The sequence below is a fragment of the Pseudomonas quasicaspiana genome (genome assembly GCF_021147825.1).
Taxonomy (GTDB): domain Bacteria; phylum Pseudomonadota; class Gammaproteobacteria; order Pseudomonadales; family Pseudomonadaceae; genus Aquipseudomonas; species Aquipseudomonas quasicaspiana.
Window position 1 is genome coordinate 1 of the sequence record NZ_JAGTPI010000008.1, and the last position, 57,671, is coordinate 57,671.

Sequence of the window (57,671 nt, forward strand, 5' to 3'; positions counted from 1 at the left end):
CCGGGCTTGCCCGCGATGCATGAGACGCAGTCATAAGCCACACCGCGTTATCGTTCATCGTCGGAATGCCGCCCAGACCAAGCCCGGCTCCTACAGGGGGAATGCGATCACTGTGGGAGCCGGGCTTGCCAGCGATGCAGGCGACGCGATGTATCAAAACGCCACAGAGGTCTGCACATACACCGTGCGCGGTTCGCCGACATATTTGCCGCGGTTGTTGTCGTCAAACGAACGGGTGAAGTACTCGTGGTTGAAGATGTTCTTCACCCCGACGGCCACGTTCAGATCAGACAATTGCGGGCCGAAGTCGTAGGCGGCGCGGGTGCTGAACAGCATGTAACCCGGGATCTTGCCCGCGGCACCATTGGCGGTTTCTGTCTGGGTGTTGGCGTTGTCGGCGAATTGGTCGCTCTGATAAGAACTGTCCAGATTCAGCTTCCATGGGCCTTCGGTATACGCCACACCCAGGGTGCCTTTGTGTTTCGACGCGAACGGCACGCGGTTGCCCTTGTTCGGACCGTCTTCACGAATCGTCGCATCGACGAAGGCATACGTGGCGTACACATCAAACCCTGCCAGCGCCGGATTCAGGCCAGCCAACGCATAGTTGACGCTGGTCTCGATACCCTGATGACGGGTTTCGCCACGGGCGATCACGCTGCTGTCGGTCTGGTTGGTTTCGTACTGGTTATCGAAGTTGATCAGGAACGCGCCAATCTCTGCACGCAGGTTACCGTTGTCGTAGCGCGTGCCCAATTCCCAGGTCCGGGCTTTCTCGGGTTTGACTTCACCCCCGGCGATGCGGCTGGACATCTGGCTGTATTGGACGCTGCCGAACGAGCCTTCGGTGTTGGCGTACAGGTTCCAGCTATCGGTCAGGTGATACAGCACGTTCAACGCGGGCAGGGCGGTTTTGTAGTCACCCTGGTATTTGCGGTTGTTGAAGTTATCGGACTGCGCGGTGTCGATCATCTCGTAGCGAATACCCGGCGTAATGGTCCATTTGCCGATGTCGATACGGTCATCGATGTAGATTGCATTGGCTTCTGTGGCACCTCGGGTATCGCGGTCGAAACGGCTGCCAGTGGTCGGCAGGACGTTATCGACAGTGTTCTCGCGGTAGCGCATCTCATGGCCGGCTTCGTTGATGTAACGGTAACCGACGCCGACTTCGTGCCAGGTTTCACCCAGCGCAAAACCTTGGGAGAAGCGCGTTTCCAGACCGCGGACCCAGTACTCGCGAGGTGACAGCGACACGAAACTGCCTTGTTCCAGATAACCACTGCGCAGGGTTTTGGTGAAGAACGTATTGGCGGTGAAAACCCGCGCGTCTTCTTCGTAGCGATAGCCGAAATTGACCATGGTGCGACGGCCCCAGAATTTGTCTTTCAAGCGCGTCGACTGGTACGGGTCGTCTTTGTAATCGGCAACGTTGAGGCCGCCCGGCATCTCTGCTTCGCCTTCGTAGTACTGAGCCATGGCGTTAACGCTGTTGGCTTCGTCGATCTGGTATTTACCCTTGAGGATCAGGTCGTCGATCTGCGTGTCGCTGTGTTCGCGCCAGTCTCCGCCGCGAACGCCGGTGTACAGAATCGCGCCGCCCAGGCCATTGTCGGCGGTGCCACCGGCCAACACGTTACCCGTAGTCTTGAAGCCATCGTGGCTGGAAGAAGGGCTGGTTTCGGTCTGGAAACCGCCTTTGAGGGTGGGTTCGTCAGGGATGGCGCGGGTCACGAAGTTGACGACGCCGCCGACGTTCTGCGGGCCGTAGCGCACCGCGCCGCCACCGCGAACCACGTCCACCGCATCCATGTTGCCCATGCTGATCGGGGCAAAGGACAGCTGCGGCTGACCGTAAGGCGCGAAGGGCACCGGGATACCGTCCATCAACACCGTCGAGCGTGATGCAAGACGCGGGTTGAGGCCGCGTATGCCGAAGTTCAGCGCCATGTCATGGCTGCCGGTGCCGTTGTTTTCCGGAGCGTTGACGCCCGGGATGCGATTGAGCACTTCGCGTGCGGAGCTTGCACCCATGCGCTCGATTTCCTCGCGACGGATCACGTCCCGCGCACCTGGATGCTCGAAGACATCAGTTTGTTGCGCCTCGCCCAGCCAGTCACCGACGACGTTGGATGCCCCCAGCTCAATCGGACCATTACCCTGTGCGCTTACCGGTTGCAAAGTAAAGCCATTCTGGCCATTGGGACTGGCTTGCAGGCCGGTACCTTCGAGCAACGCCGCCAGCCCCTGCTCAGGAGTGTATTGACCTTCCAGCCCTCGGCTCTGCAGACCGCTGGTGATTTGCGAACCAAACGAAATCAGGACACCTGCTTCGCGACCGAATTGATTCAGTGCGGTTTCCAGCGCGCTCGGGGCAATGTGATACGCCTTGCTGCCGACATCAGCGGCCTGCAACAGCGGCACGCTGCACAGCGACAGACCGGCACCAAACACGATATGCCGCAACGAGCGGGACAGGGGGGACAAACGGCTGGGGCGAACTGACATACAGGGAGTCCTTGGGCGAGAGGATTAAGGTGCTTTCCCTGTCTGTCACGCGAGGAACCGAAAACGGCTCACCGGTTTTGAAAAATAATTATTCCGGTTGGAATGCAGTCTATGTGGGAGCGAGGCTTGCCCGCGATAAGGCCAGGCAAGGTTCACGTTAGATCGCATCCAGCCCTATCGCGGGCAAGCCTCGCTCCCACAGGAATCTCGGTTCATTTCAAATGCGTGTTGTTTAATGAACTTGGAGCTAAACCCGCGCCTCAACACTCACCCAATACCGGGTAAACCGCTTGACCTTCACCGGCAACGCCACTTCCAGCAAGTCCAGAATCCGCTCACTGTTGGCCAGTGGATAACTTCCTGAAATCAGCAGGTCCGCCACTTTCGCGTCACATTGCAAATGGCCGCGGCGGTAGCGGCTCAGTTCGGCGAGGAAGTCCTGCAGGCGCATGTGCGCGGCGACCAGCATGCCATCGGCCCACGCGCCGCTGTTGGCGTCCAGTGCCCGCACCGGTTCCCACGTATTGCGGTTGAACACGACCTGCTGGGCGGCCTGCAACTGCAAGCCAGGACCGGTGAACGTCGTCGGGGTGATCTGTACCGTGCCGCTGAACACCGCCAGTTGGGTTTTACCGTCGAACTGGCGCACATCGAAACGGCTGGCGGCCGACATCGGCCGAACGCTGCCCTCGGCCGTGACCAGATTCAGCGGACGTGGATCGTCGGCCACCGTCAGCAGGATCTCGCCTTGCAACAACTTGATCAGGCGTTGCTGAGCATCAAAGCGCAGGTCGATGGCACTCGCCGTATTCAGGTGGATTTCACTGCCATCGTCCAGCGCGATCTTGCGCTGCTCGCCGACCCCGTTGTGATAATCGGCCAGCAACGGTTGCAACGAGAGCTGATCGCGCAAACCCCAGCCGGCCGCAGAGCCAGCGCCCAGCAGCAACAGCAGTTTCAGCGCCTGACGTCGGCCGCTGGATCTTGGCGCGTTGATAGCAGCATGTGCCAGCGGAGAGGACAACCCGCTCAGGCGCTGGTTGACCCGCTGGATATGCGCCCACGCCCGCTGGTGTTCCGTGTTGCTGTTCAACCAGAGTTGCCAGGCTTGCTGGCGCAACGGGCCGAGGGTGCCGCTCTGCATTTCGATCAGCCAGCTCACCGCCTGCTCGGCCACGGCCGGTGCGATGTCTGATTTGTTCAGGGATTCGCCGTTCGAATTCATAAGGCGAAATAGCAGCGCAGCAGCGCCTTGTTCAAATGACGCTTCACCGTGGCGATGGAAATACCCAGTTGCGCGGCGATTTCTCCGTGGCTCAGGCCATCGACTTGCGACAACAGGAAGGCTTGCTTGACCGCAACCGGCAGACCATCGAGCAACTGGTCTAGCTCCAGCAAGGTTTCCAGAATGATTGCCCGCTCTTCTTCCGAAGGGGCGACACACTCGGGCATTTCCGCCAGCGTCTGGTAATAGGCGCGCTCAAGGTCCTGTCGACGGTAGTGGTTGAACAGCACGCGCTTGGCAATGGTGGTTAGAAACGCCCTGGGCTCGATAATCTCAGGCGTATCGCGGGCCAGCAGGACTTTGACGAAGGTGTCTTGCGCCAGATCAGCCGCGCTGTGCGGGCAGCCCAGACGACGCCGCAACCAGCCCGTCAGCCAATTGTGATGGGCGTAATACAGGCCTTCGACAGTTTCGTTAAGCGCGTATGGGGCGATAGACATGGGTGCTGCAGTCCGCGATGAACCATTTAATTGCGCGGATTCTGGCAGACTCTTTTGCGTATGAGAATATTTATCATTAATATTGCGTTCTGTTCGTGCGCGACGTCAGAAAATGTCACGTGCGATAGCCCCCCGATCAGGACTTACCCCATGCCGATTCAACGCCTATGTTTCACTGTGCGACGTCCTTTGTTGACGATTGCGCATTGATGAACGACGCGACGATGGACGCTCCGCAAGCCCGTAAATCAACGCGAAAAGCCAAAGCTGCCGGTGTTTCACTGATGTATCGGCTGGCGGTCACTTCGCGCATTGTCGCTGCACTGTTCGGCGGTTACCTGATCGCTGCGCTGAGCAGCGTGTGCATCAGCCAGTGGGTGCCGATGTCCCGGGCTGATGCCGTTGTCACCGGCATGATGCTTTCGTTTGTGGCTTACTTGCTTGCAGTGATCTGGTGCTTTGCCTGCCGGACTGCCTGGCGCGCCTGGGCGGGCATCCTGCTGCCCGCTGCCATTCTGGCGGCCGTTTTCGGCCTGGGGCGGTGGTTGTCATGAAGGAAGGTTTTCGTCAGGCCATGGCCTGGCTGCACACCTGGATTGGTCTGGTCTTTGGCTGGCTGTTGTTCGCGATATTCCTGACCGGAACAATGTCCTACTTCAAGGACGAAATAAACCGCTGGACTCATCCTGAAATCCCGGCACGGGTGGTCGATACCGAGGCCAGTGTCGATCGGGCCCAGGCTTATCTGCAGCAACATGCGGCGAATGCCACGCGCTGGTTTATCGATCTGCCCGATGAGCGCAAACCTGCCTTGGGGCTGATGTGGCAGACCGCAGAACAAGAGGGCAAGCGTGGCGCATTCATGCGCAAGAGCCTGGATCCGCAAACCGGCGAAGAAATCCAGACGCGCAGCAGCATGGGCGGAGAGTTTTTCTACCGGTTCCACTTCCAGCTGCAAATGCCGCATCCATGGGGCCGCTGGTTGTCGACTATTGCGGCGATGCTGATGTTCATCGCGCTGATCACCGGGATCATCACCCACAAGAAAATCTTCAAGGAGTTCTTCACTTTTCGTCCGCGAAAAGGGCAGCGTTCCTGGCTGGACGGGCATAACGCAATCGGCGTGCTGGCGTTGCCGTTTCACCTGATGATCACTTACAGCAGTCTGGTGATCTTCATGTCGTTGGTCATGCCGGCGAGCATCGTGGCCTCTTATGGCAAGGACACTCAGGCGTTCTTTGCCGATGTTTTTCCGAATACCAACATCACCAAGGCAACCGGTACGGCTGCTGCCCTGGCACCCCTTGCGCCGATCGTGCGCGCGGGTGGGCAACAATGGCCCGATAAAGAGGTGGGGCGCCTGGTGGTCTATAACCCGGGTGATGCAGCCGCAACGGTCGTGGTGTCTCCCGGTGCTGGCAGCAGCGTCATTCACGATCCGGGTATTAACGTGGTGTTCAACGGGGTAAGTGGTGAGGTGCTGACGTTGCCGACCCAGCGCTCCGGACCATTGCTGGTGTCCGGCGCCATGTACGGGCTGCACCTTGGGGAGTTCGCCGGGCCTTTATTGCGCTGGCTGTACTTCGTGTTTGGCATTGCCGGAACGGCCATGATTGGCACCGGACTGGTGATGTGGCTGGCCAAGCGGCAGGTCAAGCATGCCACAACCGGGGTCTTGCCTTTCGAGCTGCAACTGGTGGAAGTGTTAAACATTGCCGGTATGGCCGGGCTGATGATCGCCGTGGCTGCATTCTTCTGGGCCAATCGCTTGTTGCCGGTGGGGCTGGCCGAGCGAAGTGATTGGGAGATCAATCTGTTCTTTAGCGTCTGGGGCTTTTCAGTGCTGCATGCGCTATTGCGCAAAGGCCGTCAGGCATGGCGTGAGCAGTTGATGCTGGGCGCGGTGTTATTTGCCGGTTTGCCGTTGCTGGACATCATCACCAGTGGCAATTACCTGCTGGCTTCGCTGCAGAATCAGGACTGGGTGTTGATCGGCTTCGACCTCACCGTTTTGTTTACCGGGCTGTTCATGGCCTGGGGCGCAAAGAAATTTCGCCCGGTGCCGCCCATTGTGGTCGAGCGGCCTTTATCAACAGGTCGACTTGAAGGGGAAGTGCATTGATGTTGCTGGCGACTTTGCTGTGCTACGTAGGCTTCACCGCGCTGTGCCTGTCCATGACCAAACATTACGGCGAGTTGCTGCACGGCAAGCTAAGTGCCAGCCGCAGTCGTGTGCTGAAGTTCGTTGGCTGGCTGTGCCTGGGCCTTTCGCTGTGGGCGGCGCTGGCGTCGACATCTTTGGGCTTGGGGCTGGTGCAGTGGTGCGCGGCGCTGATGGGCAGCGCGTTGCTGCTGGTGTTTCTGATTCCGTTCGGGCCGCGGCTGGTGTTGGTGCTTGCAGCGGCAGGTGTTTTCGTGGGGCCGCTGATTTTGATTAATCGATTGTTGGCGTGATGCCGCGCTGTGGCGCAGCACAGATTTTCCCGGTAGGAGCCAACTTGTTGGCGAGACGATATTTCTGATACACAGGTCTGACGCCTCGCCAACAAGTTGGCTCCTACCGGGGCGTCGTGTTCCCCCCGACAAACGCCAATCGATATTCCCCCGGCGTCGCGCCCATTGCCTGCCTGAAGCGATTGTTGAAATGACTGGCGCTGGCAAATCCACACTCGATCGCGATTGCCCCGAACGCCATGCGAGTCGTGCGCAGCAGCTGTCGGGCATGGTTGAGGCGTCGGGCCAGCAGGTATTGATGGGGCGGCAAGCCGAAGCTTTCGCGAAACATCCTCGCGAAGTGGTATTCAGACAGCGCACACAGCCCCGCCAGTTGCCCAAGGCTGAGAGGTTCGGCCAGATGGGTTTCGATGAAATCCACTAACTGTCGGCGCTGATGCGCGGCCAGCCCGCCTTTCAAACGCAAACCCTCACGCATGCCCACCTGGTCGAACAAGGCCCGGCTGAGCATTTCATGAGCCAGGCTACTGGTCAGCAAGCGCTCGCCGGGCTCACTCCAGTTCATCTGGATCAATTGGCGAAAGCGTTGGGCCTGCTCGGGATCATCGTGAAACGTGTTCTCCCTTAATTGCAGCTCTCGAGGTTCACGGTCCAGCAGGGTGATGCAACCCAAGGCGAACTGTTCCGGGCTGATGTAAAGGTGCGCCAGACGAATCTCGCCATTGATCACCCAGGCTGATTCGTGCCCGGCGGGCAGGGTGCAAAGCTTGTTGGGGCTGCCTTTCTGATCGGGGCGATCGCGACGAAATGTGCCTGTGCCACCGTCGATGTAGCACGACAATGTGTGATGGCTTGGACCGTGATACTCCTGGGAGTCGTGACGGTTGTTCCACAAAGCTGCGACCAAACCATCGCCCAGCACCGCGCTCTGCTCCAGTTGAGCATGAGGTGAACTGTTAAGGGCCTGAAAGACCTGGATGGATTCGATGGCTGGCATGGCTCGCATCCTACGCTTTACAGCACTCTCTGCCAGCTACCGCTGAAGCAAATGCGCAAGATTATGCAAATGGTCGGTTCGTGCACGCGGCAAACTGATGGCTCAAATCGGGAGCCGCATCATGAACATTTCGCTTTATTTGCTGACCGTCCTGATCTGGGGCACCACCTGGATCGCACTGAAATTACAGCTTGGCGAAGTGGCAATCGCGGTCTCCATCGTTTACCGATTCGGCCTCGCGGCACTGGTGTTGTTCGCGATGCTGCTGATCAGCGGCAAGCTGCAGAAGGTCAATCAGCGTGGGCACATGCTTTGCGTCGCGCAGGGGCTGTGCCTGTTCTGCATCAATTTCATGTGTTTCCTCACGGCCAGTCAGTGGATTCCCAGCGGGTTGATTGCGGTGGTGTTTTCCACCGCAACCCTGTGGAACGCCCTGAATGCACGGGTGTTCTTCAAACAGAAAATCGCCCGCAACGTATTGACCGGTGGTGCGCTGGGTTTGATGGGGCTGGGCTGTATGTTCTGGCCTGAGTTGTCCGGGCACAGCGCCAGCCACGAGACCCTGATGGGCCTTGGCCTGGCGTTACTGGGTACGATGTGTTTTTCGGCCGGCAACATGCTTTCCAGCATGCAGCAGAAAGCCGGTCTGCGGCCGCTGACCACTAACGCCTGGGGCATGCTCTACGGCGCCGGGATGCTCAGTCTGTATTGCTTGCTCAGCGGTACGCCGTTTGGTTTTGAGTGGACGACCCGTTACATCAGCTCGTTACTGTATCTAGTGATTCCGGGCTCAGTAATCGGCTTCACCGCCTACCTGACGCTGGTCGGGCGCATGGGCCCGGAGCGCGCAGCGTATTGCACGGTGCTGTTCCCGGTGGTGGCGCTGAACATCTCGGCGTTCGCCGAAGGCTACCAATGGACGGCTCCGGCGTTGATGGGGCTGGTGTTGGTGATGCTGGGGAATGTGCTGGTGTTCAGGAAGCCGAAGGTGGTGGTGCCGGTGGGGGCGAAGCTGGTTTGAGGTAAGGGAAATGCATTATCTGTAGGAGCTGCCGCAGGCTGCGAAGCGTTTTTCAGGTATACCGCAATCGCAGCCTTCGGCAGCTCCTACAGGGCTACATCAATCTTTCCAGACCAGCGGATTCACCAGGTTCTTCGGCTTCTCACCCAGCAACGCAGCACGCAGGTTGGTGTAGGCAAGGTCCGCCATGGCTTGCCGGGTTTCAGTGGTTGCCGAGCCGATGTGTGGCAGGGTCACGGCGTTTTTCAAACTGAACAACGGCGACTCGCTCAGCGGTTCCTTCTCGTAGACGTCCAGCCCGGCGCCACGAATGGTACCGTTCTGCAAGGCCTCGATCAGCGCCGCTTCGTCGACGATCGGGCCACGGGCGATGTTGATCAGAATTGCGCTGGACTTCATCAGGCCCAGCTCGCGGCTGCTGATCAGGTGTTTGGTTTTCTCGCTCAACGGCACCACAAGGCAGACGAAGTCCGACTCGGCAAGCAGTTGATCAAGGCTGCGAAATTGCGCGCCCAGTTCCTGCTCCAGCTCGGTCTTGCGGCTGTTGCCGCTGTACAGGATCGGCATGTTGAAACCCAGATGACCACGGCGCGCAACCGCTGCGCCGATGTTGCCCATACCGACGATACCCAACGTTTTGCCGTATACATCAGTCCCGAATTGCGCGGCTTCCACACTGCGTTTCCACTGACCGGCCTTGGTCCAGGCGTCCAGTTCTGCAACCCGACGGGCGCTGCTCATGATCAGCGAAAAGCCCAGGTCGGCGGTGCTTTCTGTCAGCACGTCCGGAGTGTTGGTGAGCATGATGCCGCGCTCGTTGAAGTAGCTGACGTCGTAGTTGTCGTAACCGACGGAGATGCTCGACACCACTTCGAGCTGGGTAGCAGCTGTCAGTTGCTCACGCCCTAACTGACGACCTGCGCCGATCATGCCGTGGCACTTGGGCAGTGCGTCATTGAACTGCGCATTCAAGTCGCCCAGCTTCGGGTCGGGCACGATCACGTTGAAGTCTTGTTCCAGCCGTTCGGCCATTTCGGGGGATACACGGCTGAAGGCAAGTACGGTCTTTTTCATGGGGTAGCTACTCTCGCACGCTTTTTATAAAGGGTTACAGATGAGTAGCACGCTAACATTCCCGTCGTCGAGACGTAAACATCGGCCTGTAGGAGCTGACGAGCAACGCGAGGCTGCGATGGCGGTGTGTCAGATGAACCGCCATCGCAGCCTCGCGTTGCTCGTCAGCTCCTACAGCAGGGGATTCCAACGATCAGGCGATGGACCGCATAGCATGCGTATGCAGATCCGCTTCATGGGCGGCGAGGATTTCCGGCAGCGAGCCGCGCAGGTATTCCACCCATGTCTTGATCTTGGCATCCAGATACTGGCGCGACGGGTAGATCGCGTACAGGTTAAGTTCCTGCGAGCGGTATTCGGGCAGCACCCGCACCAGCGTGCCATTGCGTAAGCCTTCGATGGCGGAATAGATCGGCAAGATACCCACACCCATGCCGCTGCTGATCGCCGTCTTCATGGCGTCTGCCGAGTTGACCAGAAATGGCGAGGTATGGATCGTGACCATTTCCTGACCTTCCGGGCCGTCGAACAGCCATTTTTCCAGCGGGAACACCGGGCTGACCAATCGCAGGCACGCGTGGTTGAGCAAGTCAGTAGGCTTGAGCGGGATGCCAAAGCTTTTGACGTACTCCGGCGATGCACACGCGATGCTGTAAGTGATGCCCAAACGTTGCGAGACAAAACCCGAGTCTGGCAGCTCACTGGCCAGGACAATGGACACGTCATAGCCTTCCTCGAGCAGATCCGGCACGCGATTGGCCATGGTCAGGTCGAAGGACACGTCCGGGTGATTGCGTCGGTAGCGGGCGATTGCATCGATCACATAGTGCTGACCGACACTGGACATCGAATGCACCTTGAGCTGACCGGCTGGCCGCGCATGAGCATCGCTGGCCTCGGCTTCGGCTTCTTCCACATACCCCAGAATCTGTTCGCACCGCAGAAGATAGCGCTTGCCGGCTTCTGTGAGCGCGATTCGGCGTGTGGTGCGGTTAAGCAGACGGGTTTGCAGATGTGCTTCGAGATTTGAGACGGCGCGCGAAACGTTGGCGGTAGTCGTGTCGAGCTGAACGGCGGCTGCCGTAAAACTTCCGGCCTGAGCCACACAACTGAACGCGCGCATGTTTTGCAGGGTATCCATGGGCAGTTCTCTAGAGAGATAGCAAATTGTGACACGAAGTAACCGGGCCATGTCAGCCTGGCTGATGATTATCTCTGATTCTGTAACAAAGATTCACAGTTCTTCTGGCTTATCGGGGCGTTGATGCGCCCCTAGAATCGCGCCACCTGAGTCATTTCACCTTACGTCGGGAAGTTGCATCCGTGCCGCGTCGCATCATCAGAAGGGCCGCGCCCTTCAGTGTCTGGGCTTTAACGTTAGTCATCAGCGGCTGTATCGGAACCGGCGGGATCGCACCACAAGGCAAGGCTTTGCCTGTCGATAGCCTGACGACCGATGCTGCCATACGCAGTGCCGACCGGGATGCGCACTGGCCTGTTGCTCAGTGGTGGCACGCCTATAACGATCCGCAACTGGATCACTGGATTGACCTGGCCGCTGCCGGAGCGCCGAGTCTGGCCATCGCGGCGGCGAGAGTTCGTCAAGCCAAAGCAATGGCGGGTATGGCTGAATCTGCCGAGTCGTTGCACGTCAATAGTGAAGCTTCCCTCAAACGGCATGACTGGGCGACTGATCAGTTCTACGGTCCCGGCGCGCTCGCTAATACCACCACCTGGGACAACAATGCGTCCCTTGGTTTGAGCTACTCGCTGGATTTCTGGGGGCGGGAAAGCAACGCATCCGAACGGGCGCTTGACCTGGCTCACATGAGTGCTGCCCAGGCACGTCAGGCGCAGCTCGAATTGCAGGACAACATCGTTCGCGCCTACATCCAGCTTTCGCTGAATTACGCCCAGCGCGACATCGTCGAAGCTACGCTCGCCCAGCAGCAACAGATTCTTGATCTGGCCCAGCGTCGTTTGAAGGGCGGGATTGGTACCCACTTTGAAGTCAGTCAGGCTGAAACGCCTTTGCCGGAAACCCATCGGCAGATCGACGCGCTGGATGAGGCCATTGCCCTCAGTCGTAATCAGTTGGCCGCGCTGGCGGGCAAAGGTCCGGGGGAGGGCGCTAACCTCCATCGCCCGACGCTGGCCCTCAAAACGGCCCTGAAGTTACCTTCTGCTTTACCTGCGCAATTGCTTGGTCAGCGCCCGGATGTGGTGGCCAGCCGCTGGGCCGTCGCTGCTCAGGCTCGCGGTATTGACGTGGCCCATGCCGGGTTTTATCCCAACGTCGATCTGATCGCCAACCTGGGTTACATGGCCACAGGTGGCGGCATGCTGGAATTTCTGACGGGTAAAAAATTCAACTACAGCGCCGGGCCTGCGGTGAGTTTGCCGATCTTTGATGGTGGACGTTTACGTTCACAGTTGGGGGAAGCCTCTGCCGGTTATGACCTCGCGGTGGCGCAGTACAACCAGACGCTGATAACCGCGCTCAAGAGCATTTCCGATCAGTTGATACGACGTGAGTCCATGGACAAACAACAAGCGTTCGCCAGCGAATCGGTGGCTGCTGCGCAGAAGACTTACGACATCGCAATGATCGCTTACCAGCGCGGGCTCACCGATTACCTCAACGTGCTCAATGCCCAGACTCTGTTGTTTCGTCAGCAGCAGGTTCAACAACAAGTCCAGGCCGCCCGCCTGAGCGCCCATGCCGAACTCGTCGTAGCGCTGGGCGGCGGCCTGGACGCGGGCAGCGATACACCGGCCGAAGATAAAACCCAGGCACCGAAAACGCCGGCCACACTGGCGGTGTTTGGCCGATGAATATCTCCAATGAACGCCTCGATCCCGGTAGGAGCGAACTTGTTCGCGAGGCTTTTCATCTGACGCGCCGCTCAACGCGCCTCGCCAACAAGTTGCCTCCTACCGGGGAGTGCGATCCTGCCGGTAAAACAGGGCATGCCCGCTATAGCCAGACGGTGAATACCTCAAGCGAACGCTGTACTTGTGGGAGCGGTGCTTGCCCGCGATTCAGGCACCTCGGTATAGCTGAAAAACCGTGTCGTCAATATCGCGGGCAAGCACCGCTCCCACAATTGATCGTGATTCGCCGCAACAGGCATGTGACATCTTGAACCGAATCACCCAACTCCCATGGCGTCGGGAATTCAATAGTTGGGCGCGCAGCGACGGGGTGACCTGGATCTACATCTTCAAGGTCCTGATCGCCGCCTTTCTCACCTACTGGCTGGCCCTGCGCCTGGAATTACCTCAATCGCGCACGGCGATGATTACGGTCTTCATCGTCATGCAACCGCAAAGCGGCCATGTCTTTGCCAAAAGCTTTTATCGCCTGCTCGGCACCTTGGCTGGTTCCACGGTAATGGTCGTGCTGATGGCGCTGTTTGCGCAGAATTCCGAACTGTTCCTCGGCTGCCTCGCGCTGTGGGTGGGGTTCTGTTCGGCAGGTGCGGCGCGTTATCGAAACTTTCGCGCCTACGGTTTTGTGCTCGCGGGCTATACCGCTGCGATGGTCGGCCTGCCTGCACTGGCACACCCGGAAGGCTCGTTCATGGCGGCCGTGTGGCGCGTGCTGGAAATCAGCCTCGGCATCGTTTGCTCCACGGCCGTCACCGCAGCGATTCTGCCGCAAAGCTCGGGCGCGGCGATGCGTAACGCGCTGTATTCACGCTTCGGCATATTTGCTCGTTTCGTCGCCGATGGCCTGCGTGGTGTTAACCCTCGAGATGCATTTGAAACCGGCAACGTGCGCTTTGTTGCAGAAGCCATCGGCCTGGAAGGACTACGCAGCGTCACGGTTTTTGAAGATCCCCACATGCGCCGTCGTAACGGACGACTCAACCGCCTGAACAGTGAGTTCATGGCAATCACCACCCGCTTCAACGCGCTGCACCAGTTGCTCGAACGCGTAAGAAGCGATGGCGTTAGCCGGGTGTTTATCGCTGCACAGCCGGGCCTCACAGCCTTGGCCGAGTTGCTCGACGGTTTCGCCAATCGTTTTCTGACCCCAGAGGATGCCGCGCAACTGGTCCAGCAACTGGAAGCCTTCAAGGCAGAGCTGCCAGAGCGGGTACGTGCCCAGCGTGCCGCTCTGGAAGACATCCAACCCAGCGAAGCCGAATTGCTGGATTTCCACACCGCTTACGAGTTGCTGTACCGGTTGGTCAGCGACATGCACGATTATGCTCAGACCCACGCCTCCCTGGCCGATCACAAACACATCCGGGAAAAATGGGAAGAAGCGTTCCTGCCCAAAACCAGCTGGATGACAGCGGCAGCGGCAGGCATTCGGGCCACGTTCATTCTGGCGATCATGAGTGCTTATTGGGTGGCGACCGCTTGGCCCAGTGGCGCAACCATGATTCTCGTGTCGGCAGCCACCGTGGCGTTGTCATCCACCACCAACAACCCGCGCCGTATGTCATTTCAGATGGCCTGCGGCACCTTGCTCGGAGCCGTGCTGGGCTTCATCGAAACCTTTTTCATCTTCCCGAACATCGATGGCTTCCCGCTGCTGTGCCTGAGCCTTGCGCCAGTGTTTATGCTGGGTGCATTCCTCGGTTCGCGGCCGCAGTGGTCGGGCTACGGGCTTGGATTGCTGATCTTCTTCAGCATCGGCTCAGTGCCGGACAACCTGACGATCTACAACCCTTACACCTTCATCAACGACTACATCGCCATGGTCATTGGCATGCTGCTGTGTGCCGCTGCGGGCGCGATCATCTTGCCGCCCAACGCGCGCTGGATGTGGCAGCGGCTTGAGGGCGATTTGCGTCGTCAGGTGGTGTTCGCCATCAGCGCGCCGCTGAATCGTCTGGGGTCCAGTTTCGAAAGCCAGACCCGCGACCTCATGCATCAGGCCTACGGTCTGGCCGCTGGCAAGCCGTTGGTGCAACGTGAATTGCTGCGCTGGATGTTCGTGGTACTGGAAATCGGCCACGCAATCATCGAGCTGCGTCGCGAACAGGACATCCTCCCGGTTCATCCGGCATATGCGCCGTGGCAATCCTGGCGTGTAGCGATCCGGGTGATGGGCAGGGCGCTGATCCGTTTATTCATCCAGCCGGATCACAGCAACTGGCAGCGTGCACTGGCAGCCGTTGATCACGCGATCAATCGTGTGCAAAGCAGCGACGAACCATTCGCGCCTCACTTTGATACCTCGGTGCTGCGTCGGGTGAAGAGCTATCTGCACTTCATCCGCTCGTCACTGCTGGACCCTCAATCACCTCTGGCCGCGCATGCCCGCAAAGGTCATCAGCAAGGACTGACTCATGCCTCGTGAAATTGCTTTTCATGGCCTGTACATGCCCAGCGTGACCGTCCTGTTTTTGATCGCATTGGTGCTTGCCTGGGCACTTGACCGACTGCTGGCGGGCTTTGATCTGTACCGGTTTTTCTGGCATCTGGCGTTGCTGCGTCTGAGCCTGTTTACCTGCATTTTCGGCGCAATGGCGCTGACCGTTTACCGTTGATTCTTGAGTAGCCCTGATGAAAAAGCTCTTCAGTCTGATCGCCACGTTACTGGTTCTGGCACTGGCCATCTGGATCGGCCGCACCTTGTGGGTCAACTACATGGACACGCCCTGGACCCGGGATGGTCGGGTGCGCGCTGATATCATCAATGTCGCCGCTGACGTCAGCGGCACAGTGGTCGATGTGCCGGTGCGTGATAACCAACAGGTCAAAAAGGGCGACCTGTTGATGCAGATCGATCCCGAGCATTACGAGGTGGCGGTCAAGCAGGCGCAGGCATTGGTGGCTTCACGCAAGGCCACCTGGGAGATGCGCAAGGTCAACGCCAGGCGTCGTGCCGACATGGACAATCTGGTGATCTCAACCGAAAGCCGCGACGACGCGAGCAACATCGCGGTGTCGGCCCAGGCCGATTATCAACTGGCGCTGGCCGGGCTTGAAGCTGCCGAGCTAAACCTGCGCCGCACGCGGGTGCTGGCAGCGGTAGACGGCTATGTCACCAACCTCAACGTGCATCGCGGTGACTACGCGCGCATTGGCGAAGCGAAGATGGCCGTCGTCGACATGAATTCGTTCTGGGTTTACGGCTTCTTTGAAGAGACCAAACTGCCACATATCCGCGTCGGCGACCCCGCAGACATGCAGCTCATGAGCGGTCAGTTGCTCAAAGGTCACGTGGAAAGCATCGCCCGCGGCATCTATGACCGTGACAATCCGGAGAGCCGTGAACTGATCGCCGACGTCAACCCGACCTTCAACTGGGTGCGCCTGGCGCAACGCGTGCCAGTGCGCATTCATCTGGATGAAGTGCCCGCCGACGTGCTGCTGTCGGCGGGCACCACATGTACGGTGATTGTGAATCCAGAGGTGGGGCGTTCCGACGGATAACGATCACTCGGTTCAAGGCTGCATACCGAGTCGTCTGCATCGCGAGCAAGCTCAGCTCCCACAGATCTGGACCGCTTGGGTTCTGTGGGAGTCGCCCCGGTGTCCCTGACACCACGCTGTCGCGCAGCAAACACGGACCCTGTAGGAGCGCGCTTGCCCGCGATTCGGCCTGTCAGCCGATGAATATATTGCCTGTGCTGACGCGATCGCGGGCAAGCGCGCTCCTACAGTAAAAAGCATTCCAAATCAGATAGTTATATTTTGTTTGATAGGAGCAGAGCTTGCTCGCGATAGGGAACCCCGATCTATCTGGCAGATCATCTAACCTGGCGGTGCTCAATGTTGTCTGCGATGAGCTTCATGAGAACAATCTAAGTGTCGCCTCAATCCCCAGTCTGGCCTCGTCAGCCGCTGTTTTCTGAATCGCGCGGTTGAACGTGCGTTTGGTCAGTTCTCGCTCAAGTCGCGCCTGGTTGATACCCGCTGTTCTGCGCAACCCCTCAAGATTGGGAATGAATAAGCCATCCTTGTCGTAGGCACCGACAATCGCCAAGGGTGGTATATCGGTTGCGTAGTTGATCTCCACCGGAGCCAGATCCAGGCGGGGTGATTGAGGGTAGCGCACAGCAAAGTCATTGGCGTAAAGGTGATAACCGTCCAGCTTGCGCGCGTCGACAAGGTAGGTGTGACCCCCTTTAGCGCCTCCGTAAGTAAAAGCCCCAACGTGGTCCTGATCATAAAAAACTGATGTGGAGATCCCTCTGCCATCGGGGTCCAGCGCATCGTGGCCGCCACCAAATCCGCCGCGCACGCCGGTCGCCTGATGGATGTCTTTTTGCAGATCGGCAGCAGGGGTTCGCAGTTTGAAACCTTTTTTGAAGATGACATCGGGGGCGCGGGAGTCGCCGCGGAAAACAAAACCGCGATACACCGTGATGTCATACGATTCAATGAGCTGCTGTGAAAAATGCCCGTGCTTTTCCACCCACAGCTGAGTGGCCTGTGGGCCTTTTTTAAAGTCGGCATTCAGTTTCAATTCCAGCGAGCGCATCCTTGCCGAGTGTTTCGAGCGCTCCAGGGCATCAATCAAATAAGGCGTCGCTGCGGACGGCAGGTTCTTGGTTGTCAGGATGACTTTGAGCTTCTGTGCAAGTTGAGTTCTGGCCAACACTGAAAGTCCTTTGCCGACCACCTTCAGCACCAGAGGGGCAATGACTTCAGCCAGTGCGCCGATGATGGCAGCGCGGTACAAATCAGCCGCCACTTCGGGCAGGTCTTCCAGTTCGGCCCTGACTGCATCGGTGGCTGCAGAGGCGACGCCCAGCAGGAAAGCTGCGATCAACCTGATCGGCACCAGACTGACACTGACCGGCAGCGTGATACCTAGCGACAGGCCCGCCAGAAGATAACCGCTGAATTCGAGAGCCGAGTCAGCAAGCCGCTCTGCATCCGTCGACACCAGCGTATCGATATCAGACAGCAAGCGTTTATAGCTCAGATCAAACAGCGCATTGGCGATGTCGGGGCTCGCATGAAAGGTGATGGGCGCCACCCAGTAATACTTGGTCTCGAACCTGCGGACATATTTGACTTCGTCATTACCCGGCGTGAGTCGCTGATAGAGCGGGATCCGCGCCAACACTTTGTTGCGCAACGAGGCGTGACTTTCGATCAGCGCACGAAACTGACCGAAATCACGCGGTATTTCGTAGACCGACCGTTGCTGGGGTTCATTGCCCAGAAATACCAACAAACCTTGAACGGTCTGGTCTTCATAATACTCAGGCGTTGGCAGGAATACCGCCCGTTCCAGCTTCACTCGCGACGAGCCCTCAAACTGCACAAGTCGGGGTTCGATCCAGCCGCTCAAGTAATCATCAGCGAGTGTACTGAGCGTTGTCGCTGAGGCTCTATGCTCCAGATATCGACGAATAATGCTATCCAGTTCGTGCCGTGTGAGAAGCAGGGAAAGTTCTTTGACATGAGGGCGATTAAAGTGCGCCTCGACCTCACTGATATAGCGCGCCTGCAGGTTCACCGTGTCGAACAGCTCGCGCAGTTCGGGCGGGAACGCAGGCGGCCAGCGGATGCGGATGGAGGTTGCCCCTTTAAGGTCGTGGCGAAAAAAGTCAGTGACTATCTGATGGAGTTCAAAGGTGGCGATTCTGGAGCGGGGAGGGCTGACACCGATGAGTCCGCTTTGGCGATCTTCTGTGTATTCGACATTGATCTTTACGTTGCTGGTGAATAGCGCCTTGTGCGGCTCATGCATCGTTGAGCGCTTTATTGCTGTGCGAATGAAATCATCGATAAAAGCAAAAGGGGAAAGTAATCGAGGTTGCGAGACCGCGTCGATCAATTCGGCCAGCTCATTGGCCAGATGGTCGATATCGGCGGGGACTGTAACTGTAGTGCTCATTTGTCATTCCTTGACAGGCCGTGCGCAGTGCATCCATTGCTCTGCTCAGGCTATGGAATATAGAGGTTGGGACTTGGCGCGGTTGTAGGAATCTTCCTTGTTATCGCGGGTTAAAGGCGCGGGATGCAGGCGTCTTCTCAGCGCCGGGCGATAGCCGCTGTGGAGATCCCGCAGGATCTGCTTCAGCCGGGAGGGCGGTATTTTTGCTGAAAGATATTTAACAAACGCACCAGCGTCCTCCCGGCTAAAGCCTGTCCTGCGCAATGACGTAAAGCTGTGGGAGTCGCCCCGGTGTCCCTGACACCACGCTGTCGCGCAGCAAACACGGACCCTGTAGGAGCGCGCTTGCCCGCGATTCGGTCTGTCAGTCGATGAATATATTGCCTGTGCTGACGCGATCGCGGGCGCGCTCCTACAGATGAAAAAGTACTCCAAATCAAATAGTTGTAGTTTGTTTGATAGGAGCTGCCGATACCAAGCCCGGATCCTGTCAAACAAGATGCAATTTTCAGAGTTGACCCAAATCCTGTAGGAGCTCACCGAGGTTACGAGGCCAGCGATGGCGGTTATCTGACACACCAGCCATCGCTGGCCTCGTAACCTCGGTGAGCTCCTACAGTCCAGTTTTTGCTCCGCGACAGCGTGGTGTCAGGGACGCCGAGGCGACACCCACATGAATGAGCATCGTTTATGTAACTTCAGCTAACCAAATAACCCCGTCCTACACCCCATTCCTGCGGCCTTTTCCCTTTCTTCTGAGTGAAGTTTCCGAGAAAATCCCGAGCCCTTGCGCAGGGGGATTTCGGGCACTAGGCTGCGTCCGTCGTTGAGTATCAGCGATCGGGTTTAGCAGCCTGTTTGATTTCAATTCCAACGCAAGATCCGTCTATGGCGGCTTTGTGCGGGGCACCTTTGGGTGCGCCGGTTTATGGGATTGGGTCGCCGGTCTGCTAACCCGTATCAAAGTCGCCACCTTTGCTTGTTTAGCAGCGATCATTCGGTGGCCTAGCAAAAGGCCTAATCAGATGATCAAAGTAACGCCAGATCCACCACAACCTACGCTAGAAGAGTCCCTGCAGCACGTCAGTGACCTGCTGCGTTGCGCAGCCGCCACTGCCTACGAAACCGGCGACAGTCTTAACGGTCCCAAACGCGATTTAGCCTTCTCGGTGGTGCACTTGATTGGTATGGCCAAGACCGAACTGGAGCGCTCATTGGCGCGGGTGGAGTCCAGGTAAATCCAGGTTGCGAATGAGGACCACCGTGGGAGCGAATTCATTCGCGAAGGCGGCATAACAAGCGATGGATATGTATTGATCGTGCTGGCCCTTCGCGAATGAATTCGCTCCCACCGCGAGGCGTCCTTCAACATGGAGGTCCGCTCACAGCTTCTCATCCAACCCAAACCGCTGGCGCAGTTTTTTATCCAGTAAACCTTTGGGCAGTAACCAGCTCATCAGGGGCAAAACCCTTGAGCCATTTCCTGAGCGGAGCATGCGCGGTGGCGTCGGCTGTTGTACGGCGCGCAATACGTCGAGGGCGAAACGGGTGGCAGGAGTCGGGTTGTCCTGCGAAGCCTTGGCCCGTGCCCGAATCTCTTCGCGCAACGGCCACCATGGCGATTGCTCGTTAATCAGCAATTCGGCTTCATGGCTGGCGTTCTTCGCGAAACTCGTATCGATGGCGCCGGGCTGAACCTCCAGCACCTGAATCGAGAAGGGCGCCAACTCCAGACGCAACGCTTCACTCAACGCGTGCACCGCAGCCTTGGACGCGCAATAGGCCCCGGCAAAAGGCGTGACCAACACTCCGGAAACGCTACCGATGTTCACCACCAGGCCCTTGTTGCGCCGCAGTGCTGGAAAGAACGCACGGGTCACGCCCACGATCGAAAACACGTTGGTTTCGAACTGGCGCTGCATCGCCTCGACGCCGCCATCAAGCAACGGTCCCATGGCACCGTAACCGGCGTTGTTGATCAACACATCCAGCCCATCAAACCGGGCCGCCAATTGTGCCAGCCCAGCGCCATCATTGACGTCCAGTTGCACGCCAGTGAAACCCGCTGCGTTGAGAGCGGCAACGTCTTCAGGCTTGCGCGCGGTGGCCCAAACCTCATAACCGGCAACTTTGAAAGCATCCGCCAAGGCGCGGCCAATGCCGCTGGAGCAGCCGGTGATCAGGACGTTGGGCATTGAAGTGTTCCTATGAATTAGTCCGAAAAACTGCCTTGTAAATGCTCAGCCCGAAACTCCAGCGTCTGCGGGCGATAGCCTTGGCGCAGGGGAGGGAGCGGCAAACAATCCTGCCACTGGCTACCGGCCTGTAAATCGCCGGGGCCTTGATAGCGCGGGCCTGCGTAGGCGTCGTCGGTGAGGTTGACGGTATCGCCAGGCGCATACGCGGCCACACGCCAACGCAGCTCGCGCAGCGGGACGTCGTTGGTATTATCGATCAGTACCAGCAATGGCTTACCAACAGGGCATTGGTCCGGGGCGTAATTCATCCGCAGGCCCAGATGCTCCAGGCGGCGGGTTTCGCGACTGTCTTGCCAGATGACCACCATCGCCACAAGGCCCAGGCCAGCGGCGGCCGCCAGCGAGACAGGCAAGGCTTTGGCGGGATACTTCAGCAACAGGACTAGCCAGGTAAGGATAAGCAATGCGCCGAACAGCATGAGTCGCGCCTCGTGAACAGATGAGCACGCATCGTACCGAAAGCGGGCTGGAGTTTGCTAATGGTGATGAGCCATGCTTTCGGCGCGACGCACGCTCCTACACATAATCACAGAACCTGTTGGAGCGCGGCTTTCCCGCGAAGCATTCAGCCCGGGCCACGTACCCAAAGGTAGTCATGGTATGCGTAGAGGCTTTCAGGCGACGACGGTATAGGTTGTGGTTGATGCTCCGCCGTACCAATGATCCTGATAAAGAAAGCTGAGTTCGAATTCGAATCTGTCTCCGTTTTTGAAAAGATTATTTATATCCGCTGCGCTATAACGGGCCTCTGTGTCTACGCCAGACGAGATGTTGGTCTGCTTGATCATGAGCCCCAAACCGACGGTGGGGGTAAATAGAACTCTCTCGAAGGTGGTACTAAATGTGGGCATGACCACGCTGAACCCACCGTTTGCGACTGCTAATGGTATTTGGTCGCTGCCTAGCGTGACTTCTCGAATGTAAGGTACGGGGAATTGTGTCTTGGCATCCGGAATCGGAGGTGATTTAAGGGCATCCTCATAAGTTTTCATTTCACTAGTCCTTTTGTTTGTTAATCCATTAACAAACCCTGGCTGCTTGCCGATTTGTTAAACCCAGCCTACTCCCGTTCAGCACGGCCCGGTACTGTCATAAATGACAGTCGCCGACAGATGGCGGCCTGTGAGTGATGCGCCGTCAGGAGCTGCCGCAGGCTGCGAAGGCGATCAGCTGGAGACCCTACGGTTCGCAGCCTTCGGCAGCTCCTACGGGGAAGAGCGGTATTTTTCAGGCCAAAAAAAACCTCAACAACCTACTGCGGATGGGGTACGCAAAAGGTTGTTGAGGTGTACTGCTCGTTGCCGATTGCAGTTAAAACAGCAGATTAACGTGCAATGGTTTGCGTCTTGACGCCAGCTTCCAGTTGAGCGGAGCGACCGTAAACGTCTTCGTAACGTTCGATGTCGTCTTCACCCAGGTAGCTGCCCGATTGAACTTCGATGATTTCCAACGGGATCTTGCCTGGGTTTTTCAGGCGGTGAACCGAGGCAATCGGGATGTAGGTCGACTGGTTTTCGGTCAGCAGGAACACGTTCTCGTCACAGGTAACCTGTGCAGTGCCCGATACCACGATCCAGTGTTCGGCGCGGTGGTGGTGCATTTGCAGGGACAGGCTGGCACCCGGTTTTACCGAAATGCGTTTGACCTGGAAGCGGCCGCCCATGTCGACGGAGTCGTATGAACCCCATGGACGATAGACTTCAAGGTGGTTCTGAGTCTCGCTACGGCCCTGCTCATTGAGCGTGTTGACCATCTGCTTGACGCCCTGAACCTTGTCCTTGTGAGCAATCATCATGGCGTCTTTGGTTTCGACGACAACGATGTTGTCCAGACCGATCACCGATACCAGTTTGCCGTTGCCGTGGATCATGCAGTTGCGGCTGTCCTGGATAACCACGTCGCCTTTGGTGACGTTGCCGTTGGCGTCTTTCTGCTGCACAGCCCACAGCGAGGACCAGCAGCCCACGTCGTTCCAGCCAGCGGTCAGTGGCACAACGCAAGCGCGCTGGGTTTTTTCCATCACGGCGTAGTCGATGGAGTTGTCCGGGCAGCAGGCGAAGGTGGCTTCGTCGATGTCGATGGTGTCGCCTTCTTGCTTGCTGCGCTCCAGGGTCATCATGCAGGTGTCGTAGATGTCCGGATCGTGCTTTTTCAGCTCTTCGAGGAAGCGGCTGGCACGGAACAGGAACATGCCGCTGTTCCAGTAGTAACCACCCGCTTCAACGAACTCGGTAGCGCGCTGTTCGTCAGGCTTCTCGACGAAATGCGATACGCGGCTCACGCCTTCTGGCAGCAGCGCATCAGCAGTGGATTTGATGTAGCCATAACCGGTTTCCGGCTTGGTGGCCGGCACGCCGAACAGAACCATCTCGCCACGCTCGGCCGCAACAGTGGCCAGCGCCAGTGCGCGTTGCAGAGCTTTCTGATCTTCGATCACGTGGTCAGCAGGCATGACCAGCATCAGCTCGTCGTTGCCTTCGCTGAGCAGGTGCATAGCGGTGATGGCAACGGCTGGCGCAGTGTTGCGGCCAAACGGTTCCATGATCACGGTCTGGGTTTCGAGGCCCAGAACACTCAGTTGCTCGTTGACGATGAAACGGTGTTCTTTGTTGCAAACCACGATCGGTGCTTGCATGCCTTCGAACTTCAAACGCTCGAGGGTTTGCTGGAAGAGGGTGTGGTTCCCGGTCAGCGCCAGAAACTGTTTAGGGAATTGTTTACGCGAAAGCGGCCAGAGTCGTGAACCGCTACCGCCTGACAAGATCACTGGAATCATGTTGTTTCTCCAAGAGCATTTCGAAATAGGGCTGTACGTCGGTCTGTCGTTTCTGTCTTGTTTTTGTTCCGTGTCGATCGGCCCACTCATCAGTGGGCCGACTGACTAATCCTTTATTAGCGAGTCGCTACCGGTGGTTTTACCCATACCGGAGACAGGCCACTGCCGCTACCGGTGATGTACAACACGGCGGCTTCGCCACGCTCCAGGGCAACCGGTTTCAGGTCAGTCACTTTCTTGTCGCCGTCGTACAGCGCCAGGCTGACTTTTACCGGATTGATTTCACGCTCACCGGTGCCTTTGGCAGCAACGGTTTTTACGACTTCGGTTTTGCCGTCAGCAGTCTTCAAGGTCAGTGCCTTGTCGCTCAGGTTCTGTACGCGAACCAGGGATTTCTGCTTGTTTTTGAACGGTGGTTCTTCAACCAGTTGTGGCTTGCCGCTGGCGTTGTTGACCAGGGTGTAATAGTGGTCGCCTGCCAGTTTCACCGGGACGCTTTGGCTGCCCAGTTTGGCGGTGTAGTCACCTTGTGGCATGAAGCTGAATGCAGTGCTGCCCTGTGGTGCTACTTCGTTCATGTTGGTGTTGCCAACCGAAGCGCTGATCTCGGAGCTGCTGGCGTTGTAGACACGCACGAAGGTCGAGCCTTTTGGTGCGGTTGGGCCGTACAGCGCGGAGTCACCGGCGAATGCTTGCAGGGTGAAGAGGCTGATACCGGCAGCCAGTGCGCAGGTTTTCAGCAGGCTTTTCTTGGCAGTGCGAGTGTTCGAATTCTGTAGGTTCATCTGTTTAGTCCTCTCAGTTTTGGGCCTGGTTTGGCGAGTCGGAAGGTTTGACGTTCTGAACGACGTTTTGTTGCGTTTTGATCACGTCAGGAGCAGCTTTTTTTAGCTGTGCAATCCACTGCTGATCAAAGTCTTTAAGGTCGTTGTGAACGGGCAGATAACGTTCCGGAAATTCCCAGATCAATACTTGCGGCGGGCTGTTTTTGAACGCGTCGGTTTGCAGGTATTTGAGCATCGGCAGGATCGGGCCGTGGCCGTCTTCCGCGTAGTTCACAACATCACTGTGCAGCGCCTCTTTAAGCGCACCGACGAAGTTCCAGTTCGGGTTGGCGCTGTAGCTTGTGCCCACCAGACCAACGGCGACATCGCTGTCGGCGAACAACGCGTCATCGCCTTCGGCCTCTGCGGCTACCGGGTCAGTGCTGCGTTGTTGCAGTTGATCCGGTTGTGGCAACAGGTTGCTGAACAGCGGGTCAAGAGGAAGGAAGTTGGTCAGGTCGCCTTTATAAGGCGCTGTTTCCTTGGCCTGGGTGACGAACTTTTCAGGCTCGCCGCTCAGTGGCGTCTGCTCTGCGATGACCGTGCCCAACTGCTTGGCCACAACTTCGGCACCCATCGGCGTCCAGTGGGTATCGGTGCGCAGGAAGACCTGGCCGTGTTGCTTGGCACCTTGCAGTGGTGTCAGCAAATCAGGCGCGACCAGACCGGCTTGCGCAGCGTGCTCGTGGAACTGCTGATAAAGGTCGGTGTGCAACGTGGCAGGTTTGTTGTCGCCAATGTGCTCGGGATACAAGCGGGTCTTGGCAGGAATAATCGCCAGCACCAGCTTTGTACCTTTGGCGTTCAGTTCGTCGCGTACGCCCTGGATGATTGCCAGGTTTTCCGCTTCGTTCTTGTCACCGTTGGCGATGGCATCGAACTCTTCATCAGTAAACAGCCACTGATCCTTGCCAAGTACAACGCCCGGACGGCCTTCGTTGAACAGCTTGTAATCCAGCGCTGCCCAGAGGTTGGTGCCCAGACGCTTGATCGGAAACTCTTCGTCGTAATGAGTTTCCGCTGCCTTGGTCCACTTACCGTTAAGCACGGTGGTTTCCGGGGTGGTCGAGAAGCTGGCAAAGCTGCGCAGCGACCAGATACCCAGGATCAGCAGGATAGCCAGGAACAGGGTGATGTAGAGGATGCGTAATGAACGGGTCATGGCAGGTCCTCAGAATTGGAAGTAAAGGAACGGCGAGAAGCTTTGCGCCGACAGTTTGAGAATCGAAGCAATGAACAGCAGCAGGATCAGTGCGCGCATTGCGTAACGTGGCCAGTCAGCAACCCAGTAAGCAGGCTGTACCTGAGCTTCAGTACCCACGATGTAGCCTGGTTCGTGAATGCTTCCTGGTTTGTCACCCGGTACGGCTTTGATCATGCCTGGCTGCGCAGTGGCAGGGCCGTCAGCCTGAACACCCAGATCCGGGTTGCTCTTGCTGGCAGCTTTTTCGGCAGGACGGTTGGCATAGAAGTCACGCAGACCGAAGAACGCCAGTGTTGCGTAAGCCACGACCATGGTCGCCACTTGCAGACCGGTGAGGCTGGCCTGGTTGAGTTCCGACAGTTTCCAGTCACCGAAGCCAAACATCGCGCTGTACATACGGCCGGCAACGTGCAGGTTTTCGGAGCGGAAGATGACCCAGCCAGTGACCACGATCAGGAAAGTCAGGGCCCAGCGCAGTACGTTAAAAGTACGTGGTGCGGTGTTCAGGCCGATGGCTTTTTCGATCGCCAGCCAGATACCGTGCCATGCACCCCAGATCACGTACGTGATGTTGGCGCCGTGCCACAAACCACCCAGCAGCATGGTCAGGAACAGGTTGCGATAAGTCGCGAACTTGCTGCCACGGTTGCCGCCCAGAGTGATGTACAGGTAGTCACGCAACCAAGTGGAGAGGCTGATGTGCCAGCGACGCCAGAACTCGGTGATCGACTGGCTGATGTAAGGCTGTTTGAAGTTTTCCATGAAGCGGAAACCCATCATCAGGCCCAGACCAATGGCCATGTCGCTGTAACCGGAGAAGTCGAAATACAGTTGCGCGGTATAAGCCAGTGCACCCAGCCAGGCGTCGCCTGTGGTCGGGTTTTCCAGCGCGAAGCAGTGGTCAGCGACAACGGCGAGGGTGTCGGCGATGAACACTTTCTTGATGAAGCCCTGCATGAAGCGCGTGCAGCCTTCGGAGAACTTGTCCAGGGTGTGGGTGCGATTGTTGAACTGGTCAGCCAGGTCACGAAAACGCAGCACAGGGCCTGCAATCAAGTGCGGGAAGATCGCGACAAATGCAGCGAAGTCGATCAGGTTGCGTGTGGCCGGGGTATCACCGCGGTACACGTCAATGATGTAACTGATGGACTCGAAGACATAGAACGAGATACCGATTGGCAGCAACACGTGGGTCAGGATGAACGGTTCCAGACCGACCGACGTCATCATTGCGTTGATGCTGTCGACGCCGAAATTGGCGTACTTGAAGTAGCCGAGGATACCGAGGTCGACCACCACGCCCAGCAACAGCCAGCGTTGAGCCGGCTTGGTGCGAACGCCTGCCGCACCAATCTGCAGGCCGATCCAGTAGTTCCACACCGTTACGCCGATGAACAGCGCGAGGAAGTCCACACGCCACCAGGCATAGAACACATAACTGGCAATCAGCAGCAGCAGATTGCGATAGCGTTGCCCGCTCAAGTAGTACAAGCCGAGGAAAATCGGCAGGAACAGGAACAGGAACACGTTGGATGAGAACACCATCCTGATATCTCCGTTTATCCATCAGTCAAGGGCCCAAAGCCCCCCCAAACCCCCCACACCGATGTGGGGGTTAACGCGTTACCTGTAGGAGCTGCCGAAGGCTGCGATAAGGTCGGTACGACCTTCAAGCAACTCCGAAATCAGCGACTGCTCCGCAGCCGATCGCAGCCTGCGGCAGCTCCTACAGTTTCAATCGTGTATCAACCGCCTTTGTCGCCCTTCTCATGCTCAGGGTCGTAGACCTTGGTCAGGTCACCGCCCAGACGGAAGGTTTTGAAAGGTTGTTTTTCGTGCTTGTCTTCAAGTACTTCAGGGCTGCAGGTGTAGAGCGAGCAGTACGGTTCCAGCCAGGCAAATTTCGGATCCTTCTTGAGGTCCGTCATGTCCTGTTTTTCACCGTTTTTAGCAGCGAAGGCTGCCGGGTCTTTCACGCCAGACAGCACGCGATCAGCCAGACGTTTCAATGCACCATTGTTTTCCGGACGCAGGTCTACACCGTTGGCCTGCGCAAAGCTGGCGATCATCGCCAGTGGCGGCAAGGCGTAGTTGTGATAGGAGAGGGCACGCTGACGACGCTTCATCTCGTTCGGCAAGTAGCCTTCCGGATCGACTTGGCTGGCGGCGACTTTGAATTCTTTGATTGCCCAGTCGAACAGGTCCTGACGGTTGGTGGCGACAGCCGTTGCCATCACCGACCATGCGGCCCAGTACGAGTGGTTGTTGATTTTTTCCATCGGCAAGTTGCTCCAGTCACTGATGACCTGGTCAGCCAGTTTGCTGAACCATGCCTCAATGATCTGCGCGTCCGCCTGGCGGTTGGCCAATGGATGCGAGTCGGAGAACTTCAAGCGCAGGTAAGCGGAGGACATGCTGCCCAACGCCCATTTGCGCATCGATTTACCGGTATGGTTGAAGTCCTTGGACTCCAGCGCATCAGCCTTGGCCCAGGTAGTCATCATGTTCAGCGCGCAATCGAGCTGTTCTGGACGACCATCGCGCATGTACTGCATCACGACTTTGCTGACGCCACGCTCAAGGGTGGTGATGTCTTTGGTCGCACTGCGAAACGCTTCTTCGGACGCTTCGTTCAGGGTCGCACGCGCCTTGTCTGAACCTTCGTATTTGCTGCGAAACACCAGCTTGTCGGTGTAAGGCTTTGGAACGGCGTCACAACTGAAGTTGTGGTCGCCGGTTTTCATTTTTTCGATCGGAGCGTCGTAGCCTTTGGGTGGCACGAGGTTCGCGGCGCTGGCGGCCCCGGCGCCACCGGCCATAATGGCCAGTGACAGCAGGGTAGGTAACATCAGTTTCGGAGTGTGCATAGGTAGCCTCATAACCCGGCTTGCGCAGTTTGCTGCGCAGTGCCTGGGAACACGTTGCGTTTGCATACTTTCGCTTCGACTTTCTGGGGTGCAGTGCCCGCTTCCGGACCCTGGATTTCCAGTGCTAGCAGTTGCTGGTCAGCCCAGTCTTCATCTGTTCGCAGTTCGAAGGAGAAGCGCCCGTCTGTATCGGATGTTTCCGGTTTTTCGATTTTCAGATCTTCGTGACGACCGTTCATGTACCAGAGTCTGGCTTGCAGAACTTTTACCGACGTGTCGGCAAAACGGATGTCGATCTGATTGCTGCCATTGCGGATGTTCTTGATTCCATTCTTACCGTTGACCAGCACTTCGTTGTTGCCGGTTTTCAGCGTGGTGCTTGCACTCATCAGTGCAGGTTTGCCTTCGCAGCCGTTATCCAGCAGCGACATCATCTGGCGGTAAATGGTCTCCTGGTCCAGGCGATACAGCGGCGAGAATTCCCAGATCAGGATTTTTGGTGGACGTTTCTGGAAGTCTTCACTGCCCAGGTACTGCAACATCGAACCTTCCAGACCACCGCCAGGGAAGGCGACGTTGAGGATGTCGGCACCGATGTACTCTTGCAGGAAGCCGGCGAAGTTGTAGTTCTTGCCGCTGTGACTGGTACCGACTAGAGTGATTTCCGGGTTGCCGGAATCACCGAACAGGTCGCCGTCACCGGCCTCGCCTTTAGGCTCGGTGGTGAACTGGTCCATGTACTGGATCGCGTAGGTGTTACCGCACAATTGTGCTGCCATGTTGTGCAGGGTACCGGTTTTGCCCATGCGTCCCGAAACGTGGCTTTCGAATTCACGCTTTGGAATGTCGGCGTAGCCCGGGATTTTCTTCACGGTTTCGGCAACGATTTTCGCGGTGCGCTGAGCGCCGTATGGCGTCCAGTGCTGGTCGCCGCGGAAATAGAAATCATGGGCCTGTTGCTCGTTGGTCAACGGCGACAGATCTGGAACCCAGTAGCCCATCTTGTCGAAGCGACCGAGCATGGCCTTGTAGTTGGTCAGCGCTTTTTCATAGTCGAACTTGTCGCGTTCGGCAGGGAACAGTTTGTTGCGATCCACAAGGCCGCGAGTCGGCTGATACACCACTACCAGTTCAACGCCTTTGCTCTTGAAGGCATCGTGCAGTTGTTGCATGCGGCGATAGCCTTCTGGCGTGGTGTTGAATTCGGTACGCAGGTCTTCCTGGGTACGGAACAGCCAATCACCTTCTGCTTGCACCAGCGTGGTGAAGTTCTGCTGGTAGCGCGTGGTGTAATTTCTGGCGTCATGCGCTTGCGGGCACAACTGGCAGCATGGCTCAGCGGTGAAGTTGGGCGCTTGCAACTCGTCTGCACGTGCGCCGCTGCTGATTGCCATCAGTGCTGCGGTCAGGCCGGACAGGCTGAGTAATTTGATCAAGTGTGCGTGCATAAACATTACCTTCTCAGTCCTGAAGTTCTTTCTGGCTTTCGACCGGATCGATCAGCACGGCTTTCTGTTGGCGTACCAGCAGGTCAAGGATTTCATCCTGACGTTCGCCCAGAATGCCGGCGAAGCTGATACCGCTGTTCTTGGTCGGAGCCAGCATCGCCACTCGGTAGAGTTCGATACTCAGTGGCGAATCGATCGACAGTGGGCCCGAGTTATTACCGGTCAGTTCACCACCGACAACAATCAGCGACACCTTGGATTCGAACGGGTCGAGCGCGATGTCGCGGTCGGTGTTGCTCAAATCCTTGATGTGCCCGTAGACACCCAGCAGACCGTTGGCCATGGCGATGTTTTCGTAAAGGCGGATGTTCACGCTGTTACGAACGCGTATGCCGTGACGACGGTTAGCGATGACCTTGTTGCCCCACAGCAGGTTGTCGCCGCTTTCGTACAAGGTGATGCCGTCAGTGTGGTTCTGGTAAACCTCGTTGTAGGCAACGATGTTGTTGACGCTGTTACGGTCCAGAACCATGCCGGACAACTTGTTGTTGTGAGTCTTGTTGTTGAAGATGAAGCTGTCGTTCACCTCACGGGAAATAATGATCCCGTGCTTTTTCTTGGTTCCGTAGACGTCGTTTTCGGCAATGATCAGACCGTGGGAACGGTCGTGTGGGTCGATGCCGTAAACGATGTTGTCGCGGTAGGTACTGCCTTTGACCACGAAGTCTTTGGTTTCATAGCAGTAGAAGCCGTACCACATGTCCGAGAACTCCGAGCCGACGATCCAGCCGGTCGGATCGGGCTTGTTCATTTCTTTGACCATGTTGGGCGTGTACTGGGAAATACTCACACCGTAGGACTTGCTCTGGTCGTAACCCAGGCTCGCCATTTTGGTGTTGATGATGTAGACCTCAGAGCCACCCCAGGACAGCAGGAACGGACGGAATTCATCGGGCTTGCGGAAGGTCGACGGCGTGTTGTCCTTTTCGCGCCAGCCATTCATCTGGGTGTCGCTCATGAACAGCTTGCCTTCAACGACCAGGAATGCGCCTTTCTCTTGAGACAGGCGCAGCTCCTTGGTTTTCTTGTTGGCTTCGAAGATGCCGGTAGCCTTGACCAGAATCGGCAGGCGAGCCACGTAAGTGCCTGGCGATACTTCGCTCAGGTACTGTTTCGGGACTTTTTTCGCCAGATCCTGAACCGTCACATAGCCGTCTTCGATGATGATTGCCTGCGGGATGCCTTGTTGACGGGCAACCCATTCGGCCATCTTGTTATCGCCACCGATAAACTCTTTCAGACCCACTTCCGACATCATTCGAGCCACTCGAATCTTGCCCGCTTTGGTGCGGACAATTTTCTTGGCAGCGGCTTCGGCGGTGTAGCCGGAGAGGTCTGGCAGCTTGGGTTTTTCCAGGTGCAGTGTTTCCACCGGCGGGCTGCTGATGGTGTAGTTTTTGGCCTGCTGCAACTCTTTGACCACTGCCGCACCGTTCACCGGAGCCGGGACCGGGTTAACCGGCACTGTGGCGGCCATGGCGGAGCTGGCGAGCAACAGCGCGCCGCTCAGCACTGCGCTTTCGAGCAGTGCTTGTGGCCATGCGCGGTTGCGCAGACTGCTTGCTTGACTGTTCATCTCATCGCACTCCTTTCGCGGTTGCATCAGAAGCGCCAGATGACGTCGACAATGGCGCGGTGCATGTAGCTGTCGACTTCGCTGCCATAAGCATCACCCGGTTTGAAGACACCGGCACGCAGACGGACGAGCGCTGAAGGTTCGTCCATCGACTGACTGAGTGCCGCAGGCAACAGACCGCCTTTGAAGTATTTGGTCACGACCAGGTCCATTTCCTGACCCAGGTCTTTTTCGCCGTCGGTGGTCAGTGGCAGGGACGAGAGAACCCCGTTGTCATCTCTGCCAACCGCGTTGATGCCCGAGGTGCCGATGCGAGAGTCACCATCGGTGCGGCGGAACTTGTGGTAGATCAAAGAAGCGTCGTATTCATCCTGCATTTGCCAGGACGCAAACAGCGAGCCGCTTTCCACGTTGGCCATGTCGGCCTGGAATGCTTCACCGAAGCGGTGGATGCGTGAGCGAGTACCGGTCCAGTTTGAGCGGTTGGATTCCAGACCGTTCTGTTCGTATTCCTTGCTGGCGCGCGAGTAGGCGGCGCCGACTTGCCATTGCGGGTCCAGACGGAAACGCAGACCCAGGTCAGTGGCCCAGCCATTCACGTTGCTGCTGGTTTTCGGACCTGCTTCAAACCGCTGGTCAGTCGTCGAGTCGAACGGTGTAGTGATACTGTCACGATCACCGGTCAGCCAGGTCAGGCTGCCCCAGTAATTGATCGGGTTGGTGTTGCGATGGTTGTAAGCATCGCTGTTGGCCTGAATGCCCAGCCAGGTGAGGTCACCATTGGAGGTCTTGTCCAGATCATCAACTTCCTGACCTGGCTTTTTCAGGTTGCCGTCGTCCTGGCTATGGTGTGCACGCACACCGGCCCATTGGCCCGGCATCCACTGGTAGCTGACGTCACCGAAGATATGTTTGCGGTCTTCATCCCGCGGGGACAATTCAGTCAGGTCAGTGCGGTATTCGCTGAAGCGTTGAGCAACGCCCACGTCTGCTTTGAGCAGTGTCGTGTCGAAGACCCAGTTAACGGCCTCGATATTCGTGTCGTGCCACTGGCCATCGTCATTGCGCAGACGCTGACGACCGACTTTGAGTATCTCGCCAGGGTAGGCGGTGAAGCCGCTGTAGCCAATCCAGAATTCGCGCAAGGCCAGATAGCTCTTGTCGACTTCGCGCTCGCTGGCATTGCCACGAGACTGAGTGGTTTGTTGGGTTGCGGCGTCGGTTTGTTCAAGAGGGTCAGTCTGAATGGTGTCAGTGGCAGTCACCACTTGACCCATCGCATAACCGCTCCAGTCGCCACGTTCGCCATAGACCCAAGGACGCAGGTCCAGACCGAGACCGTTTACATCGCCACCGGAGCGTGTGCCCAGGTCGCGGTCGTCTTCGGCCTGGCCGCTGATTTTTACTTCCAGACCAAAGTTCTTCTCTTCGGTCAGGGCCGCCAGTGTCGGCGTAGCCCAAAGCAGGGTAAAGCCAAGACCCAGGCCTGCGGCCATCAGGGGATTCAACTTCATAGTGGTGCGTCCTCGCCGTCTTCTTCTTTCAGGGCTTGAATGGCCAGCGCGTTTTGGCTGGTGATGCCCCGGACGTTTTTCTCTTGCTGCAACAGCCGTTGGGCGGTGGCGAGTTTTTCAGGGGGCAAGGCGGTGCTGATTTCCTGCGCGAGATCAGTGGCAGCCGGCGTCGGCGTTGGAGCCTGAAGCGCCAGTTGGCTGAACACCCAGGCATTGACCGGGTTAGGCATGGTGCCTTTGCCTTGGGAGAACAATTGGGCAATGGCAAAGTCAGCGCTGTTCTGGCCGCCACGTGCAGCGATCAGCAGTTCGTCCAGTGCCTTTTGCGATTCGACCTTGCCGAGGTAACCACGGCGGTAGATCTGACCCAGGTAGTAATGCGCGGAGAGCTCACCACCGGCGGCGGCTTTTTTCATGTGCTCTTCGGCTTTGCGTGAATCAGCCGGTACCCATTTACCTTCGTAGTACAGGCGACCCAGCAACAGCTCGGCGCGGGGTTGGTCCGCAGCACGACCGTTATCCAGGTATTCCATCATCTTGTTGACGTCGCCCAGTTCGGGGAAGTCGTAAAGCAGTTTGGCCAGTGTTACCCATGAAGCGGGGTAACCCGGTGCAACTTGCTCAAGCAATTGCTGAGCGGTTTTTTCATCGGGAGTACCGATGGACGCATCACCCAATACGCGGGCTACGCTGTCCACACGCTGAGCACCGACGCCGCCAACGGAATAAGCACTTTTCAGTTGCTCGACCACGGCGGTGCGCTGTTCGTTCTGGCCACGTTTCTGATAGACCGTCACCAGTTCGACGTAGCAGATGTCGACTTTGCTCAGTGCGTTTTTGCAGATGTTTTCCACGTCATCCAAGTGCTGATCGTAAGTGCCCTGGGTGCGGTACAGAAGCACTTGGGCCAGACCGGCTTCCGGATAACCCTGTGCACGCCACTCGCTGATTTTCTGCTGGGCATTCACGTTCGGAAAGCTGTGCGGGAATTGCAGGTAAAGCATGGCCAAAGGCGTCAGCGAACTGGTATCGCCACTGGCGAAGGCCTTTTTCAGCAGGCTTTCAGCTTCGTGGTGTTCCGCTTCAGTCGCGCCCGGTTTGGTCGCCAGCAGGCGACCCAGACGAGCTTGAGCACGCGGCGACGTTTCAGCAGCAGCGCGATAAGTGGCTTCAGCTTCCTTGATGCGCTGCGGATCACCGCTTTGCACTGCAATGTCAGCCAGGCCTACCTGTGCATCGCTGTAGCCCAGGTCCGCCAGTTGCCGATAGTTCTGTTCTGCCAGAGCGGTGTCGCCGTTCTTCAAGGCTTCATTGGCCAGGCGTTGATCGGGCAGACCGGCACAACCGGTCAGCGCGATGGCAACGGCCAGGCTCAATAGGGTAGGGCTCGACAATCGTTGTAATGGGCTACGCATGTTAGAGACCCGCGGCCATGGCTTTGTCGATCAGCCAGTTCATCGATGGACCACGATCGCTGGTGACTTCAACCGGACGGCCAGCCAGGGAAGTGTCCAGCACTTCGTCAGGCTTGATCTGCACGCGGATATCGGTGGCCAGATCGGTTTCGCTCAGGTTGGTGCTGCTGACGATTTTGCCGCTGCGAATGTTGTCTTCACCGGCTACCTGGAAGTTAACGCGGGTACCTGGCTTGACGTCGTTGAACTGGCGATAGGTGAAGCGGGCTTCAACGTTGGCTGCGGTGTTACGCGGTACCAGTTGGAAGATCACCTGGCCTTTGGCAGCGAACTGACCATCGGAAACCAGTTGCTTGGCAATCACACAGTCGCAAGGGCTGGTGAGGGTGCCGGCCATTTGCTTGCCATACAGCTCTTCGATTTTTGCAGGTTGCAGGTCGTCGCCGTTCAGGCTGCCCTTGAGCATTTCCAGCATGCTGGTGTTGAACGAGGCCATTGGTGCGCCCTTGGCGACCGGAGTGTTGACCGCGACCAGGCTCTGCACGGTGCCTTCACGCGGCATCGTTACGTCCATGGCTGGCAAGGTGACCAGGCCGGCCGAGGAGTGGCTGACGAAGTACAGGCCGTAAACGGTTTTGAAGATAAAGCCGAATGCTGCCAGACCGACGATGAAGATACCGAGGGTGAAGGTCACTGCGCGCAGGCGACCCAGAGCGCTCATGCCGTCGCCGCTGCCTTTCACCTTGCGTGCTTTGGTGAAGTTGTCACGCTGCAGGGTAGCCAGCACTTCACCCATGCTGACGATGTCGCCGCTCAGGTGCGACGTGATCAGGTGACGCAGGGTGGCGATGTCTTGAGCTTCCAGATTCTGGAACTGGCAACCCACGCGACCGGTGGAAGGATCAATGGAGCGCACCTGCATCTCAACGTCCATGGCCAGGCCAAGGTTGTCGATCAGGAACTGCAGGCGCCCCTTGATAACTTCACCTGCCGTTGGGCGCTGCTGCGCAGGCGCGACGAAGCTCAGGCCGCCAGCGGACAAGTCTTCAACTTGTACCAGAGGCGCGTTCGGGGCTTCGAGCAAGCGCAGCTTGGCCGGGATTTTGACCCGGGCGTGTTGGCGCTGGGCTTCGGATTCGTGTACGACGTTTGCATTCACGGCTGTATTCATGGCTAATTTTTCCTACTTAAGCGATTAATCCGTTGGCCCGGTTTAAACCATCGTCAACAGCACTGCGACGAAGATGGTGCCAGCCGAGAAAGTCATGGTTCGAGATGACCAGGTGTTGAACCAACCCTGGAAACTGGCCATGTCACGGCTGAGTTTGGTGTCTTGACGCGTCCAGGACTGGCGGTCCAGGCGGAAGAAGACGTAGATCTTCATCAGTGCGCCGACGATCTGGTTGTAATAAAGAATGATGGGGTAGGCCGGTCCGATGTTGTGCCCAGACAAGGACAGCAGCAGGGTCAGGATCAAACGGGTTATCCCGATCCACAGCAAATACATCAGGATGAACACACCGCCGTATTTGAAGCTGGCGATGATCGCAACGGTGAGGCCGAGAATCGAGGTCCACATCGACACACGCTGGTCGAACAGCACGATGCTGGTGAAGATCCCGAGACGACGAACGCCCAGACCCAATGCACGCGAGTTCTGACGCAGGTTGTTGCCGTACCAGCGGTACATCAGTTTGCGGCTGGCCTTCAAGAAGCTCTTTTCCGGCGGGTGCTCAACGGTGTTGATCGTAGCGTCCGGCACGTAGAACGTGTCGTAGCCAAGACGCATCAGGCTGAACCAGCTGGACTTGTCATCACCGGTCAGGAACTTGAACGTACCCAGACGCCAGTGATGCAGCGAATCGCTTTCAACGTCGGCAATGAACTCAGGGTCAGTCACGACCGTGGCGCGGAACACTGACATACGACCGGTCATGGTCAGTACGCGCTTGGACAGGGCCATCGAGCACATGTTGATGTGACGCTGCGCGAAACGCAGTTTGTGCCACTCACTCATGATGTAGCCGCCGCGGACTTCGCAGAACTCGTTAGTGGTCAGGCCGCCGACATTGCCGAACAGCTGGAACCACGGAACAGTCTTGCGAACCACGCCTTCAGACAGCACGGTGTCGCCATCGATCACGGCGACCACAGCACGGTCGTCCGGCATGTGCCGGGAAATTGCGCGGAAGCCGAAAGCCAGACCGTCGCGTTTACCGGTACCGGCAATACGTACGAAGTCCAGTTTGACGTGAGCAGGCGGGTTGGCCTTTTCCCACATCGCTTTGACCAGCAACTCGTCTGACATTTCTACCAGGGAGCAGACCACGGTGGTCGGGTAGCCGCATTCAATGGCTTCGCGAATGACCGAGCTGTACACCTGGGCGGTGGTCAGTGCGTCGATACGAAAGCTGGTGACCATCAGGAACACGTGAGACGGGTCCGCCGACTTGCCCAGCTTGCGCACTTTGCGACGCAGGTGCGGGTAAACGATGTAGAGAAAGATCATGCCGCGCACAAAGTGCGTAGCGCCCATCGAGTAGCGCCAGATGCCCACGGCGCCAATCAGGAAAATAAAGTTCTTCGACTGTGAGTCGAAGATACTGGTAGGCAACGCGGTTGCGAGAGCCCCTAATAAACTCAGGTAGAACAACCAACCTGCGGCCTGTAGTAGACCATGCTTAAGCCTGTGCATATCTGGTATCCCTAGGTCAGTTGCAAGCTTCAAGCTGCAAGCCCCAAGTGGGGGTTGCAGCTTGAACTTTTGGCTTGCCGCTTTAAGCTTGTAGCTTGCCGCTGGTTTACCAGCAGATACCTTCAGCGCTAGCGTTTTCGGCAGTAGTGGTGGTCATGAAGCCGACCAGGTCCACAATCTGCTTGCCCGCTGGAGCCTTGTCGGCCAGGGCGCGGAAGCGCTCATCACGGTTGCCCAGGATGATCACGTCGGCGTGTTCGATCACAGCGTCGAAGTCCGAGTTCAGCAGGGACGAAACGTGCGGGATCTTGGACTCGATGTATTCCTTGTTGGCACCGTGAACACGAGCGTATTCAACGTTGCTGTCGTAGATGCTCAAGTCGAAGCCTTTACCGATCAGCATTTCAGCCAGCTCTACCAGCGGGCTTTCACGCAGGTCGTCAGTACCGGCCTTGAAGCTCAGACCCATCAGCGCGACTTTGCGAGTGTCGTGGGCAGCCACGATGTCGAAAGCGTTCTGAACCTGGGAAACGTTACTGCGCATCAGCGAGTTGAGCAGAGGTGCTTCAACGTCCAGGCTGCCAGCACGGTAGGTCAGGGCGCGGACGTCTTTTGGCAGGCAAGAACCGCCGAAAGCGAAGCCTGGACGCATGTAGTACTGGGACAGGTTCAGTTGCTTGTCCTGGCAAACCACTTCCATTACTTCACGACCATCGACGCCGCACGCTTTGGCAATGTTGCCGATTTCGTTGGCGAAGGTGACCTTGGTGGCGTGCCACACGTTGCAGGTGTACTTGATCATTTCGGCAACAGCGATGTCCTTGCGGATGATCGGTGCGTCGAGTTCTTCGTACAGAGCTTGCAGCACGTCGCCGGACGCTTTATCGAACTCGCCGATAACGGTCATTGGCGGGTGATCGTAGTCTTTGATCGCGGTGCTTTCGCGCAGGAACTCAGGGTTCACTGCAACGCCGAAGTCGACACCGGCTTTTTTGCCGGAGCAGTCTTCGAGGATTGGGATCACAACGTTGGCAACAGTGCCCGGCAGAACGGTGCTGCGCACAACGATAGTGTGACGGGTGTCTTTTTCACGCAGTACGAAGCCGATTTCGCGGCAAACGGATTCGATGAAATCGAGTTCCAGGTCGCCGTTTTTCTTGCTTGGAGTACCCACGCAGATCATCGACACGTCAGTGGCGCGGATGGCCTCGGAAAAGTCCGTGGTGCCACGCAGTTTGCCAGTGCGAATACCCTTGTCCAGAAGCTCGCCCAGACCAGGCTCTACGATTGGCGATTTGCCGTTATTGATAAGGTCGATTTTGGCGCTGGAGATATCAACACCAACAACATCATGACCCCGCGCAGAAAGGCAACCGGCACATACTGCACCGACGTAACCCAAACCAAAGATGCTGATACGCATCGTACTCTCCTCGATTTACACGCCATTAAGTTGGCTGGATATTGAATTTTGGCCAGCAGGTATCGCGCACTCGGAGGTGGGACTTAAAGAAGTCTCACAACAAGTACAGGCATATTTAAAAAAGACGAGTGCCAGAAGTAACTAAGGCAATCTCAAATACTGCTGAGTCTTGAACGGCAAGTAACCTGGCTGTGACAGCGACAGGGCCTCGCTCTGGGATGTGGTAAACCACTCCTTTAGGTGCTGACGCTGTCTTGATACCGACAGACCCGGACCAGAGCCTTGGGCTGCCATGCCTCAATGTCGCGCTCTGCACTTGAACAGTGCTTTGCCATACGACTAAAACTTTGTAAGTGTGAGCCAATCTCCCGACTGCCTACCGCCGCTGATCCTGAGATCAGTGTGATGAACGGCAACTTCCACATTTTCTACACCCCTTGTAAGTGATCTCTCACAAGGAGGGCGAGAATTGTTACGGGATGTAGGAGCGTTTGATTTCGGGATAAGTTCCGGGCCACTCGTCCTCTTTTTGAGAATTTTTCTTTTTGAAGGCCCGGATGAGGTGATTGCACGGTGATGCCATCTGGGCTGAAGGCCTTGTAGGGCAAGGGTTGCCGCCGAGTCGGTGTGAGGATGCTACTACTGTGAACAAGCCAAATGCTACTACACAAAAAATTTGTTAATTTTTTGAGAAAAACACTAACTAAAAAAAGGTGACTGTTAGTTGGCGACAGTAAATTGTCAAAGTGCAATTTGCATGACGTTTATAAGGGGATAAATAGCATAGTGCAGGGGATAAACTCGTCTTAAGCGGGTTAATACGAATGTTGTGGAATGCCTTTGACCGGAAAAGCAGCATTTCAGGCAGTGAAAATGCCGCGAAAGCGCCAGCGTCTTGCCCGGTCAAAGCGGGTCCTCCTGCGGAGCGAAGAGCTACGATTCGGGCGTGTCGCGCAGGAATACCAGGCGGGTTGCCGTTGACTGCTCTTTGCTGAAGCGATAACCCCCGACGTCGAACTGTTTCAGTGCATCCGGTGTATCGATTTTTTCCGATATAACAAAGCGGCTCATCATGCCCCGCGCCTTCTTGGCGTAGAAGCTGATGATCTTGTATTGGCCGTTCTTCAGGTCTTTGAAATCGGTATCGATGATGCGCGCGTTTAATGCAGGACGTTTAACGGCAGAAAAGTACTCGTTGGACGCCAGGTTCAACAGCAGGTCATCGCCTTGTTCTGCCAGTGCCTCGTTCAGCCACTCACTGATTCGTGTGCCCCAGAACGCGTAGAGATCCTTGCCGCGAGCATTGGCGAGTTTGGTGCCCATTTCCAGCCTGTAGGGCTGCATCAGGTCCAGTGGGCGCAACAGACCATAAAGGCCGGACAGCATGCGCAAGTGATCCTGGGCATAGCTGAGTTCAGTTTCACTCAGTGTTTCGGCTTGCAAGCCGGTGTACACGTCGCCTTTAAAAGCCAGCAGCGCCTGCTTGGCATTCTCCGGAGTGAACGCTGGGTTCCAGCTGCCGAAACGTGCGGCATTGAGCCCTGAGAGCTTGTCGGAAAGGTGCATCAATTCGCCGATCTGTGCGGGGGTCAATTCGCGCAGTATCTCGATCAGCTCCTGGGAGTGATCCAGATACTGCGGCTGGGTAAAACGTTCGGTAGTCGGCGGGGTTTCGAAATCCAGGGTTTTTGCCGGGGAAATCACCATCAGCATGGGGTCGTCTCCTTTAATCGTCGGACGATTCTAGGGGCTGTTGCTGGCTGACTCCAGCTATGGTGGCGATAGGAGAGATGTTTTGACGCGTGGCGCAGGGCTGTAGGGGTGTGCGTTCAGGTAGGAGGCAACTTGTTGGGGAGAGGGTTGACGCGGTTCTTCAGGCACACCGCCTCGCGAACAAGTTCGCTCCTACCGGGTAGCGCCTTTTCACGGACACGCGGCGAGCCGACATTCACGCATAGCCGGTAGGAGGCAACTTGTTGGCGAGAGAGGGTTGACGCGGTTCTTCAGGCACACCGCCTCGCGAACAAGTTCGCTCCTACCGGGTATCGTCTTTTTACGGACACTCGGCGAGCCGACGTTCACGCATGGCCGGTAGGAGGCAACTTGTTGGGGAGAGGGTTGACGCGGTTCTTCAGGCATACCGCCTCGCTAACAAGTTCGCTCCTACCGGGTGGCGCCTTTTCAGGGGACGCAGAAGCATTTGTATCGGCGCGGACACAAGCCCAGCCACTCATATCAGCTATAGTGCGGCGCTTATCCAGGTTCGATGTTCAGGGAGCGATTGGTGTTGCGTAAGTTTCTAGCAGTGTGCGCGTGTCTGTTCAGCGTTCAGGCCATGGCGGCTCCGCCTCCGGTTGCAACCATTGACCGTAGCCTTTGGCCAGAACGGCTGGAATCGCCTGATCTGTTCGATGTGGCATCTCGTGCGGAGATTCTCGGCTTTGCCCACGAATTGCTGGCTAGCGAAGCACTGGACGAGGAGGGGCTCAAGAAGCGTCTGGGGCTCAGGTACGTTAACGTGCCGTCACTGAATCTGCTTCGTCACCGCCTCTGGAATCGTTTGCTGGAGGGTTACCAGAGCGCGCAATTGAGCTGCCCCCAGGATGCCTCGTTCTGCGTGTTGGTCGAGGACATGGACCAGCTGCGCCAGCGCGCCGCCGAATTCACAATCGCCAGTGATTCGTTCTACGCCAACTGGGCTGCGCCGAGTGCGACCTTTCATGAGCGCTATCTCAACGAACTGATGTACATGGCGGCGTTATTCCCGCAAACCAGCAGTGAAATCGCCCTATATAACTCTGATGAGTTAAGTGGCGATGAAATGGCTGACCGTACCTTTCAGATGAATTTCGAAGGTGGCCCCACCGGCGCTGACGGGGGCACCGACTGGCTGACTGACTTCATGCGTCAGCAGAAGATGAACGCGACGTTCTTCGTATTGGGTAAGAACCTGCAGGAGCGCCTCGCCGCGACTAACGGCACCGCGTTGCAATCGCTTTATCGTCTGCAGTGCGTCGGCATTCAGGGATGGGAATATCGCTCGCATAGCCAGTGGCTGGAGTGGCAAGACTCGGTGCGTCGAAGTGAGGGCTTGACCCAGCAACTGCTACCCGACAACTTCATCCCGCTGTTCCGCCCTCCCTACGGTCATCGACGTGCGGACAGCGGGCAGTTCTTTCGTGATCAGAATCTGCGGGTGTCGCTGTGGAATATCGATGCGCAGGACAGCAATGGTCGACTGACGTCCGAGCAGATCACCGACCGGATTGTGAACCTGATGTTGCTGTGGCGGCGAGGGACAGTGGTGTTTCACGACGCCAGTGCGAGGGTGCAGTCGGCAGTGCCGCTGTTACTGGCAAACACCGCGCAAAGCGAGCTGATCTGGGACGATTGCCACAATATCCCTGACAAGCCCGCAGAATAAGGGCTTGCGTTCATTTTCCGGGAAGGATGAGGCGAATTTTCCGACGGTTTTGGGTAGAGCGGACTTCCGACTGTAAACGGGCTTGGGCAGGTCGCCAAGGGCTATTCGTCATACTGTGAAATAAACTTCAAAAAAGTGTCAAAGTGCTTTTTTCTGTCATGTGTTTTGCGGTATTACCACTATCAGACCGCCGAAACCTGCAACACAGGTGGCGTCCTCCAAGACTCCATCTTGAGCATTTCTCTCCTGCCCTAAGGAGAGAGCCCGGCGGCCTTTTCGTGGCGCAGTGTGAGTGGTTCTGCGTCACCTGGCTTTTATAAAGGTGAGCGAGTATGGATGATCACGGACGCACCCCTTCTTCTACCCAGCCAATCCTTTACGTGCTCGATACCAACGTACTGATTCACGATCCAAATGCACTGCTGAATTTCGAAGAACACCGCGTCGCCATCCCCATGACCGTGCTGGAAGAGCTGGACAAGCTCAAAGCCGGTAAACATTCGGTCGCTGCCGAATGCCGTCAAGCCATCCGCCTGATCGACAAGACACTGGGCGAAGCCACGCCTGAAGAAGTCGAGAAGGGCGTACCCATCGACCGTGGCACCGGAGTCTTCAAGGGCTTCCTGTCGATCATGATGAGCAAACGCGAGGAGCCCAACAGCCTTCTGCCTGAACACCTCAACGACAACATCATCATCAACCAATTGATTGACCTGCATGCGCGCGACAAGGACTTGCGTCTTGTGCTGGTCACTAAAGACATCAACATGCGTCTCAAGGCGCGTGCCTGCGGGATCGCTGCCGAAGACTACAGCACCGACCAGTTGGTCGATGACGTGTCGATGCTGTCCCGTGGTTATCACAACGTGACCGGGTCCTTCTGGGACCGGGTCAGTAAAGTCGACACCCGTCAGGATCACGGCCGTACCTGGCACCGCGTGCAAATGACTGAAATGCTGCCGTCGGTACACATCAACGAGTTCATCATCGACGAGCAGGGATTTGTCGGCTGGGTCAAAGGCGTCAAGGCCGACGAACTGATGATCCTCGACATGCACCAGGAGCCACTGCTACATCAGGAAGCCTGGGGTCTCAAACCGCGTGATATCTATCAGGGGCTGGCGCTGTTCGCCTTGCTTGACCCGGATATCCATCTGGTCAACCTGTCCGGCGCTGCCGGGTCGGGTAAAACCATCCTGGCGCTGGCAGCGGCCATTGAGCAGACCATGGTCAGCAAGCGTTATCGGCGCATTATTGCCACTCGTAGCGTGCAGGGTCTCGACCAGGAGATCGGCTTCCTGCCAGGCACCGAAGCAGAAAAAATGGAGCCTTGGCTGGGCGCCATCACCGACAACCTCGAAGCCTTGCACATGGATGACGAAAACACCCATGGCAGCGTCGATTACATCCTCAGCAAAGTGCCGTTGCAGTTCAAATCCCTCAACTACATACGGGGTCGCAGCTTCCAGCAAAGCCTGATTTTGATCGATGAATGTCAGAACCTGACGCCGCACCAGATGAAAACCATCATCACTCGCGCCGGCGCCGGTTCAAAAGTGGTCTGCCTGGGCAACCTCGCGCAGATCGATACTCCATACTTGTCGGCCACCAGTTCCGGGCTCACCTACCTGACGGAGCGCTTCAAAGACTTCCCGAACGGCGTGCACATCTCGCTGCAAGGCGTGCCACGCTCAATCCTGGCTGAATATGCGGAGTCGCATTTGTAAGCATTGAAGATCCCCACCCGTGGGAGCGAATTCATTCGCGAAGAGGCCGTTTCAGGCACATAAATGTGTCGGATGGGATGGCCTCTTCGCGGATTAATCCGCTCCCACAATTGTTTCATGCCCTGTCGGTTGCTTTGTTTAGGTTTACAATCCCCGCTCCTGTTCAGGAGTAACGTTGTGCTCACTCATCTAGATTCCCAAGGTCGCGCCAATATGGTCGACGTCACTGATAAAGCTGTGACGTCCCGTGAGGCGGTGGCCGAAGCATTAATTCGTATGCTGCCCGACACGCTGCAAATGATGGTCAGCGGTGGGCATCCCAAGGGGGATGTGTTTGCCGTGGCGCGTATTGCCGGTATTCAGGCGGCTAAGAAGACCAGTGATCTTATCCCGCTGTGTCACCCTTTGATGTTGACCAGTATCAAGGTGGAGCTCAGCGCTGAAGGCGAAGACGCTGTGCGCATCGTCGCCCGCTGCAAGCTGGCCGGGCAGACCGGTGTAGAAATGGAGGCGCTGACCGCTGCCAGCGTCGCTGCGCTGACCATCTATGACATGTGTAAGGCGGTTGATCGCGGCATGGTCATCGAGAACGTTCGCTTGCTGGAAAAGCTCGGCGGCAAAAGCGGCCACTTCATTGCCGACGAAACGGCACCGGAGGCTCCATGAGCATCAGCGTCCAGTATTTCGCCCGTTACCGGGAAACCCTGGGTACTGACGGTGAGCAGGTTGACGGCGAGTTCGCCACTATCGACACACTGCGCTTGCACTTGCTTGAGCGCGATGGCGTATGGCAGGTATTGGCCGAGCAGAACCTGATGTGCGCTCGCAATCAGGAGCTGTGTCAGTTGGATGAGCCGTTGCAGGCCGGCGACGAAGTGGCATTCTTCCCGACCGTGACCGGAGGCTGAGCATGGCGATTCGGGTTCAGGCGGAACCGTTCGATCCAGGCTTTGAAGTCAACGCTCTGCATGCGGCTAACGTCGGCATCGGCGCGGTGGTCAGCTTTGTGGGCTACGTACGGGACTTTAACGAAGGGCGGGAAGTCTCGGGGATGTTCCTGGAACACTATCCCGGCATGACCGAAAAGGCATTGGGCAAGATTGTGCTTGAGGCCGAACAGCGCTGGCCATTGCTCAGGCTGGAGGTGCTGCATCGGGTTGGCGCGCTGGAACCGGGGGAGCCGATTGTGTTTGTCGGCGTTGCCAGTGCCCATCGTCAGGCAGCCTTCGAGGCCTGTGATTTCGTGATGGACTACCTCAAGACCCGTGCACCGTTCTGGAAGAAGGAAAACACGTCAGAAGGGCCGAAATGGGTCGAGGGGCGGGCGAGTGATAAAGCGGCGGCGGGGCGGTGGGAATAAACAAGCCTGTAGGAGCGCGCTTGCCCGCGATTGGATGTACCAGGCGACATTTTCATCGACTGGACTGACGCTATCGCGGGCAAGCGCGCTCCTACAGGGAGTGAGCGCTACTGAGGCTGTGCTGGCTTACGCACTACCGCACGCAACAACTCGGTCGGCGGTGTTTCGCAGCTGATCTTGCGACCCAGCTTCTCTTCAATCGCAGGCAGTTGATAAGAGTCATCTTCACCGGCGAAGCTGATCGAAACACCTGCTGCACCCGCCCGGCCTGTACGGCCAATGCGGTGTACGTAGTCATCCGGCACTTCCGGCAGGGTGAAGTTGATCACATGACTGATACCGTCGATATGAATCCCGCGACCGGCGACATCCGTGGCAACCAGTACGCGAATCTTGCCTTCGCGGAAGCCTTCCAGCGTTTTGATGCGTTTGTGTTGTGGCACATCACCTGACAACTGCGCGGCGTTCACGCCATCACGTACCAGGCGTTCTTCGATGCGACGTACTTCGTCCTTGCGGTTGGCAAACACCATGACGCGTTCCCAGCCGTTGTCGGTGACCAGGTTGTAGAGCAACTTGTATTTATCGGCACCGGCGACCGCGTAGATATGCTGCTCAACGTTTTCGCTGGCGACCTGCTCGGCTTCGATTTCAACGATGGCCGGCTCGGTGGTCCACTGCTTGGCGAGGTTCATCACGTCGTCAGTGAAAGTGGCGGAGAACAGCAGGGTCTGGCGTTCGCCTTTGTGTGGCGTCTGGCGAATGATCGAGCGCACCTGCGGGATGAAGCCCATGTCGAGCATGCGGTCGGCTTCGTCGAGGACCATCACTTCGACCATGTCCAGATGCACTTCGCCGCGCTGGTTGAAGTCCAGCAAACGGCCAGGGGTGGCGACCAGAATGTCGCAATGACGGGCTTCAAGCTGTTTGAGCTGTTTATCGAAGTCCATGCCGCCCACAAACGTCATGACGTTCAGGTCGGTGTACTTGGTCAGGTCAGCAGCGTCCTTGGCGATCTGCACCACCAGTTCCCGGGTCGGGGCGATGATCAGTGCGCGAGGTTCGCCCATATAGCGCTCTTTGGGCGGTGGTGTCTGAGTCAACTGCGAGATGATCGAGATAAGGAACGCTGCGGTCTTTCCGGTACCGGTCTGCGCGCGGCCGATGGCGTCTTGGCCCTTGAGGGTGAACCCCAGCACCTGTGCCTGAATCGGCGTGCAGTAAGGGAAACCGAGGTCTTGAATCGCGTGCATCAATTCGGGTGCGAGGGCGAAGTCATGAAAGCGGGTTTTGCCTTCCTGAGGTTCGACGACGAAATCTTCGAGTTTCCAGGGAATAACGACCGGCTTGGGCGCACGTTCGCGACGTGGGCGCTCGGGTTTGGGTTTGGCGACGACGGCAAGGTCTGCCGTTTCAGCCAGTGCACTCGGCTCTTTATCGTCTGCACGGGGTTGGGCAGGTGCCTTGGCTGCAGCGCTGCGATCCCTTGAGTGGCCTTCAGTCTTGCTTTGCGGGGCAGGGGAAGGAGTAACAGGGCCAGCAGCGAGCGGCTCAGCCTCGCTTTTACCGAACATCTTTTTAAGTGCTTTGAGCACGGTCATCTCATCAGTTGGTTAAGGAATGTACGCCCAGCAGTGTAAAGCAAGAATCGGGCGCGGCGTAGTGTCATGCCAAACGGGCTACATATGCCCCAATTTGTGGGACCGGCTTTGACCGGGAGGGCGGAGTCTCTGACCAGGCAGGCCCTGCGTCTCACCAACAACCTGGCTCTTATAAAACAACAAATAACTATCTGATTTTGAATGCTTTTTACTATACGAGCGCGCTTGCCCGCGATAGCGTCAGCATAGGCGATAGATTCATCGACTGATGGACCGGATCGCGGGCAAGCGCGCTCCTACAGGTCCCGTTTGCCGTGAGGCAGCGTGCCGCTCCCGGGGATTTGCGCCCTACAAGCTCCCAATCAGATGAGCTTGTCGATCAGCCAGGCACGAATGTCAGAAATCTCCTGCGGTAACACTTGGTGTTCCATTGGGTATTCCTGCCATGTGACGGTTACGCCTTGAGCCTTCAAACACTCATAAGCCGCCAGCCCCATGGATTTCTGGACCACGTTGTCGAATGTGCCATGCAAGCAGCACACCGGAATGCGTTTCTGACTATCCGAAAGCTGTAATTGATCGCCAAATGTCGGTGCGTAAGTGGAGAGGGCAAGTACCCCGCCCAATGGACCCTGCCAGCGCTTGAAAGCGGTATGCAGCACCACCGCGCCACCTTGGGAAAATCCTGCGAGGAAGATCCGCGCCGGGTCGATTCCGCTGTTGCGTTGGCCTTCTACAAGGTCGAGAACTGTCTGCGCGGAAACCTCCAACTGGTCGTGATCGATAGCGCGGGCGGGGCTCATGGCCCTGATGTCGTACCAGCTCGGCATCTCATAGCCGCCGTTGATCGTCACGGCCTGGGTCGGTGCCTGAGGCAGGATGAAGCGTGTAGTCAGCAGCGATTCCTGAAGTGCTTCAGCGACCGGCATGAAGTCATAACGATCTGCGCCAAGGCCATGCAGCCAGATAACGCATGCGTCTGGAGTGTTAACAGGTTCGAGAATCAGAGGGTTGGTCATGAGTGCTCTATCCGGGTGCGCTCGCTCTTTTGCAGTGCGTTAATGCGGTGCGCGTGTTGTTAAAAATGAAAGAAGATGTCGCAAGGTTACAAGTTTTTCTCTTGACCTGTCGCTAATTCGACATCGCCACCATACTGGTACGGCGTTTGCTATGAAAAACCGGGGAGTGAAGCGCTTACCTCGTTCGGTAACACTATTGTGCTATTACCGAGACTCAACGGGAGCAAGCACGGAGTCCATGCATCAGGATTTACGGCACGGTTCATCCTGTACCGGATTGGTTCAGGAACATCATGGGGCTTGAATCCTGTAGGCCGTCTAAGATCATGAGGCGAGCGATGAGATGACCTCACGCTCGGCTCATGAACTGGCCTGAAAGTCGGATGACCCAAAAATAAGCCAGCACGGGTCGTCAATGCCTCACAAGGGTGCGACGGGATTGAAGCGCCTAAACAACAAAGAGCAAAACTGGAGGTTTGAATGAAGATGTTGAAATCCACCCTGGCTGTAGTAGCCGCCGCAGCAGCACTCGGCGTGAGCAGTTTTGCTCAGGCAGGCGCAACACTGGACGCCATTCAGAAGAAAGGCTTTGTACAGTGCGGCGTCAGCGATGGCCTGCCAGGTTTCTCCGTTCCTGATGCTACCGGCAAGATCACCGGTATCGACGCCGACGTCTGCCGCGCTGTTGCTGCTGCCGTTTTCGGTGACGCCACCAAAGTAAAATTCAGCCAGCTGAACGCCAAAGAGCGTTTCACCGCGCTGCAATCGGGCGAGATCGACATTCTGTCGCGTAACACCACCTGGACCAGCTCCCGCGATTCGGGCATGGGTCTGGTTTTCGCTGGTGTGACTTACTACGACGGCATCGGCTTCCTGGTAAACAACAAGCTGGGCGTCAAAAGCGCCAAGGAACTGGATGGCGCAACCATCTGTATCCAGGCTGGTACTACCACCGAACTTAACGTTTCCGACTACTTCCGTTCGAACGGTCTGAAATACACCCCGATCACTTTCGACACCTCTGACGAAAGCGCCAAGTCCCTGGAAGGCGGCCGTTGCGACGTACTGACTTCCGACCAGTCGCAGCTTTACGCACAGCGCAGCAAACTGGCCAGCCCGGCTGACTACGTGGTTCTGCCAGAAGTGATCTCGAAAGAGCCACTGGGCCCAGTCGTACGTAAAGGCGACGAAGAGTGGTTCTCCATTGTGAAATGGACCCTGTTCGCAATGCTCAACGCCGAAGAAGCCAAAGTGACTTCGAAAAACGTTGAAGCTGAAGCCAAGTCCACCAAGAACCCTGACGTTGCCCGTATGTTGGGTGCTGATGGCGCTTACGGTGCCGACCTGAAACTGCCGAAAGACTGGGTAGTGCAGATCGTCAAACAAGTCGGTAACTACGGCGAAGTGTTTGAACGCAACCTGGGCGAATCGACCCCGCTGAAAATCAAGCGCGGCCAGAACGCTCTGTGGAATGCCGGCGGCATCCAGTACGCTCCACCAATTCGTTGATTGACCCGACGCCCGACAGCCTTCACCGGCTGTCGGGCGTCGTTTTGTTTCATTTTTCCTGGGGCACTTCATGGAAAAGCAAATCGTCGCACCCAAGCAAAAGCTCTCCTTGAGCGACCCAAAAGTGCGCGCGTGGTTATTTCAGATCATTACCGTACTGGCGGTGGTCTCGTTGGGCTGGTTCATGTTCGACAACACCCAGACCAACCTCCAGCACCGTGGTATTACCTCGGGTTTTGGATTTCTTGAACGCAGTGCCGGGTTTGGCATTGCGCAGCATTTGATCGATTACACGGAAGCGGACAGCTATGCCCGGGTGTTTGTCATCGGCTTGCTTAATACGCTGCTGGTGTCGGTCATCGGTATTTTCCTGGCCACAATCCTGGGCTTCATCATTGGCGTTGCACGCTTGTCACCGAACTGGATGATCAGCAAGCTGGCAACCGTCTATGTGGAAGTCTTCCGTAACATCCCGCCGTTGTTGCAGATCCTGTTCTGGTACACCGCTGTGTTCCTGACCCTGCCGGGTCCGAGACAAGCGCACGGTTACTTCGACATGTTCTTTATCAGCAGCCGCGGTTTGAACATGCCAAGCGCCGTCGCCGCGGAAGGTGCCTGGCCATTCGTGACCAGCATCATCGTGGCTGTCGTCGCTATCGTGGCGATGACCCGTTGGGCCAACAAGCGCTTTGAAGCCACCGGCGAGCCGTTCCACAAGTTCTGGGCTGGTCTGGCGCTGTTTCTGGGTATTCCGGCTCTGAGCATGCTGATTTTCGGTGCCCCGGTGCACTGGGAAGTGCCAGAACTCAAAGGCTTCAACTTTGTTGGCGGCTGGGTACTGATTCCTGAACTGATCTCCCTGACCCTGGCCCTGACGGTCTACACCGCAGCGTTTATCGCGGAAATCGTGCGTTCGGGTATCAAGTCGGTCAGCCACGGTCAGACGGAAGCAGCTCGCTCCCTGGGTTTGCGCCCTGGGCCGACCCTGCGCAAGGTCATCATCCCGCAGGCGCTGCGTGTGATCATCCCGCCATTGACCAGCCAATACCTGAACCTGGCGAAGAACTCCTCGCTGGCGGCCGCTATTGGTTACCCGGAAATGGTTTCGTTGTTTGCCGGTACCGTGCTCAACCAGACCGGTCAGGCCATCGAAGTTATTGCCATCACCATGAGCGTGTACCTGGCGATCAGTATCAGCATTTCCCTGCTGATGAACTGGTACAACAAGCGCATTGCGCTGATCGAGCGGTGAGGAAACCCGCATGACTACTCATACTTTCAAACCTGACATGCCACCACCGGGCAAAGTATTCGGCCCGGTAGCGTGGATGCGGCAGAACCTGTTCTCCAGCTGGATCAACACGCTGCTGACCTTGTTCTCGCTGTACCTGATTTACCTGGTCGTTCCGCCGATCCTCAGTTGGGCTTTGCTGGACGCCAACTGGATCGGTACAACACGGGCTGACTGCACCAAGGACGGCGCGTGCTGGGTGTTTATCCAACAGCGCTTCGGCCAGTTCATGTACGGCTACTTCCCGAACGAGCTGCGCTGGAGGGTGGACTTGACCGCCATTCTGGCAATCGTCGGTGCGGCGCCGCTGTTTATCTCGAAGTTTCCGCGTAAAGCGATTTACGCCATCGGCTTCCTGATTGTTTACCCGATTGTTGCTTTCTACCTGCTGAGCGGAGGCGCGTTTGGTCTCACCCACGTGGCGACCAGCCAGTGGGGCGGCCTGATGTTGACGCTGGTGATCGCCACTGTCGGTATCGCCGGTGCATTGCCTCTGGGTATTTTGCTGGCGCTGGGTCGTCGTTCCAACATGCCTGCGGTGCGTGTGGTGTGTGTGACGTTCATCGAGTTCTGGCGCGGCGTGCCGTTGATCACCGTGCTGTTCATGTCGTCGGTGATGTTGCCGCTGTTCATGCCGGAAGGGATGAACTTCGACAAGCTGCTGCGGGCCCTGATCGGCGTTATCCTGTTCCAGTCGGCGTACATCGCTGAAGTGGTTCGGGGCGGCATGCAGGCAATCCCTAAAGGTCAGTACGAAGCTGCCGCGGCCATGGGCCTCGGTTACTGGCGCAGCATGGGCCTGGTGATTCTGCCGCAGGCGTTGAAGATGGTTATTCCCGGCATCGTCAACACCTTCATTGCCCTGTTCAAAGACACCAGTCTGGTGATCATTATCGGCCTGTTCGACCTGCTCAACAGCGTCAAACAAGCCACCGCCGACCCGTCGTGGTTGGGTATGGCCACCGAGGGCTATGTCTTCGCAGCCCTGGTGTTCTGGATCTTCTGTTTCGGTATGTCCCGCTATTCCATGCACTTGGAACGCAAGCTGGACACAGGCCACAAGCGTTAGGAGTTTTGACATGAGTGAAGTTATCACCAAGCCTCTGGGCGCCGAAGGCATGATCCGGATGGAAGGCGTCCACAAGTGGTACGGCCAGTTCCACGTGCTCAAGGACATCAACCTGAACGTGCGTCAGGGCGAGCGTATCGTGTTGTGCGGCCCTTCGGGCTCGGGCAAATCCACGACCATTCGTTGCCTGAACCGTCTGGAAGAGCACCAGCAAGGCAAGATCATCGTCGATGGCACCGAACTGACCTCGGACCTGAAGCAGATCGAAACCATCCGCCGCGAAGTCGGCATGGTGTTCCAGCACTTCAACCTGTTCCCGCACCTGACCATTCTGCAGAACTGCACACTGGCCCCGATGTGGGTCCGCAAGATGCCGAAGAAAAAGGCCGAAGAAATCGCCATGCACTACCTGGAGCGCGTACGCATTCCGGAGCAGGCGCATAAATTCCCGGGCCAGCTTTCCGGCGGTCAGCAACAGCGTGTGGCGATTGCCCGTGCCCTGTGCATGAAGCCGAAAATCATGCTGTTCGACGAGCCGACCTCGGCACTCGACCCGGAAATGGTGAAAGAGGTTCTGGACACCATGGTAGGCCTGGCAGAAGAAGGCATGACCATGCTCTGCGTAACCCACGAAATGGGCTTCGCCCGCACCGTGGCCAACCGCGTGATCTTCATGGACAAAGGCGAAATCGTCGAACAGGCTGCGCCGAACGACTTCTTCGACAATCCACAGAGTGACCGTACGCGTCTGTTCCTGAGCCAGATCCTGCATTGATTGGTTGAGTGATGGACTGAAAAACCCGGACGTTGAGTTCGGGTTTTTTTATGGGGATTGGGAAGGCTGGAATTGCTGTTCAACGGGTAGGAGCGAACTTGTTCGCGAGGCGGTTTGTCTGGCAACACTGACCTCAGAGTGTGTTCACCGATCTCCTCAGACGTCTTATTGGTCTGGTGCTTTGTTTTAGACATAGAGTGTCGGCAGATAGAATAAGTGGCAGCCAAAGATGAAAAGTAGGTTAAATGTCAGGCTGGTCATGATTTTTTATTCTTCGCTCGTCTGAAAGTACCTTGATAAGTGAAGCGGAAAAGTTATTTTAACTTTTTCATTTCTGATTTTCTCTTGAAGCCATGATGAATAACTGTCCCGAAAAGCCACAGAGCCAAGAAAAATATATAGATTATCGCTTTTGCGAGATTTCGCCATGGTGACGTTTGGACGTCGAAATCGGTAAGCCTATCAAGTAAAACTATTGCCATGGTGGCGCAGTAGATAGTAATAACCAGCAAAATCCAATTCGGTTGTAAGCCTCGTAATATGTTCCGGAGTTTTTTGCCAGCTGGGTTTAATGCGCGATGTTGTTCTTTTAAAAATTTAGGGCTGTAACGCTTCACTCTATGATATTTGTACGTGATGTAGGTTCCAGTTGCTACTAAAATCAAATATAAAGTCGCTCCCAAGAATATACGTGTAGGCATGTCTACCGATTCGGTAGGGATTACTTGGATTAGGAGGGCGCCAATCATCACGGCGTAGAAAGCGGACGTCGCCAGTATGATTGTCGTCCATTTTGCGAAAAAAAGGCCTCGATTTATAGTGATGTCAAGTAAAGTCATGAAGCTGTTGCTGAATGCTAATGAGGGAGTTGTGTCGTGGAAAGCTTTGGCGTCGAGCATGCCAATATGACGGCAGTGAAAAAAAGAAAAGACAAGGCCTAAAAAAACTATCCAGGAATTTTCGAAAGTTTCTATTAGCGGGAATTTTCCTACCATGAAAAAATTCATCTGTACCAGCGCTAATGTAATGTTGTAAATAAAACCCAACTTGAACAGAAGTCCGCGGTGACGAGCTTTTGATATGTATCCTGATAGCAGGAGTGAGGGTAGGAAGCACGCTATGCTTAGGCATAAATAGCTTAGGTGTTGAAGTGTTGAACTCATTTTGTTTTTTGCCACTCGTCTAGCATGCTTTTCGTCGTAATTGTGCCGGCCGCAGCATCAATTCCCAGTACTGTCTTAGAGGATTCCTTGTATGCCCTAACGTAGTCACTATCGATATGTCGAAATAAACGCCACGCCTCCTTTTTTACTGTAAGTCTGTATGCGCCGAATACAGATAATCCGACGTCGACAGCTCCATAAGCAATATTTCCTGCGGTCTTGCTTCCGCTAAAATATTCAGAGATCGCTTGATAAGGGACTCGACCCCAGCCCTCAGTGTCAGATCTTCCTTCAAGCAAATTATTGCCATTTTCATATAGGTTATTCAAGCCGTGTCCGATGACTATAGCGGCGGGTGCGCACATCCACCCAATTGAGCCGACACATATCCCTACACCTCCTGTGACTTGAAGTCCGCCAGCGATTAGCCCAATACTTTGGGTAGCAATTCGTACTGACTGATCCTTCAAACTCTCCTGCTCACCCTCCAGCGCCTTCACTCCCTCCGCAACACTCTTCCTCCCACCCTCAACATCCCGAACAATCCCCTGCGCGTAATACGCCACTTCCCGATTAAATTGCAGCCGCAACATACCGTCCTGAATATGCTGCATGCTCAAAGTGCAAGCGTGATTCGTCAGCGCTACAGCGGCCTGTGTAAGCTGCTTGTTCTCGGAAGTCTTTGATTTTGGATCTGCCATCAGGACTCGCCCCAATAGCTATAACCACTGGTCCCTGCGGCGTGGTGGGTCCAGCTAATGTCGCCATAACGGATGGCGAGTTGTTCGACGGGTTCGGCGTCGTTATCCAGGGTGACGTGAGGTGTCTGGACAATCAGATTTTCGATGACCGCTTCCGTGATCTCGACGGTGTAGAACTTCTCCTGACTGCCATTGGGTGTGGTGCGATAGAAATCGATCTTGCAGGTAATGGATTCCCGTTGCGCCAAGGCTTGGGCCAACAACGGAGAAGACTTGTCGATGTTCTTGGTAATGACCACGGGCATGTGCGTGGCGCGGTCGATGTTCGCGACGTTGGCCATTTGGTGCGTGTAGGACAGCACCATGATTTCGTTCTGGTGTGCTTCCTGGCATTTATTACCCATGGACTCAGGGGTCGAACAGCCTGCGGAGATATCGCCCTGTTCCTTGCCCTTGATGGTCATGTAGATGGGATGAGCCATGGAGTGATCGCCTGAAATAAATGGGCGATCAGTTTATGGATGGGAGATTCAGGGTTATGTAGGGCATTTCTGTGATTGTTGAAGGGCTTTGCGCTGATAGTATTTCGAGCATCCAGTGGGAGCGAATTCATTCGCGAAGGCGGTGTATCAGGTTCGATGTGTTTTGTTGACCCAGCGACTTCGCGAATGAATTCGCTCCCACGGTTGTATCAGGCTTCCTGTTTATTCAGGGATTTCTCCACCGTCCCACAGGCCATATCAATCAAGTGCACCACCGAAAAAACGCCAGGTCACGTTTGCTGCCACTCAGTTGGTCGGCGGATTCATAGGCAATCGAAAGGGGGCGGCTGTGCAGCAGGTTAGTAGACCGGACAATAGGAAAACCGGCGCACCCGAAGATGCCCTGCGCACAGCCACCGTAAAGGTGAACACCTGTGCGCCTATTGGTCCGGGCTACTAAACCCGATCGCTGATGTGCAGCGACGGAGGCAGCCTGGTGAGACGGATTTGCAGGCGCAAGTGAGGGACAAGTTTCTCGGAAAGGTCTGGCAGTGGGAAGGGATCAGGTCTGGCAAATGTGTTGCGGCAAGTGGCTTCAGGGCAGAAGCAGGGCTGATGATGTTTCCAGTGGCGCGCAAATCTGTGGGAGCTGGGCTTGGTCTGGGCGGCATTCCGACGATGAACGATAACTCATTGTAAGGCTTGACACCTTATCGCCCATATCGCGGGCAAGCCTCGCTCCCACAGGTTCTCTGTTTAGCGCTCCATAGTGCTGTGTCAGAGACATCTCACAGGAGATCGCATTTCAGTTCAGGGCTGTATTCAATCCGAGCGAAACTTGTATTCGTTGCTGTTCTCCAACACGATGCACCTTTTTGGCGCTCTGCGCCGCTTCACTACCTGCCCTGAGAAAACAATGACGACCAAGGCGCCATCGGCGAGCTCTACCCCACAACATCCTTCTTCTGTACTCGATCGGCCGTGGCTGTTGCTGCTCGGGCTGGTGCTGGTGGCGCTTAACCTGCGTCCGGCGCTGGCGAGTATGGCACCGCTGCTCAGCAGTGTTTCCAGCAGCCTGGGGCTCTCATCCGCTTCGGCGGGGCTGCTGACCACTCTGCCGGTGTTGTGTCTTGGGTTGTTCGCGCCGCTGGCCCCGCGATTGGCGCGGCGCTTTGGCAGTGAGCAGGTGGTGTTGGGGATTTTACTGACCCTGGCCGCCGGTATCTTGTTGCGTAGCCTGTTCGGTGAGGTCGGGTTGTTTGCGGGCAGTGTTCTGGCTGGCGCGAGCATCGGTGTGATTGGCGTGCTGCTGCCGGGTATCGTTAAACGCGACTTCCCCAAACAGGCCGGTACGATGACCGGCGTCTACACCATGGCCTTGTGTCTGGGCGCAGCCTTGGCGGCTGGTTCGACGGTACCGCTGACTCAATATTTCGGCGATGACTGGGCCATCGGCCTGGGCTTCTGGATGATTCCAGCATTGTTGGCGGCACTCATCTGGTGGCCCCAGGCTCGGCAAAAGCACGATGTGAATCAAGTGACTTATCGCGTGCGTGGCCTGTTGCGCGATCGCCTGGCCTGGCAAGTCACCCTTTACATGGGGCTGCAGTCTTCGCTGGCTTATATCGTGTTTGGCTGGTTGCCTTCGGTGTTGATCGGCCGGGGCATGAGCCCTACGGATGCCGGTTTAATGATGTCCGGGTCGATCATGGTTCAGTTGATCAGCGCATTGACCGCGCCTTGGCTGGCGACTCGCGGCAAGGATCAACGCCTGGGCGTGCTGGTGGTCATGTCCATGTCGCTGGCCGGATTATTTGGGTGTTTGTATGCGCCCATCGATAGCCTGTGGGGCTGGGCTATTTTGCTGGGGTTGGGGCAGGGTGGTGCCTTCAGTATCGCGTTGACGCTGATCGTGCTGCGGTCCAGGGACTCCCATGTTGCGTCGAACCTGTCGGGCATGGCGCAGGGCATTGGTTATACCATCGCTTCCATTGGCCCATTTGCCGTAGGCGTCGTGCATGACGTTACCGGTGGTTGGGATTCCATCGGCTGGATCTTCGCGGTGCTCGGCTTGTCGGCGATCATTGCGGGGCTTGGTGCCGGACGAGCGCTTTATGTGCAGGTGAGTAGCGAAAAAGTCTGACTCCAGGCATTTGTCTCGCTTATGCCCATGGCAAAACCAGCGATTGCCGCTTATCGTGCAGGCACCTTTTGCTCCAACGGACCTGCATGCATGAGCGACGAAGACAAACGCCTGATCAATAACGCGCTGATTACCCGCTTTTACGAGGCCTTCAATCGCCTGGATGCCGAGGCGATGGCTGCGTGTTACACCGATGACGTGCTGTTCAGCGATCCAGTCTTTGGCGAGTTGCGCGGCCAGCAGGCTTGCGACATGTGGCGCATGCTCACCTCGCGGGCCAAGGACTTTTCCCTGACCTTCGATAGCGTCCGCGCTGATGAACGCAGCGGCGCAGCGCACTGGATTGCCACGTATCTGTTTAGTCAGACCGGCAATACCGTGGTCAACGACATTCAGGCGCGCTTCGTGTTTCGCGACGGCAAGATCGCGGAGCATCATGATCAATTTGACCTGTGGCGCTGGTCTCGACAGGCCTTGGGCACCAAAGGCCTGTTGCTCGGCTGGACGCCGTTTGTACAGAACGCTATCCGCGCTCAGGCGCAGAAGGGCCTGAAGGCGTTTCAGGCCGGACGTTAAGCCTCTGATAGAATCGCGGCTTTCGCACCATTTGATCTGTTGCCATGCCTGAAGCCTTGTCCTCATCCGTCAACGAGACACCCGAACCAGCGGTCAGCAAACCTTGGTTCGTGTACTTGGTGCGCGCTGAAAACGGCTCGTTGTACTGCGGCATCAGCGACGATCCGCAGCGCCGTT

At 56.8% G+C, this 57,671-nt stretch carries 48 protein-coding genes and 1 pseudogene (1 of these 49 running past the window's edge); 21 read left to right on the forward strand and 28 right to left on the reverse strand.

Annotated elements, in window-relative coordinates; translation table 11 throughout:
• Positions 1-153 precede the first annotated feature (153 nt).
• From fecA to KDX30_RS07505, 3 genes are all read right to left on the reverse strand, one after another.
• Positions 154-2,508, reverse strand: a complete 2,355-nt coding sequence (gene fecA / locus KDX30_RS07495) for a TonB-dependent Fe(3+) dicitrate receptor FecA (protein ID WP_231675401.1) — start codon at positions 2,506-2,508, stop codon at positions 154-156.
• Positions 2,509-2,755: 247 nt separating this feature from the next.
• A complete protein-coding gene (locus KDX30_RS07500) occupies positions 2,756-3,733 on the reverse strand; it encodes a FecR domain-containing protein (RefSeq protein WP_231675402.1) in 978 nt (325 codons plus the stop codon).
• Positions 3,730-4,233, reverse strand: coding sequence for a sigma-70 family RNA polymerase sigma factor (locus tag KDX30_RS07505; protein WP_099270445.1), 504 nt, complete (start codon positions 4,231-4,233; stop codon positions 3,730-3,732). The genes KDX30_RS07500 and KDX30_RS07505 overlap by 4 nt, the downstream gene beginning before the upstream one ends.
• 209 nt (positions 4,234-4,442) lie before the next feature.
• On the opposite strand from KDX30_RS07505, the gene KDX30_RS07510 reads away from it, so the two are divergent.
• From KDX30_RS07510 to KDX30_RS07520, 3 genes are read left to right on the forward strand one after another with little or no spacing between them, the layout of a single operon-like run.
• Positions 4,443-4,787, forward strand: coding sequence for a DUF3649 domain-containing protein (locus KDX30_RS07510; RefSeq protein ID WP_406643781.1), 345 nt, complete (start codon positions 4,443-4,445; stop codon positions 4,785-4,787).
• Positions 4,784-6,355, forward strand: a complete 1,572-nt coding sequence (locus KDX30_RS07515; protein ID WP_231675403.1) for a PepSY-associated TM helix domain-containing protein — start codon at positions 4,784-4,786, stop codon at positions 6,353-6,355. Before KDX30_RS07510 ends, KDX30_RS07515 begins: the two co-directional genes overlap by 4 nt.
• Positions 6,355-6,687, forward strand: coding sequence for a DUF3325 domain-containing protein (locus KDX30_RS07520; RefSeq protein WP_231675404.1), 333 nt, complete (start codon positions 6,355-6,357; stop codon positions 6,685-6,687). The genes KDX30_RS07515 and KDX30_RS07520 overlap by 1 nt, the downstream gene beginning before the upstream one ends.
• A gap of 103 nt (positions 6,688-6,790) precedes the next feature.
• On the opposite strand, the gene KDX30_RS07525 is transcribed toward KDX30_RS07520, so the two are convergent.
• Entirely contained in the window at positions 6,791-7,684 is an 894-nt protein-coding gene (locus tag KDX30_RS07525) for an AraC family transcriptional regulator (RefSeq protein ID WP_231675405.1), read from the reverse strand.
• A 121-nt stretch (positions 7,685-7,805) separates the two neighbouring features.
• On the opposite strand from KDX30_RS07525, the gene KDX30_RS07530 reads away from it, so the two are divergent.
• A complete protein-coding gene (locus tag KDX30_RS07530; RefSeq protein WP_231675406.1) occupies positions 7,806-8,705 on the forward strand; it encodes a DMT family transporter in 900 nt (299 codons plus the stop codon).
• Between the two features lie 99 nt (positions 8,706-8,804).
• On the opposite strand, the gene KDX30_RS07535 is transcribed toward KDX30_RS07530, so the two are convergent.
• Together KDX30_RS07535 and KDX30_RS07540 are read right to left on the reverse strand one after the other, a co-directional pair.
• Complete coding sequence (locus KDX30_RS07535; protein ID WP_231675407.1) at positions 8,805-9,779, reverse strand: 2-hydroxyacid dehydrogenase; 975 nt, start codon at positions 9,777-9,779, stop codon at positions 8,805-8,807.
• Positions 9,780-9,972: 193 nt separating this feature from the next.
• Positions 9,973-10,920, reverse strand: a complete 948-nt coding sequence (locus KDX30_RS07540; protein WP_027900201.1) for a LysR family transcriptional regulator — start codon at positions 10,918-10,920, stop codon at positions 9,973-9,975.
• Positions 10,921-11,102: 182 nt separating this feature from the next.
• On the opposite strand from KDX30_RS07540, the gene KDX30_RS07545 reads away from it, so the two are divergent.
• From KDX30_RS07545 to KDX30_RS07560, 4 genes are all read left to right on the forward strand, one after another.
• Positions 11,103-12,614, forward strand: coding sequence for an efflux transporter outer membrane subunit (locus KDX30_RS07545; RefSeq protein WP_231675408.1), 1,512 nt, complete (start codon positions 11,103-11,105; stop codon positions 12,612-12,614).
• Between the two features lie 304 nt (positions 12,615-12,918).
• Positions 12,919-15,096, forward strand: coding sequence for an FUSC family protein (locus tag KDX30_RS07550; RefSeq protein WP_231675460.1), 2,178 nt, complete (start codon positions 12,919-12,921; stop codon positions 15,094-15,096).
• Positions 15,086-15,286 (forward strand): DUF1656 domain-containing protein, encoded by a 201-nt coding sequence (locus KDX30_RS07555; protein WP_231675409.1) that lies wholly within the window; start codon positions 15,086-15,088, stop codon positions 15,284-15,286. Before KDX30_RS07550 ends, KDX30_RS07555 begins: the two co-directional genes overlap by 11 nt.
• 16 nt (positions 15,287-15,302) lie before the next feature.
• Positions 15,303-16,175 carry an efflux RND transporter periplasmic adaptor subunit gene (locus KDX30_RS07560; protein WP_027900197.1) on the forward strand — a complete coding sequence of 291 codons (873 nt, stop codon included), beginning with the start codon at positions 15,303-15,305 and terminating at the stop codon, positions 16,173-16,175.
• A gap of 358 nt (positions 16,176-16,533) precedes the next feature.
• Here KDX30_RS07560 and KDX30_RS07565 read toward each other — a convergent pair whose 3' ends face one another.
• A complete protein-coding gene (locus KDX30_RS07565; protein WP_231675410.1) occupies positions 16,534-18,534 on the reverse strand; it encodes a hypothetical protein in 2,001 nt (666 codons plus the stop codon).
• A 1,085-nt stretch (positions 18,535-19,619) separates the two neighbouring features.
• On the opposite strand from KDX30_RS07565, the gene KDX30_RS07570 reads away from it, so the two are divergent.
• Positions 19,620-19,832 carry a DUF6124 family protein gene (locus KDX30_RS07570; RefSeq protein WP_122703880.1) on the forward strand — a complete coding sequence of 71 codons (213 nt, stop codon included), beginning with the start codon at positions 19,620-19,622 and terminating at the stop codon, positions 19,830-19,832.
• A 144-nt stretch (positions 19,833-19,976) separates the two neighbouring features.
• Here KDX30_RS07570 and KDX30_RS07575 read toward each other — a convergent pair whose 3' ends face one another.
• The 16 genes from KDX30_RS07575 to yaaA form a co-directional block, all read right to left on the reverse strand.
• Positions 19,977-20,789 (reverse strand): SDR family oxidoreductase, encoded by an 813-nt coding sequence (locus KDX30_RS07575; RefSeq protein WP_231670628.1) that lies wholly within the window; start codon positions 20,787-20,789, stop codon positions 19,977-19,979.
• A 17-nt stretch (positions 20,790-20,806) separates the two neighbouring features.
• The gene (locus KDX30_RS07580) at positions 20,807-21,271 is read right to left on the reverse strand and encodes a multidrug transporter (RefSeq protein ID WP_231675411.1); all 465 of its coding nucleotides are present in this window, start codon (positions 21,269-21,271) and stop codon (positions 20,807-20,809) included.
• A gap of 195 nt (positions 21,272-21,466) precedes the next feature.
• Entirely contained in the window at positions 21,467-21,844 is a 378-nt protein-coding gene (locus KDX30_RS07585; protein ID WP_231675412.1) for a hypothetical protein, read from the reverse strand.
• A 332-nt stretch (positions 21,845-22,176) separates the two neighbouring features.
• Complete coding sequence (locus KDX30_RS07590; RefSeq protein ID WP_099270426.1) at positions 22,177-23,628, reverse strand: mannose-1-phosphate guanylyltransferase/mannose-6-phosphate isomerase; 1,452 nt, start codon at positions 23,626-23,628, stop codon at positions 22,177-22,179.
• 116 nt (positions 23,629-23,744) lie between these two features.
• Positions 23,745-24,413 carry an alginate O-acetyltransferase AlgF gene (locus KDX30_RS07595; RefSeq protein ID WP_027898946.1) on the reverse strand — a complete coding sequence of 223 codons (669 nt, stop codon included), beginning with the start codon at positions 24,411-24,413 and terminating at the stop codon, positions 23,745-23,747.
• A 13-nt stretch (positions 24,414-24,426) separates the two neighbouring features.
• Positions 24,427-25,614, reverse strand: coding sequence for an alginate O-acetyltransferase (locus KDX30_RS07600; RefSeq protein ID WP_231675413.1), 1,188 nt, complete (start codon positions 25,612-25,614; stop codon positions 24,427-24,429).
• A 9-nt stretch (positions 25,615-25,623) separates the two neighbouring features.
• Positions 25,624-27,201, reverse strand: coding sequence for an MBOAT family O-acyltransferase (locus KDX30_RS07605; protein ID WP_027898944.1), 1,578 nt, complete (start codon positions 27,199-27,201; stop codon positions 25,624-25,626).
• Between the two features lie 200 nt (positions 27,202-27,401).
• Positions 27,402-28,523 carry a mannuronate-specific alginate lyase gene (locus KDX30_RS07610; RefSeq protein WP_231675414.1) on the reverse strand — a complete coding sequence of 374 codons (1,122 nt, stop codon included), beginning with the start codon at positions 28,521-28,523 and terminating at the stop codon, positions 27,402-27,404.
• A gap of 8 nt (positions 28,524-28,531) precedes the next feature.
• On the reverse strand, positions 28,532-29,971 hold the full coding sequence (locus KDX30_RS07615; RefSeq protein ID WP_027898942.1) for an alginate O-acetyltransferase AlgX-related protein: 1,440 nt from the start codon (positions 29,969-29,971) through the stop codon (positions 28,532-28,534).
• Positions 29,972-29,984: 13 nt separating this feature from the next.
• Positions 29,985-31,607, reverse strand: coding sequence for a mannuronan 5-epimerase AlgG (algG, locus tag KDX30_RS07620; RefSeq protein ID WP_231675415.1), 1,623 nt, complete (start codon positions 31,605-31,607; stop codon positions 29,985-29,987).
• Positions 31,608-31,633: 26 nt separating this feature from the next.
• On the reverse strand, positions 31,634-33,121 hold the full coding sequence (locus KDX30_RS07625) for an alginate export family protein (protein ID WP_231675416.1): 1,488 nt from the start codon (positions 33,119-33,121) through the stop codon (positions 31,634-31,636).
• A complete protein-coding gene (gene algK / locus KDX30_RS07630; protein WP_231675417.1) occupies positions 33,118-34,536 on the reverse strand; it encodes an alginate biosynthesis TPR repeat lipoprotein AlgK in 1,419 nt (472 codons plus the stop codon). The genes KDX30_RS07625 and algK overlap by 4 nt, the downstream gene beginning before the upstream one ends.
• Before the next feature lies 1 nt (position 34,537).
• On the reverse strand, positions 34,538-35,707 hold the full coding sequence (locus KDX30_RS07635) for an alginate biosynthesis protein Alg44 (protein WP_027898938.1): 1,170 nt from the start codon (positions 35,705-35,707) through the stop codon (positions 34,538-34,540).
• Between the two features lie 42 nt (positions 35,708-35,749).
• Positions 35,750-37,231, reverse strand: a complete 1,482-nt coding sequence (gene alg8 / locus KDX30_RS07640; RefSeq protein WP_027898937.1) for a mannuronan synthase — start codon at positions 37,229-37,231, stop codon at positions 35,750-35,752.
• 106 nt (positions 37,232-37,337) lie between these two features.
• The gene (locus KDX30_RS07645; RefSeq protein WP_027898936.1) at positions 37,338-38,654 is read right to left on the reverse strand and encodes a nucleotide sugar dehydrogenase; all 1,317 of its coding nucleotides are present in this window, start codon (positions 38,652-38,654) and stop codon (positions 37,338-37,340) included.
• Positions 38,655-39,587: 933 nt separating this feature from the next.
• The gene (yaaA, locus tag KDX30_RS07650) at positions 39,588-40,367 is read right to left on the reverse strand and encodes a peroxide stress protein YaaA (protein WP_122703896.1); all 780 of its coding nucleotides are present in this window, start codon (positions 40,365-40,367) and stop codon (positions 39,588-39,590) included.
• 574 nt (positions 40,368-40,941) lie between these two features.
• On the opposite strand from yaaA, the gene KDX30_RS07655 reads away from it, so the two are divergent.
• The 5 genes from KDX30_RS07655 to moaE all read left to right on the forward strand — a co-directional run bounded on the left by KDX30_RS07655 (position 40,942) and on the right by moaE (position 45,165).
• On the forward strand, positions 40,942-42,078 hold the full coding sequence (locus KDX30_RS07655) for a polysaccharide deacetylase family protein (RefSeq protein WP_231675418.1): 1,137 nt from the start codon (positions 40,942-40,944) through the stop codon (positions 42,076-42,078).
• A gap of 332 nt (positions 42,079-42,410) precedes the next feature.
• Entirely contained in the window at positions 42,411-43,805 is a 1,395-nt protein-coding gene (locus tag KDX30_RS07660) for a PhoH family protein (RefSeq protein WP_027900702.1), read from the forward strand.
• A 177-nt stretch (positions 43,806-43,982) separates the two neighbouring features.
• On the forward strand, positions 43,983-44,471 hold the full coding sequence (gene moaC / locus KDX30_RS07665; protein ID WP_231675419.1) for a cyclic pyranopterin monophosphate synthase MoaC: 489 nt from the start codon (positions 43,983-43,985) through the stop codon (positions 44,469-44,471).
• Positions 44,468-44,713: a MoaD/ThiS family protein gene (locus tag KDX30_RS07670; RefSeq protein ID WP_231675420.1), complete on the forward strand. Its 246-nt coding sequence runs from the start codon at positions 44,468-44,470 to the stop codon at positions 44,711-44,713. Before moaC ends, KDX30_RS07670 begins: the two co-directional genes overlap by 4 nt.
• Before the next feature lie 2 nt (positions 44,714-44,715).
• The gene (gene moaE, locus KDX30_RS07675; RefSeq protein WP_231675421.1) at positions 44,716-45,165 is read left to right on the forward strand and encodes a molybdopterin synthase catalytic subunit MoaE; all 450 of its coding nucleotides are present in this window, start codon (positions 44,716-44,718) and stop codon (positions 45,163-45,165) included.
• 107 nt (positions 45,166-45,272) lie between these two features.
• On the opposite strand, the pseudogene rhlB reads toward moaE, so the two are convergent.
• Positions 45,273-46,553: pseudogene (gene rhlB, locus KDX30_RS07680) on the reverse strand (ATP-dependent RNA helicase RhlB); the annotation flags it as partial.
• A gap of 575 nt (positions 46,554-47,128) precedes the next feature.
• Positions 47,129-47,785, reverse strand: coding sequence for an alpha/beta hydrolase (locus tag KDX30_RS07685; protein ID WP_231675423.1), 657 nt, complete (start codon positions 47,783-47,785; stop codon positions 47,129-47,131).
• Positions 47,786-48,265: 480 nt separating this feature from the next.
• On the opposite strand from KDX30_RS07685, the gene KDX30_RS07690 reads away from it, so the two are divergent.
• The 4 genes from KDX30_RS07690 to KDX30_RS07705 all read left to right on the forward strand — a co-directional run bounded on the left by KDX30_RS07690 (position 48,266) and on the right by KDX30_RS07705 (position 52,429).
• Positions 48,266-49,294, forward strand: a complete 1,029-nt coding sequence (locus KDX30_RS07690; RefSeq protein ID WP_027900709.1) for an amino acid ABC transporter substrate-binding protein — start codon at positions 48,266-48,268, stop codon at positions 49,292-49,294.
• A 70-nt stretch (positions 49,295-49,364) separates the two neighbouring features.
• On the forward strand, positions 49,365-50,546 hold the full coding sequence (locus KDX30_RS07695) for an amino acid ABC transporter permease (RefSeq protein ID WP_231675424.1): 1,182 nt from the start codon (positions 49,365-49,367) through the stop codon (positions 50,544-50,546).
• 10 nt (positions 50,547-50,556) lie between these two features.
• The gene (locus KDX30_RS07700; protein WP_027900711.1) at positions 50,557-51,654 is read left to right on the forward strand and encodes an amino acid ABC transporter permease; all 1,098 of its coding nucleotides are present in this window, start codon (positions 50,557-50,559) and stop codon (positions 51,652-51,654) included.
• Between the two features lie 10 nt (positions 51,655-51,664).
• The gene (locus tag KDX30_RS07705) at positions 51,665-52,429 is read left to right on the forward strand and encodes an amino acid ABC transporter ATP-binding protein (protein ID WP_027900712.1); all 765 of its coding nucleotides are present in this window, start codon (positions 51,665-51,667) and stop codon (positions 52,427-52,429) included.
• 314 nt (positions 52,430-52,743) lie between these two features.
• Here KDX30_RS07705 and KDX30_RS07710 read toward each other — a convergent pair whose 3' ends face one another.
• From KDX30_RS07710 to KDX30_RS07720, 3 genes are all read right to left on the reverse strand, one after another.
• The gene (locus tag KDX30_RS07710; protein WP_231675425.1) at positions 52,744-53,424 is read right to left on the reverse strand and encodes a hypothetical protein; all 681 of its coding nucleotides are present in this window, start codon (positions 53,422-53,424) and stop codon (positions 52,744-52,746) included.
• A 164-nt stretch (positions 53,425-53,588) separates the two neighbouring features.
• Positions 53,589-54,293 (reverse strand): DUF4225 domain-containing protein, encoded by a 705-nt coding sequence (locus KDX30_RS07715; protein ID WP_231675426.1) that lies wholly within the window; start codon positions 54,291-54,293, stop codon positions 53,589-53,591.
• Positions 54,293-54,775 carry an Hcp family type VI secretion system effector gene (locus KDX30_RS07720; protein WP_099270410.1) on the reverse strand — a complete coding sequence of 161 codons (483 nt, stop codon included), beginning with the start codon at positions 54,773-54,775 and terminating at the stop codon, positions 54,293-54,295. Before KDX30_RS07720 ends, KDX30_RS07715 begins: the two co-directional genes overlap by 1 nt.
• A gap of 916 nt (positions 54,776-55,691) precedes the next feature.
• Between KDX30_RS07720 and KDX30_RS07725 the strand changes: the two genes are divergently transcribed.
• The 3 genes from KDX30_RS07725 to KDX30_RS07735 form a co-directional block, all read left to right on the forward strand.
• On the forward strand, positions 55,692-56,918 hold the full coding sequence (locus KDX30_RS07725) for an MFS transporter (RefSeq protein WP_231675427.1): 1,227 nt from the start codon (positions 55,692-55,694) through the stop codon (positions 56,916-56,918).
• A gap of 90 nt (positions 56,919-57,008) precedes the next feature.
• Positions 57,009-57,494 carry a nuclear transport factor 2 family protein gene (locus tag KDX30_RS07730; protein WP_027900718.1) on the forward strand — a complete coding sequence of 162 codons (486 nt, stop codon included), beginning with the start codon at positions 57,009-57,011 and terminating at the stop codon, positions 57,492-57,494.
• Between the two features lie 44 nt (positions 57,495-57,538).
• Positions 57,539-57,671, forward strand: partial view of a GIY-YIG nuclease family protein gene (locus KDX30_RS07735; RefSeq protein ID WP_231675428.1) — the beginning only. Its footprint extends 191 nt past the window's final position; 133 of the gene's 324 nt are visible here — the first part of the coding sequence; it begins with the start codon at positions 57,539-57,541; the stop codon falls past the right edge of the window.

Excerpts from the sequence above, each read along its gene's own strand:
- KDX30_RS07625 (WP_231675416.1), bottom strand. The coding sequence starts at position 33,121 with ATGAAGTTGAATCCCCTGATGGCCGCAGGCCTGGGTCTTGGCTTTACC.
- KDX30_RS07725 (WP_231675427.1), top strand. The coding sequence starts at position 55,692 with ATGACGACCAAGGCGCCATCGGCGAGCTCTACCCCACAACATCCTTCT.
- KDX30_RS07575 (WP_231670628.1), bottom strand. The coding sequence starts at position 20,789 with ATGCCCAACGTCCTGATCACCGGCTGCTCCAGCGGCATTGGCCGCGCC.
- KDX30_RS07660 (WP_027900702.1), top strand. The coding sequence starts at position 42,411 with ATGGATGATCACGGACGCACCCCTTCTTCTACCCAGCCAATCCTTTAC.
- algK (WP_231675417.1), bottom strand. The coding sequence starts at position 34,536 with ATGCGTAGCCCATTACAACGATTGTCGAGCCCTACCCTATTGAGCCTG.
- KDX30_RS07715 (WP_231675426.1), bottom strand. The coding sequence starts at position 54,293 with ATGGCAGATCCAAAATCAAAGACTTCCGAGAACAAGCAGCTTACACAG.
- KDX30_RS07705 (WP_027900712.1), top strand. The coding sequence starts at position 51,665 with ATGAGTGAAGTTATCACCAAGCCTCTGGGCGCCGAAGGCATGATCCGG.
- KDX30_RS07555 (WP_231675409.1), top strand. The coding sequence starts at position 15,086 with ATGCCTCGTGAAATTGCTTTTCATGGCCTGTACATGCCCAGCGTGACC.
- alg8 (WP_027898937.1), bottom strand. The coding sequence starts at position 37,231 with ATGCACAGGCTTAAGCATGGTCTACTACAGGCCGCAGGTTGGTTGTTC.
- KDX30_RS07585 (WP_231675412.1), bottom strand. The coding sequence starts at position 21,844 with ATGAAAACTTATGAGGATGCCCTTAAATCACCTCCGATTCCGGATGCC.
- KDX30_RS07515 (WP_231675403.1), top strand. The coding sequence starts at position 4,784 with ATGAAGGAAGGTTTTCGTCAGGCCATGGCCTGGCTGCACACCTGGATT.
- KDX30_RS07500 (WP_231675402.1), bottom strand. The coding sequence starts at position 3,733 with ATGAATTCGAACGGCGAATCCCTGAACAAATCAGACATCGCACCGGCC.
- yaaA (WP_122703896.1), bottom strand. The coding sequence starts at position 40,367 with ATGCTGATGGTGATTTCCCCGGCAAAAACCCTGGATTTCGAAACCCCG.
- KDX30_RS07635 (WP_027898938.1), bottom strand. The coding sequence starts at position 35,707 with ATGAATACAGCCGTGAATGCAAACGTCGTACACGAATCCGAAGCCCAG.
- KDX30_RS07615 (WP_027898942.1), bottom strand. The coding sequence starts at position 29,971 with ATGCACGCACACTTGATCAAATTACTCAGCCTGTCCGGCCTGACCGCA.
- moaE (WP_231675421.1), top strand. The coding sequence starts at position 44,716 with ATGGCGATTCGGGTTCAGGCGGAACCGTTCGATCCAGGCTTTGAAGTC.
- KDX30_RS07730 (WP_027900718.1), top strand. The coding sequence starts at position 57,009 with ATGAGCGACGAAGACAAACGCCTGATCAATAACGCGCTGATTACCCGC.
- KDX30_RS07520 (WP_231675404.1), top strand. The coding sequence starts at position 6,355 with ATGTTGCTGGCGACTTTGCTGTGCTACGTAGGCTTCACCGCGCTGTGC.
- KDX30_RS07645 (WP_027898936.1), bottom strand. The coding sequence starts at position 38,654 with ATGCGTATCAGCATCTTTGGTTTGGGTTACGTCGGTGCAGTATGTGCC.
- KDX30_RS07695 (WP_231675424.1), top strand. The coding sequence starts at position 49,365 with ATGGAAAAGCAAATCGTCGCACCCAAGCAAAAGCTCTCCTTGAGCGAC.
- KDX30_RS07685 (WP_231675423.1), bottom strand. The coding sequence starts at position 47,785 with ATGACCAACCCTCTGATTCTCGAACCTGTTAACACTCCAGACGCATGC.
- KDX30_RS07590 (WP_099270426.1), bottom strand. The coding sequence starts at position 23,628 with ATGATTCCAGTGATCTTGTCAGGCGGTAGCGGTTCACGACTCTGGCCG.
- KDX30_RS07700 (WP_027900711.1), top strand. The coding sequence starts at position 50,557 with ATGACTACTCATACTTTCAAACCTGACATGCCACCACCGGGCAAAGTA.
- KDX30_RS07535 (WP_231675407.1), bottom strand. The coding sequence starts at position 9,779 with ATGAAAAAGACCGTACTTGCCTTCAGCCGTGTATCCCCCGAAATGGCC.
- algG (WP_231675415.1), bottom strand. The coding sequence starts at position 31,607 with ATGAACAGTCAAGCAAGCAGTCTGCGCAACCGCGCATGGCCACAAGCA.
- KDX30_RS07530 (WP_231675406.1), top strand. The coding sequence starts at position 7,806 with ATGAACATTTCGCTTTATTTGCTGACCGTCCTGATCTGGGGCACCACC.
- KDX30_RS07540 (WP_027900201.1), bottom strand. The coding sequence starts at position 10,920 with ATGGATACCCTGCAAAACATGCGCGCGTTCAGTTGTGTGGCTCAGGCC.
- KDX30_RS07600 (WP_231675413.1), bottom strand. The coding sequence starts at position 25,614 with ATGACCCGTTCATTACGCATCCTCTACATCACCCTGTTCCTGGCTATC.
- KDX30_RS07510 (WP_406643781.1), top strand. The coding sequence starts at position 4,443 with ATGAACGACGCGACGATGGACGCTCCGCAAGCCCGTAAATCAACGCGA.
- KDX30_RS07610 (WP_231675414.1), bottom strand. The coding sequence starts at position 28,523 with ATGCACACTCCGAAACTGATGTTACCTACCCTGCTGTCACTGGCCATT.
- KDX30_RS07710 (WP_231675425.1), bottom strand. The coding sequence starts at position 53,424 with ATGGTAGGAAAATTCCCGCTAATAGAAACTTTCGAAAATTCCTGGATA.
- KDX30_RS07605 (WP_027898944.1), bottom strand. The coding sequence starts at position 27,201 with ATGGTGTTCTCATCCAACGTGTTCCTGTTCCTGTTCCTGCCGATTTTC.
- KDX30_RS07720 (WP_099270410.1), bottom strand. The coding sequence starts at position 54,775 with ATGGCTCATCCCATCTACATGACCATCAAGGGCAAGGAACAGGGCGAT.
- KDX30_RS07595 (WP_027898946.1), bottom strand. The coding sequence starts at position 24,413 with ATGAACCTACAGAATTCGAACACTCGCACTGCCAAGAAAAGCCTGCTG.
- KDX30_RS07560 (WP_027900197.1), top strand. The coding sequence starts at position 15,303 with ATGAAAAAGCTCTTCAGTCTGATCGCCACGTTACTGGTTCTGGCACTG.
- KDX30_RS07690 (WP_027900709.1), top strand. The coding sequence starts at position 48,266 with ATGAAGATGTTGAAATCCACCCTGGCTGTAGTAGCCGCCGCAGCAGCA.
- KDX30_RS07570 (WP_122703880.1), top strand. The coding sequence starts at position 19,620 with ATGATCAAAGTAACGCCAGATCCACCACAACCTACGCTAGAAGAGTCC.
- KDX30_RS07505 (WP_099270445.1), bottom strand. The coding sequence starts at position 4,233 with ATGTCTATCGCCCCATACGCGCTTAACGAAACTGTCGAAGGCCTGTAT.
- KDX30_RS07525 (WP_231675405.1), bottom strand. The coding sequence starts at position 7,684 with ATGCCAGCCATCGAATCCATCCAGGTCTTTCAGGCCCTTAACAGTTCA.
- KDX30_RS07670 (WP_231675420.1), top strand. The coding sequence starts at position 44,468 with ATGAGCATCAGCGTCCAGTATTTCGCCCGTTACCGGGAAACCCTGGGT.
- fecA (WP_231675401.1), bottom strand. The coding sequence starts at position 2,508 with ATGTCAGTTCGCCCCAGCCGTTTGTCCCCCCTGTCCCGCTCGTTGCGG.
- KDX30_RS07580 (WP_231675411.1), bottom strand. The coding sequence starts at position 21,271 with ATGCTGTTCGGCGCATTGCTTATCCTTACCTGGCTAGTCCTGTTGCTG.